Origin of the sequence: Paenibacillus sp. FSL R10-2796 (assembly GCF_037965315.1) — a bacterium.
Classification (GTDB): Bacteria; Bacillota; Bacilli; order Paenibacillales; family Paenibacillaceae; genus Paenibacillus_AQ; species Paenibacillus_AQ odorifer.
This window is the reverse complement of record NZ_CP150178.1, coordinates 5647437-5705107: the sequence shown is the minus strand read 5'-3', so window position 1 is coordinate 5705107 and position 57671 is coordinate 5647437. Positions and strand designations below refer to the sequence as shown.

Below are 57671 nucleotides of genomic sequence, written 5' to 3'. Positions count from 1 at the left end.
AGGAGAAGGCCCAGTTCAAAACGTGGGTTCAGCGAATCGTCACTAACATTTGCATTGATAAATTCAGAAGAACTAAACCTACAGTTTCTATTGATGAACATGAAATGGTGTTTCAGGATAAACACAATGTGGAACGTGAGGTTCTATCCTCTTATTTAGCTGAGGATATACGCGAAGCGATTGATCAATTGCCCGAGCATCATCGGACAGTCATCGTCCTGCGCTATTTACAGGATTTTTCTTACAACGAGATTGCAGATTGTCTGGATTTGCCCTTGAATACAGTGAAATCATACTTATTTCGGGCTAGACAGCAACTGCAGAATAGACTTCAGGAGTACCAGAAAGGTGGTGTATCGGGATGAAATGCGCGGAGGTGATGGAATGGATGCACCGCTATTTAGACAAAGATTTGAGTCAAGATGAGATTGTTGAGATGTTCCGTCATATCGATAATTGTCCTTCCTGCGCGGAAGTCTTTGAGCGCCTGACACTTCTCTCCAATGAATTGGAGCAGTTGCCAGACGTGAAACCCCCGTTTAGTCTGGTTGACTCTATTTTACCTCAGCTTGCAGAATTGGATCGAAGCAGTCGTGAACAGAGTGCTGTGAGATCTGAGGAGCCGGTTGTTGTCCCATTTTCACGTGAAAGCTCCCGCGGTAAACCTTCCAAGGGAACCTCTATAGCAACACGGACAGGCATTGGAGCTATTGCAGCTGCCGTTCTATTAGGGATCGCAATATTTAATATGCCCGATAAAATGCCTGGGGCAGAAGTAGAACAAAGGATGCAGGATAGTGCTAAAACAGCCAGCGATGATACTAAGGATACAGCAATGGAATCACAAGCTTCTATTACTGCTAACTCTGATGGAGCTTCACCTGCCGCTGGTGGAGAGAACGAGGGCGCTGCGCAGTATAAGACGGATGCACCGGAGATGAACGAAGATAACGCCGCTTTAGATAGAGCGACGGGACCAGTGGACCTTACCTCGATGCCAAGTGCACCGGCGGATGCAGCTGATGCGGGAGCTGGAGCTGGAGCTGGAGGGCGGTCGATCACCGAACCGCCTCAAAGCGCAGATCCTAAGCCTACAGAGAAAATTGTTTCGCCAAAGCAGGATATCGCCACGAAATCTCATAATTCAGATTCTAGCAACGCCAGTAGCAATCAGCTAAAGGTGGATAATAAGGAGCAAACTGCTGATATGAATTCAGACAGCGCAGCTGATTCTGCTCCGCTGATGGAGGATTCTTTAAAGATTCCTTATGACTATGGACGGGAAGTTATGAGCTTAAGCAGTTCTGATGAATCTAATGTGCAGACCTGGACTTCCCCTGATGGTCAGTATGCTATAGAATTTGTTGGGCTGCAGCTTGTGATTTATAAGAAGTCGCCAGCGGGCTCAACGGAAGAACGGTTAGCCGTAAACTCTTATCCGCTGGAAGGAAATTGGATTTCTGGTGAATGGTCTGCGGACAGCTCGAAGTTTACGTACGTGACTGAAAAAGATGGTGTGAATGTAACCAAGGTGTACACTGTACAGGAAGCAGTTTCTTCAAGTCCGGCTGCATCCCCTGGGGCGACACCAACGAACACTCCAACCTCATCTTCAACAAATTAAAGTGGGGTTGGAACTTTTTTCGAAGTTTCTGAATATACTATATCAACAGGACAGGAACTAGAAAGTATAGGTTTTGCAGAACATCGGTATGACCGCCGGATGCGGAGTTTCTAGAGCTTCGCACTCCGTCGTTTATATAGATGCGCCGCTTAAACGGAGAGGCTTTGGCCATGGCTGCCAGAGTTTCTCCGTTTTTGCATGCATTTTTGTAGTTTTTTTTGCTACAATAGAACTCTGGACAAAATGGGCTAGATGAATGGAAAAGGAAGTGGCGGGATGGATGCCAAAACGGCGATAAAAGAAATCAAACAAGGGAAGATCTCACCGTTATATGTTTTATATGGCAGTGAGAAATTTCGAATGAATGAATTCATGGCACTGCTGGAAGAACAGCTGATTGCTAAAGAGGATCGTGATTTCGCAGTTATTCCCTTTGATCTCTCTGAGACGCCGGTGCAGGCTGTGGTAGAAGAAGCGGAGACTGTGCCATTTATGGTAGAACGTAAATTATTGCTGGTGCGGGATGCCTCGTTATTTACAGCGGGCAAAGAAAATGCCAAACTGGAGCATCGTATAGATCTTTTAAGTGACTATTTGCAGCATCCTGTAGACTTCAGTGTAATCGTCTTTATGGTGAATAATGATAAGCTGGATGAGCGTAAAAAAATTGTGAAGACTGTCAAATCAGTGGGCACAGTATTAGCCTTTAATCCGCTGGGAGCAGAAGAGCTGCTGCGCTGGGTGGAAAAAGGAATTCGTGAGCGGGGTTGTGTAATGGCACCTGGCACGGCAGAAATTCTTATAACGAATGCAGGCACAGGCTTGCAAGGTTTATCTGCAGAGATGGACAAGCTTTGTTTATTTGCTGGTAAGGGCGGCACTGTGGATGCGGGGGCCGTAGAGAGTCTGGTACACCGTGGTACAGAACAAAATGTGTTTACGCTTGTTGAGGATATCGCTAATCTGCGTCTTGATAAGGCGCTTGATACCTTATATGAGCTGCTGAAGCAGCGTGAGGAACCGATCAAGATCGCAGCGCTGGTTGCGCGGCAGTTCCGCATTATTTTGCAGGTTAAGGATTTATCAGCACATAGTTATTCGCAGGGACAGATTGCGTCACAGATCGGATTGCATCCATATGCGGTTAAGCTTGCTGGGGAGCAGGCCCATAAGTTCTCCAGTGAACGATTGCGGCAAATCTTAAGTGCATTGGCGGATCTGGATTATAAAATGAAAACAGGGGCTATAGACAAAGTGCTAGGGCTGGAGCTGTTCATGCTGCGTTTAGGTGTCTGAGCTAAGAAGGGGAAAAAGTATTGGAGATGATCTGACTATGAAAAGAATATTTCAATATTCGGCACTGCTGTTACTCGTTCTATTAATTAGTTCCTGTGGCAAAACGGATACTAATTCACCGTCAGGTTCAGCTTCTGAGTCGCCTGCGAATTCGAATACCTCTGCAGATGCACCTTCTTATTTTGGGGAATGGAGTGTACAAGGTCTAGTAGGTTCTACACCTGTCTCGGCAGCGGAGGATGAAAAGCTTATTGGCATGCGGGTAACTTATTCGCAAGAAAAGGCATCTTTTGATAAAGATGAAATTATGAACCCTGAATATAAAGAAGAGAGCATTACAAAGGATGACTTTTTTAACGAATACAGAAATGAATTAAGCGACCTTGGCATCGAGACGGAATCGGTTAAGACGGTATCTATAAATAATTGGACGAATCCCGGCAGCAGTTTTATTGTTAAAGACGATCAAACGATGATTTTTTTATGGGATGGTAACTATTATGAAATGAAAAAAGAGAATAAATAAATGAAAGAAGACCGCCTCTCTGAGGCGGTCTTCTTTCATTTAATAAACATCTCTTAAAAGTAACTAATACTACTTATTATTAATTAATAGACACAAAAAAACCTAACCGTATGAAGCATAGCGGTCAGGTTCTTCAATTGCTCATTATGAATGTCGTCTTAGGCTTGAGCCGTAAGAGCGTTCAATTTCTTCGCCAAGCGGGATTTTTTGCGGGCAGCCGCATTTTTATGAACCAGACCTTTACTTACGGCCTTGTCCAGCTTTTTGGAAGCAGCTAGGAAAGCAGCTTGAGCAGTTTCTACTTCCGTACCAGTCAGAGCTACATCAGCAGTTTTCACAGCTGTACGAAGCGCGGATTTTTGGGAAGCATTCAGTGCACGGCGTTTTTCGTTCGTGTTTACGCGTTTAACCGCGGATTTAATATTTGGCATTGCATTCACCTCCTGTAAGACATTCGAAATCATTATCAAATGATTCACAACTTAAAATAGTTTAGCATGACCGGTAGCAAAAAGCAATACTTAAAGCTTTCAAATTAAACCTCCGTATCCTGCATAAACATTGGCTTTCTCTCGCACACTATCGACAAAAGAGCATAGGCAGAAGCTTGCCAAATGAGGATGAACTCATGGAAGTGTATGCTTACAAAACTAAGCAGCTGCTTTCGAAGTGAGTTTTGTTCGAAGTAATTCATGGAAGTGTATGCTTACAAAACTTTTAGGAGGCTGGTACACAATGGAACCGGATCTGCAGCTATATTCTGTGCGCACCGATTTGGCATTAGAGGCAAAGGAAATGGCTCAAGGCCCACAACGAACGCCGATCCCTGGTGTGAACGAAGAAGTGGAAGAGTCTGATGGGATTAAAGTGACCCGTCTTGGTGTAGCTAATGCTGCCGGATCACAGGCAATAGGACGCGCAATTGGCAACTATGTAACCCTTGAGGTACCCGCTCTGCGTGGCGGAGATACAGGCTTGCAGCAAAAGGTGGCAGAAGTTTTTGCCCGCGAATTTGAGGACTTTTTGATCAGAATTGGGATTGGCAAGGATGCATCTGTGTTGATTGTTGGTCTTGGTAACTGGAATGTTACACCGGATTCACTGGGTCCGTTGGTGGTGGAGAACTCACTCATTACGCGGCAGTTCTATGAACTGGTTCCGGATCAGATCTCCCCTGGTTATCGTAAGGTGAGCGCTATTGCTCCTGGAGTGCTTGGACTGACTGGAATTGAGTCGAGTGAGGTCGTGCAGGGAATCGTGGATCGGACGAAACCTGAGCTTATTATCGCCATAGATGCGTTGGCATCCCGGTCACTGGAGCGTATCAATACGACGATTCAAATTGCCGACATTGGGATCCATCCCGGTTCGGGGATTGGCAACAAGCGACGTGGATTAACCCAAGAAATTCTGGGTGTTCCTTGTATCGCAATCGGAGTGCCCACTGTCTGCTATGCCTCAACTATTGTGAATAATGTGCTGGAGATGATGAAAAATCACTTCGGGCAAGGAGCAAACCATACGAAGGAAATCATGGGGATGCTGGACGATATCTCTGAGCAGGAACGCTTGTCATTAGTGAAGGAAGTGCTTGAACCCCTGGGGCACGATTTGATCGTCACTCCCAAGGAAATCGATGAATTTATTGAAGGGATCGCGAATATTGTGGCCAGTGGTCTGAATGCGGCTTTACATGATGCGGTTGATCCTGAGAATGTTGGCGCGTATACCCACTAACTGAATTATGGTTTGTTTAGCCCGGCGGGATGCTGAATTAAGGTATCCTGTACGGGCTTTATGTCTATTCTCTCATTTTCGGTTCTAGTATTGCTCTTGCACTCATAGATTTGGAGTATAAGAGATTACAGAGGGCTGGAGGAGGACATAACTACAATGAATAAAAAATGGTTTCAGCTTTGGAACATCGGCCGTTTAAGGGGAAAAATGCTGGATGTTTTATCGCTGGGGAGAACGATGCTGCTGTTGGCCGGAGGTTCGCTAGTATTTTTTATGCTGCTTGGAGCCGGTGGATTGGCCGGACAGAAGCTTAGCTCTTCACCCATTCCTTCAATGAAGGGGCTTGCTGCCTCTCTGTCTAGTGGTTTTTTCATGGAGCTGCTGGGGATGGAGGTGCCGCATTTACCGCAGGGTAAAGAGCCTTCCGCTTTTTCAGGTGAAAAGGTAACTTCTTTCGTATTTCAGTTGCTGACCAGCGTGAATCCAGGTGACCCTAAGAGTCTAGTCTCTCGTGAAGTGCCGGGGATGGCGGCGGATGATCCATTTCTTTTGCGGAAAGGTTCAGGTGGATCTACAGGAGCACCAGTGGATTATCATCCTGGGACTGATGAACTGGCTGAGGGTGGTGAAGATGCAGAAACTTCTGTTCCGGACGAAGGGGACAAGCATGGAGATACTACAACACAGCAGCCTGAAGCGACGGTTGCACCATCCCCTGAACCATCAGCGGAGGAAGGGACGGATAAGAGTGATCCGCAAAGCGGCACAGACAGCACTAAGGATACCTCGATCAAACGGATTCTAATCTATCATTCACATCCTAGAGAGGCCTACAACCCTCTGTTAGGGGCAGCAAATGAAAATCCCAGCTCCGGAGTTTCAACTAAAAATGTAATGCTGGTAGGATCATATATTACGAAAAGACTGGAACAGCTCGGGATTGGTACGGTTCATGCCAAAGAAGATTTTCCAACCAAAATCACCGACTATAACTGGAACTTTTCCTATAAATATTCCCGGATCTTGGTTAAATCAGCACTCAGCGCAAATGAGGAAATGGATAGTTTTATCGACATTCACCGCGATTCGCAGCGTCATAGCAAAACAACAGCTGTTATTGACGGGAAAAGCTACGCACAGGTCTATTTTATTATTGGACATGCAAATAAAGACTGGAAGAAGAACGAAGAGTTTGCCAATAAGATTCATCAACAGCTTGAAAAAAATTACCCGGGAATATCTCGTGGGATATGGGGAAAAGCTGCGGGTAAAGGCAACAACGGAGAGTACAATCAGACCCTGTCTCCCAATAGTGTTTTGATTGAAGTGGGCGGAATTGATAACTCGGCTGAGGAATTAAAGCGTACGGCTGATATTTTGGCGGATGCTATCGCTGATGTTTACTGGAGCAGTCATGACGCTGAGAAGGTGAACGCACCTGAAAAAGTGGCGAATCCCACTACAACACCAAAGAAATCAAACGGGGCTTCTTAAAATAAATTACCAAGGATTAAAAAGGAGTGGTGTACATGTCGCGTTTCGGAAAAAAACTGGTTATGGTCGGGATTTGGGCAGGGATTGGCATCCTCTTAGGGATGCAGTTCGGCGGAAGCGGTGGTTCAACAGTCTCTAAGATTCTGCCCGGCTGGAATGCCAGCCCGACTACACCCACCAGTCAAGTAACAGGCATGCAGCCACAGTCACAGCTGCAAAAGAATGGTGTGACACAGGGTGGGCAGACTTATGTATATGTGCCAATGGTGATCGATCCTGTCACAGGTGCATATACGGTCGTCTCTCCTTTGCCTCAAAATAGCAATATAACGCCAGCCGCAGATCCTCCTCAACAAGTTGTGGATGATTATAGTACGAAATCTCCGGAGCAAATTCTAATTCCTGAGGAGCAAAAGCCTACAGTCGATGTTCTGGCAGATAAGACGGCAGGTCTCTTGCAGCAGGCTTCTCAGAAGGGAATCCGCTGGGTAGTTTCATTGTTCGCTTCGGCAGAAAATTAACAGCAAATTTAGAAGAAACGGTTATTTCACGGGATCGTGTATAGCTGTTTCTTTTGTTTTGGGCCAGCGCGGGATTGATGGAGTAAGCTTGTACTGTTATAATAAGTGGATTAATATCAGGCTGTCTGTGGGGGTAAGGAATGACTGACGTTCAGAAAAGACAACAACAAATTCGCAATTTCTCGATTATTGCACATATAGACCATGGTAAATCGACACTAGCTGACCGCATTTTGGAATACACGGGGGCACTAACCACGCGTGAAATGCAGGAACAGGTACTCGATCAGATGGATCTGGAGCGCGAACGTGGTATCACAATAAAGCTGCAAGCCGTGCGTTTAACCTATCGTGCAGACGATGGTGTAGAGTATTATCTCAACTTGATTGATACACCGGGGCACGTCGATTTCACCTATGAAGTTTCCCGCAGTCTTGCAGCATGTGAAGGTGCACTGCTGGTTGTGGATGCGGCTCAAGGAATTGAAGCACAGACACTGGCCAATGTGTATTTAGCACTGGATAACAACTTGGAAATCCTACCTGTGCTCAACAAAATTGATTTGCCAAACGCTGACCCTGACCGGGTAAAGCAGGAGATCGAGGATGTTATCGGGCTGGATACCAGCGAAGCGGTTATGGCATCTGCCAAAGCCGGTATCGGAATCAAGGAAATTCTGGAGCAGGTGGTGAAGCAGGTTCCTGCGCCATCCGGTAATTCAGAAGAGCCGCTTAAAGCATTGATCTTTGACTCTCACTACGATCCTTACAAAGGCGTTATCGTCTATGTGCGCGTAATGGACGGGAAGATCCGTGCGGGTTCGAAGATTAAGATGATGGCAACTGAGAAGACCTTCGAGGTCATTGAAGTTGGCGCATTTATGCCGCGTATGACCATTGTCGATGAATTGAACATCGGTGATGTTGGCTTTATCGTAGCTGGGATCAAGCATGTTGGAGATACCCGTGTCGGTGATACTGTCACTGACGCAAAGAATCCTACTGCTGAGCCGCTTCCAGGTTACCGTAAGATCAACCCGATGGTATATTGCGGGTTGTATCCGATTGAGACCTCCGATTATAACGATCTTCGTGAGGCGCTGGAGAAGCTCCAGTTGAATGATGCTTCGCTAAGCTTTGAGCCGGAAAGTTCAAGCGCACTTGGATTTGGTTTCCGTTGTGGTTTCCTTGGACTCTTGCATATGGAGATCATTCAAGAGCGGATTGAGCGCGAGTTCAATTTGCCGCTAATCACAACAGCGCCGAGTGTTATTTACCGAATTATGCTGACCAATGGCGAAATGATCCAAATCGACAACCCGTCACATTATCCGGAGATCGGTACGATTGACTATATTGAAGAGCCGTATGTTAAAGCAGCGATCATTGTGCCTAACGACTTCGTGGGTACTGTAATGGAGCTGTGCCAGAACAAACGCGGCGAGTTCGTAAATATGGAATATCTAGATACTAATCGTGTAACGATTACGTACGAGATTCCGCTGTCAGAGATCGTTTATGATTTCTTTGATCAGTTGAAATCCGGTACGAAAGGTTATGCTTCTTACGACTATGAAATTTGCGGATACCGTCGTTCGAATCTGGTCAAGATGGATATCTTGCTTAACAATGAGCAGGTCGATGCCTTGTCCTTTATCGTTCACCGCGATCGTGCCTACAACCGCGGACGTATCATTTGTGAGAAGCTGCGGGGGATTATCCCGCGTCAAATGTTCGAAGTGCCGATTCAAGCCTCTGTGGGTACGAAGGTGGTTGCGCGTGAAACCGTTAAGGCGATGCGCAAAAACGTACTTGCTAAATGTTACGGCGGCGATATTTCCCGTAAACGGAAGCTGCTGGAGAAGCAAAAAGAAGGTAAGAAACGCATGAAGCAAGTGGGTAGTGTAGAAGTACCACAAGAAGCGTTTATGGCAGTACTGAAGATCGATGAGTAGAAAATAGGTAGAGCCGGGAGAATATCCCGGCTCTATTTTTTTAAGCAGGAGCAGATTACAATAGGGGGAAGGATTGTAAGCACATACAAAGTGAGGGGAGTCCTCGTGAAGCGATTATATTTGAAACTTACGCCAAGTACCTTTAAGAATCGGATTTTGTTAGCTTTCTTGCTGTTGGTACTAACACCCATTGCCATACTCGTTCTGTATAACTTTAAAGAGACAGAACAAATGCTGCAGGATAATGCGGAAACGAAGAACATAGAGCAGCTTATTGGTATTAAGAATGGTTTTGTTGATCTCATGAGTCTCGTGATGAAAACAGGGTCATTACTCGAACAAGATACGACGATTTTATCGATAATGAAGAATCCCGAGCAATCTGATGAAATCACGAGAAAAAAACTCGTTGAAAACAAGTTTGGAGCGATTGAAAATACATTCTTTATGAGTGGAGCGACGGTGTATTATACATTAATCGACCTTCATGGAAACGCATACACTTCCTTTATGCCAAAGGAAACTTTGAGCTACGACGAAATCCAATCAGAGGATTGGGTTCAAGCATTGAAGCGAGAAGGAACGAATCGATATATATGGAATCCGAATGACAAGAATAATGTGGTCCGGGAAAGTACAACAAGTAAGAAAATGCTTAGTCTCTATGAGGTTATGCGTGATAATGGTTTGAATATTTATGCCTATGCAAGATTAAGTATCGATTATGAGGAGTGGTTTACCAGATCAACGTTAGGGAGTAAACAGGAAGGGGCTTTATTTCTACTCGATGCCTTGGGGGGTGTGATGCTTAATCCGCTTAAGGATGAGACTTTTTCCCCTGATATTGCGCAGAGTATTGTGAAGAGTGCCAACCAGCGGCAGACGGGGCGTGCTGCATCCATTGTCGACCCGAAGGAGGAAAGTTTATACACATACAGCTACATCGAGGAGTTAAATGGCTACGTTGTTAAAAAGGTGCAGCTAGCACAGCTATTTCTTGAGGTAGACAAGCAGAAACGACGGTTTTTTGGTGGATTTGGAATCATTCTACTGCTATTTGTTCTATTAACTTATTTCATATCATCGACGATTACAGTACCGCTTAAGAAGCTACAGAAGAAGATGGAAATGACCGCTAAGACGAATCTCAAAATGAAATTACCCGAGCAAGGGCGGGGAGAGATTCTTGCCCTGACTCAGAGTTTCAATATCATGATCCATGATTTAAATGAGCTGTTGCAGCGACTTCAGCTTGAAGAAAAACAGAAGCAATTCGTTCGATTTCAGGTATTACTTTCGCAGATGAACCCGCATTTTCTACTAAATACATTGAATACGATAAAGAGCATTGCCTTAGATAAAGATGATGATGAAATTTATGGAATTTGTGTTTCACTAGGAAAAATATTGGAGACAACCTTAAATACTGAAGTCGATTTGATCCTGTTAAAGGATGAAATCGTACTAATAGAATCTTACATGGAGATACAGCGGCAACGTTTTGGACATGGGATTGAAATTCAATATGATATCAACGAGGAACTGCAATACGCATTAATCCCTAAATTTTGTCTGCAGCCCTTAATTGAAAATAGCTTGATTCACGGCTTCGGTCAGTCTGTAAAACAAGGGAGAATTGATATCTCCGCTAAAGTGACTGAGCAACAGCTGTATCTGCAGGTTAGAGATAACGGCATGGGGATAGAAAGAGCACAGCTGAATAAGGCTACACGGAAACGTAAAGGAATCGGTGTTCAGAATATTAGGGAGAGCTTGGAGCTGTTGTTCAAGAATCAACGGACAGGTATGGACATTGTGTCATCAGACACAGGAACTGAAGTGATCATCCATTTTCCATTCCTTATTTCAAAACCTTACGATGGAGGTAAGCTCACATGTGGAGAACGTTAATTGTGGATGATGAACAACCTGCGGTTAAAAGTATACGGAAGCTATTCTTAAAGGCTGGAATCCCGTTTGAAATTATAGGTGAGGCGGAGAATGGAGAAGTAGGCTTGCAAATGATTCGTGAGCTGCAGCCTGATGTGGTAGTGACGGATATTAATATGCCGGTGATGGATGGGGTGAAGCTTCTTCAAATTGCGCGAGAGGAAGGCTTCGACTGCCGATTTGTAATGTTGACCGCATTGAGTGAATTTGAATACGCCCGGCAGGCGCTCGTATTTGGGGCTTCGGACTACATTTTGAAGTTATCTTTAGATCTCCAAGGCTTGAAGCAGACTATGGGTAAGGTCCAGGCCGAGCTGGAGCGAATGGTGAAGATGAAGAAGGCCGATAAATGGTTTCCTGAGAAGCAACAAACGGGACCGACAGATCATGTGGAGATGAACAAAATTATAGCTTATATTGAAGAACATTATGCTGAGGACATCTCGCTCAAATCCATGTCAGAGTTGATCCGGATGGATGCCAGCTATATAAGTGACTTATTCAAGAAAAAGACAGGGAAAACGTTGACCAATTATATTCAAGAGCGTCGGATTCAGGCTGGGAAAATGCTGCTTGCAGAAACGAAGCTAACAATTAGCGAGATTGGGCAGCAAGTAGGCTTTGAGAACGATAATTATTTTATAAAAATCTTCAAAAAGTGGTGTGGTGTCACGCCAAATGAATTCCGTAAAGAACCAAAAAACGTTCTATAAGTTCCCAAATGTAGTTCATCCCCCAGAATCCGCTCTGATGATAAAGTTATAGATGTAGAGCACAACACATAATCCTTCCAAGGGGGAAGCTATCTATGAAGAAAAAGTGGTATCCTGCAGTGCTTTCTGTCTTATTAGCAGGTACGATGCTGGCTGGTTGTGGGAGTGGTGGAAGTAATGAATCGCAGGGCAGTGCAAATGGAGAACCAGCAAAGGAGAAAATAAAGCTTACGATGTGGGGGGCAGTTCCTGCAGAAGCCGGGCCTCAAGCTGTAGTTGATAACTGGAATAAAGATCATCCAGATATTCAAGTCGAGTATATCCGTAATGTAAATGACGATGCAGGCAACTTAAAGCTGGACACTGCTTTGATGACCAATCAAAACATAGACCTTTTCATGAACTACGATCTTGCTCATTTACAGAAACGTATGGATGCAGGCGTTGCCTTGGATCTAAGCACGAAAACAGATTATGATATCGACAGCCAGATCGGCGAGGACGCAGCGATGTGGAAAATCAATGATAAATACTATGGGATTCCTACAAAGAAAAACATGGCGTTTGTATGGTTGAACAAAGATATGCTGGATGCAGCAGGATTACCGATTCCTGCGGTGGACTGGACTTGGTCAGATCTTGAGGAGTATGCGAAGAAGCTAACGAAACCTGGTGTGTACGGATTATTGCAGGCAGATTCCTCCTTCGCAACAACGATGGACGGTACGCTTGCTGGAATGGGTGTGAAACAGGCGGATGGTACTTCAAACTTTGGAAATGATCTCTGGAAACAGCAACTGGAAATATTGCATAACATGATGTTCGTGGACAAATCCACACCGGAATATGGGGAGCAGCTGACCAGTAAAATGCCGGTTGACACCATGTTCCTGCAAGGCAAAGCGGCAATGCTGGCAGCAGGTGAGTTTATTTTCCGCAATGCGAACAACTTGAAGGACTATCCGCATGATTTCAAAACCGCGTTCGCCGCTATTCCAAAAGTGAATAAAGATCAAAAGGATTATAAATATTCGGGCGGTGTGGGCGACATGCTTGCTCTTAATGCAAAGTCCAAGAACCTGGATGCGGCTTGGGAGTTCGCAAAATGGTATGCGGATGGCGGTATGCTGCCAATGGCAAGCGGGGGTCGTATTCCAGCCTCTAAGAGTGTGGACAGTAAGGAAGCGATGAGCCTTCTCTTGAATGGTGTAGAAGACAAATATGATACAGATTCAATGAATAATATTGTATTCGGCAAATTCCCATCCTTCCAGCTAAATGTACCTCAACAAGCCATTGATGCACGTAAAGAAGAGTATGAAAAATACTTCTTAAATAAGCAAGATATTGATACCACGATGAAAAATATGCAAACCCGTTCGCAAGAGTTAATGAAATAAAGAAATAGCTGGCACAAAAGAGAAGGAGGAAGAATTCTTCGTTCTTCTCTTTCGTGTACCCATTTTTCAGCATACGAAAGGCGGCGATACCGTGAAGCGGAGAAGCTGGATGGACAGACAAGGCTGGATCGGCATGACTTTTATTCTCCCGAATATGATTGGTATTCTCTTATTCTTTGTGATTCCTGCAATCTTTTCCTTTGTCCTGATGTTTACGAATTATCAATTTTCAAATCCGAATTGGCAATTTACCGGGCTGGATAATCTCAAACGGTTGTTCCATGACGATAATTTCTATGCCTCGATCAAATATACGGTGATATTCCTGATATCGGTTCCAGTATCGATGGTGCTCGCTTTTATTGTGGCGCTATTTCTAAACCGCAGTGTGTATCTTAAAGGATTATTGCGTGGAATGTTTTTCCTGCCGTATATCTCTAGTGGAGTAGCCGTTGCATTTGTCTGGATGCTGCTATTTCAGCCTTCACAGGGACCCATCAATGAACTGCTTCGCTGGATTGGCATAACATCGCCGCCAGGGTGGTTTGCGGATACGGAAACCGCAATGTATGCCATTGATATCGTACAGATCTGGCTGATGCTTGGCTACAATATGATCATATATTTAGCAGCACTACAGGAAATTTCGACAGAACAGCTGGAAGCTGCCCGGATCGATGGTGCAAGCACATTCAAAACAACATGGAAAATTGTATGGCCTCTTGTTAGTCCAACAACTTTTTTATTAATGATTACCGGATTAATTATGACGATGAAATCGTTCTCGATTATTCAAGCCATTACGGCTGGAGGACCTAGCGGAAGTACGACGGTCTTATCACTATTCGTTTATAAAACAGCATTCAGTTATTACGATATGGGATACGCTTCAGTCATTTCATGGTTCTTGTTCGCCGTCATTCTCGTCATTACAGTCATTCAGTGGATCGGCCAAAAGCGCTGGGTTCATTACTAAATAACCCTACAAAGTGGTGCTTTGCGGGAGGCCCCGAAACCATAAATTAAAGGAGCAGGCGGTATGAATGAAAAAGCAGGAAACATGAAGGTGAAGCTGCCAGTGACGATCATCATGTTTGTTCTAGGACTATTTATGATTGTGCCTTTTCTATGGATGCTCAGCACATCTTTTCAGACACCTGCCGAGGTGTTTAACGAATGGCTGCCTTCATCTCTCAACTGGAGCAATCATATTCGGGTGTGGACAGGAAGTTATGATTTTGTTCCGTATTATTTAAATTCACTTAAGATATCGATTATTGGGACTGCGGGAGCTGTGTTTCTATCTGCCCTTGCCGCTTACGGATTTTCACGTACTTCGTTTAAAGGGCGGGATGGCCTATTTGTCATATATCTATCCATGATGATGGTTCCACCGCAGGTGCTTTTTGTTCCTAAGTTTATCATGTTTAACTGGGTTGGGATTTACAATACGCATTTGGCCCTAATCCTTCCAGCCATGTTCTCGATCTTCGGTGTATTTATGCTTCGGCAGTTCTTTATGGGCATTCCTAAGGAAATTACGGAATCTGCTTTTCTGGATGGAGCCGGTCATTACAAAATATTTTTCCGCTTAATTCTGCCATTAGCGAAGCCGGCAATCGCTACGTTTGCTATTCTTGATTTCTCCTGGCAATGGAATGATTATGAGAATGCGCTTGTATTTTTGCAGAGCCCTAAGCTATATACCATTCCGCTTGGATTGCAGAATTTTATTCTTGAGAACAATGTGGATTACAACGGGATGATGGCCGCTTCGTCGGCTGCGATCATTCCAATGATTGTTATCTTCTTCATAGGTCAGAAATATATTATTCAAGGAATTTCTAGCTCGGCTGTGAAAGGCTAACTATAGGAGGGATACTGACATGAGAACAGAAACGGTTAAATCCGATGTGACAGTGGTCGGGGGTGGACTTGCAGGGATGAACGCGGCGATTGCTGCAGCACGTCTTGGGTTAAAGGTAGCACTGGTACAGAATCGTCCTGTACTTGGTGGTAACTCGAGTTCAGAGGTTCGGGTATGGGTATGTGGTGCAACAGGACATGGTGTAAATCGCTATGCACGTGAGACAGGCATTATGGGTGAGCTGTTCATCGAGAATCAATACCGGAACCCGGAAGGGAATCCATATCTATGGGATCTAACCTTGCTCGAAGCGGTGAAGGCAGAATCGAATATCAGCTTGTTCCTAAATACCGATGTACGTGAAGTGGAAGCGGAAGGTGAGGGAGAGGAGCGTACGATTCAGAGTGTGACCGGCTGGATGATGGGATCTGAGCGTTTAATCACGTTCGAGAGCGATGCTTTCATCGATTGTACGGGTGATGGTTTAGTGGGCTTCCTAGCAGGAGCGGATTTCCGATTAGGACGTGAAGCCCGTCATGAATTTAATGAGGAATGGGCACCAGAAGTGCCTGATAATATTACATTAGGCAGTACATTATTATTCTATACACAGGATACTGGAAAACCGGTACGTTATGTTGCACCCTCATTCGCGAAGGATATTACAACAACGTCTATCCCGATCCGCCGGGTCATTCGGAGTGGGGATTCAGGCTGTCACTACTGGTGGATTGAGTGGGGCGGCGAGCTTGATACGGTGGATGAGAATGAACGTATACGTGATGAACTATCCTCTGTTATTTATGGGATTTGGGATTATATCAAAAACTCAGGCCATTTTGATGCCGAGAATATGACGCTTGAGTGGGTTGGCTCGATTCCGGGTAAACGTGAATACAGACGATTTATTGGTGATACGATTCTAACGCAAAATGATATTCTCGCGCAGCGTGAATTTGCAGACCGTATTGGATTTGGTGGCTGGTCGATTGATCTACATCCCCCACAGGGGATGTACGCACAAGAGAGTGGCTCCAAGCATCTGCATGCGGACGGGATCTACCATATTCCATTTGGTTCGCTATATTCGAAGAATGTGCGGAATCTATTCTTCGCGGGTCGTAATATCAGTGCATCTCATGTGGCTTTTGGAACAACACGCGTTATGGCAACCTGTGCGATCATGGGTGAAGCAGCTGGAGCAGGTGCAGCTTTATCCGTCATCAAAGGTGTGACCCCACGTGAAATTCGCGAGCAGCATATGCATGAATTGCAACAGGTGATGTTAAAGCAAGATGCTTCGATTATTGGATTACGTAACGAAGATCCACTGGACCTCGCCAGAAAAAGCGAGATTCATGCATCCAGCACGTTGAATGGTATCCTGTTGGATCGTCCAGCCGAAGCTTATGAGCTTTCTCATGATGTAGGGATTTTGTTTCCGGTTGAAGGAAGTATCCGTGGGTTAAGGCTGCTTGTGTCAGCAAGTATTCAGACGCAGCTGACCGTGGAGATCTGGACGACTGGACGCGCGGAAAATTACGTGCCGGCGGAGTGCAAACAGGTTGATGTTATAACAGTACAGGCTGGAGAGCAGCAATGGATTGAAGTACCGATACAAGAGGAGAAATGTAGTCTTATCGGTGAATGTAATATCTTCGCTATTATTCGAGCTAATGAACACCTTCAATTGCATATTTCAGAAACCCCAATCACTGGTGTCATTACATTTGAGCGAGGTGCTAAATCCGTTGTTGATTCAGCGCTGGAGGATCATCAGCCAGATCAGCCGGTGATAGAGTGGAGCATGAAACAACTTGTACGCAGGCATTTCTGCTTTGCAGTAGAAACATCGGCATATGCTGCATCTAAAGTCATTGATGGGTATGTTCGACCTTTCGCGGGACCACATAGCTGGGTTTCTGAGCCGATGACCGCGGGTAGATCGGAGTGGGTAGAGGCGCGTCTCCCGGATGCTGCTCCAGTCTCCGAAATCCATTTCACCTTTAATGATGATGTCAATGAAGATCTCATCAACTTACATCACCATGAAACGCCATTTCTAGTGATTCCTGAACTGGTAAAGAACTATGATGTAGAGCTGCTCATTGATGGCGCGTGGCAAGTCATGCTCTGTGTCAAAGACAACCATCGCCGGAAGAATGTTCATCGATTAGAGAAGCCTGTCCTTACAGATGCTGTCCGGATCGTTATTCATGAAACTAACGGTGGAGTACATGCCGAACTTGTGGAAATGCGGATTTATCAAGAAGCAACGGCTTTGCCGTCCTTATAGGGACGGTATCCGTTTCTGCGGGAAATACAAAATATATAGGATAACGTAAAACTTATACTTTCTTATATTATAAAATAGAGTTCATTTATAAATGAACGCCCTCGGAGGGAAGCCGTCAGGCTTCCCTTTTCTTGTTTTTTAGATTACACTATTCAAACGATATTTTTATATAAAGGAGACAGCTAATGACAACGAAGACTAATGGCCGTCCCCCTGAGGCTGTATACATTCATATCCCTTTTTGTACTAATAAGTGCTTTTATTGTGATTTCAATTCCTATGTACTCAAGGATCAGCCAGTTATGGATTATCTCGAAGCTTTGGATCGAGAGATGGAGCAGACCGTCAAGAACACCCCTCCGGGTGTTATCAAAACGATCTTCGTCGGCGGAGGTACACCCACTGTTTTAAAACCTGATGAAATGGCTTATTTCTTAAAGTCTGTTCGCACGCATTTCCCCAACTGGGATAAAGATATTGAGTTTTCTATGGAAGCTAACCCTGGAACAACGGATCTGGACAAGCTGACGGTTATGAAAGAAGGCGGCGTGAACCGGGTGAGCTTTGGTGTTCAAGCATTTCAGAACGAGCTGCTCACAGGCATCGGCCGGATTCATAATGTAGATGATGTATACCGGAGCCTAGAGAATGCACGTGCAGTTGGACTAAATAATCTTTCGGTTGACCTGATGTTTGGGCTGCCTAATCAAACTGTTGAGATGTTGGGCGAAAGTATCCGCAAGGCGTTGGAGCTGGATCTACCCCACTATTCTATTTACAGCTTGAAGGTGGAGGAGAATACTCTTTTTCACACGCTGTTTAATAAGAACAAGCTTCCTCTTCCTAATGAAGAAGATGAATTGCAAATGTACCTCCTGTTGATGTCCTCTATGAAGGAAGCGGGTTACAATCAATACGAGATCAGTAACTTCGCGAAACCAGGAATGGAGAGCCGCCATAATATCACCTACTGGCGTAATGAAGATTATTATGGTCTAGGAGCAGGAGCGCATGGATATGTGGGACGTCAGCGGCATATTAATGTTAAGGGCGTAAATCCATATGTAGAAGCCACACGTAAAGGGCTGCCACGACTGGATGCATACCCAATCTCAGAAGCAGAAGCGATGGAAGACTTTATGATGGTCGGCTTGCGTATGCATGAGGGCGTCTCTAATGAAGCTTTTCAGGCGCAATTCGGGCGTTCAATAGAGGAAGTATTCGAGAAATCCTTGCATAAAATGCTGCATGCAGGGCTGTTGGAACAAGAAGCAGGGGTTTACCGACTCAGCAAGCAAGGAATCTTGTTTGGGAACGATGTTTTTGCTGAATTTGTAGGCGCCCTGACAGAAGTTTAATTTTAAAATACCCCTTGAATTGTAATTCACTCTGTTGTATATTTATTCATATTATCAACAGAGGGGTGAACCAAAGTGCTTGCCAAGACGGAAATGATTCGCCATTCGTCTCCAGCGGGAGACGCACAGGTAATTTGTAGAAATGCTGTGGTAGAAGACGTTGAGCCATTGTATCTAATGATAGAAGAGTATGCCCAGCGCGGCATCATGTTGCCCCGTTCCCGGCAGGCGCTGACACGCCAGATCGATCAATTCGTAGTTGCTGAAATCGAAGGCAGATTCGTAGGCTGTGGTTCACTTTTCAAGCTCGGGAATGATCTCGTAGAGATTCGTTCAATTGGATTGAATGATGAAGGCAAGGGTAAAGGCGTAGGCTCCATGATATTGGCGAAGCTGGTCGAGGAAGCTAGGAACCAGAAAATCCCAAAGGTTATGGCACTAACCTATGCTGTTGATTTTTTTCTTAGAAATGGATTTGAAGTCGTCCAGAAAGAGATTTTCCCTGAAAAAGTATGGACAGATTGCGTGAATTGTAAAAAGCAGCATGCCTGCGATGAAATAGCAGTGCTTAAGATACTGAACTGACTTGACAACGTCAATGTCAGTTTGGTATTTTTGTATTAGTGGTTAGCACTCATCTGAGTCGAGTGCTAACGAATCGGAGCCACAGCCGATAGGAGGGAATAACATGTTAACTGATCGCCAGAGAATGATACTAAATGCAATTGTGGATGATTATATTTCATCGGCAGAGCCAGTAGGATCTCGCAGCATTTCTAAACGGGGAGATGTAGGATACAGTCCGGCTACGATTCGAAATGAAATGGCTGACCTGGAGGATTTAGGTTATCTCGAGCAGCCTCATACATCGGCGGGAAGAATTCCTTCCCATAAAGGATACCGATATTATGTGGATCATTTGGTACCGTGGAATTCCGCCGAAACGGCAGAAATGGGCACGATCCGCGCTTTTTTTGCCGAGAAGCTAAATGCAATGGAGCAGGTAATCCAACATGCGGCGATGATTCTTTCCAATATGACGAATTATACTTCCATCCTGCTGGGACCGGAGGTTTTTCATACTTCATTGCGTCATTTTCAGTTGTTACCACTAGATGATACAACCGCTGTGGCCATTATCGTCACAAGTACGGGGCAAGTTGAGAATCGTACGGTGAACATTCCGCCGGAGATTTCTGTTTCCGAGATGGAGAAAGTGGTTAACCTACTGAATAGTAAACTGGTCAATGTACCACTCTATAAGCTGAAGACTCGGCTCTATTCCGAGCTTGGCGAAGAAATGCAGCGTCACATCTCACATTATGAAGAATTAATGCAGGTGCTGGACACCGCGCTGGAAAGCGATCAAGAGCAGCGCATCTATCTCAGCGGAGCAACGAATATGCTGACACAGCCTGAGTTCAAAGACGTAGACAAGGTGAAGAGTATTCTTGATCTGCTGGAAGAGACACCGACACTGCTCAAAATGCTGGCCCCTACAGTGGGTGGCACAGGTATTCAAGTACGAATAGGAACAGAAAACAATCACGAAGCGTTCGCTAACTGTAGTCTGATCACCGCCACTTATTCACTTGATGGGCAGGCACTAGGAAGCATTGGGATCCTTGGGCCGACCCGTATGGAATATGCAAGAGTGATGGGGATCTTGGGCATTTTATCCCGAGATTTGACAGCGATGCTGGCGCACTGGTATAAGTGAACAGAGTCAACATGATTTCGTGAATGATTTTAAGGAGGTGAAGACAACTTGAAAAAGGAACAAGTTCAAGATTCTAATGAATTCAAAGAGGAATTGATCAATGAGGAGCCTGTGGCTGAAGTAGTCTCAGATGCCGACTCATTTACAGCTGAAAACGTTAGTGAAGGTGCTTCAGATACAGGTGCTGAGGTGAAACGCCTACAGGATCTTGCTGATGAATATCAAGGTCGTGCACTGCGTGCACAAGCTGATTTTGATAACTTCCGTCGTCGTACCCAGAAGGAAAAAGAAGAGTTGGCTCAATATGCTACCTCCAAGCTCCTGACGGAATTGCTTTCCGTGCTGGACAATTTCGAGCGTGCGTTAGTCACTACTCCAGCTAATCCTGAATCCGAAGCTTTCGCGAAGGGCGTTAATATGATTTTCCGTCAGCTGGATGGGGTATTGAAGGCTGAGGGGCTTACAGCTATGGAAACAGTAGGACAGCCTTTTAATCCTGAATACCATCAGGCTATTATGCAGGTTGAGAGCGAGGAGTACGAAGAGGGGATCGTTACAGAAGAGGTTCAAAAGGGATATCTTCTGAAAGATAGAGTTCTTCGTCCGGCCATGGTCAAAGTCAGCATGTAGTCTGTCTATATAGGACGGGCAGTTTCTGCTCGCCATAAAGCAGCAGTGCTTTTGCCTACTATTTATCCGATTGCAGGCTGTTGCCCGGATAGTTTATTATCAATCGAATTTTTTTGATATTTTTATAAATTTATTGAGCTTAGGCTCCATATAACTTTAGAGGAGGCAAATTATTGTGAGTAAAGTTATCGGTATTGACTTAGGAACCACGAACTCTTGCGTTGCCGTTATGGAAGGCGGCGAAGCCGTAGTAATTCCAAACCCAGAAGGCGCGCGTACAACCCCTTCGGTTGTAGGCTTTAAGAAAGACGGCGAGCGTATCGTCGGTGAAACGGCTAAACGCCAAGCGATTACTAACCCTGATCGTACGATCAGCTCTGTTAAACGTCACATGGGTACTAACCATAAAGAAAGCATTGATGGTAAAGACTACTCCCCACAAGAAATTTCGGCAATGATTCTGCAAAAGCTGAAATCCGATGCAGAGGCTTATCTTGGCCAAACTGTTACTCAAGCAGTTATCACTGTTCCTGCTTATTTTAATGACAGCCAACGTCAAGCTACCAAAGATGCAGGTAAAATTGCAGGTTTGGAAGTTCTGCGTATTGTGAACGAGCCAACAGCAGCAGCTTTGGCATATGGTCTGGAGAAATCCGAAGATCAAACCATTCTAGTCTATGACCTTGGTGGCGGTACTTTTGACGTATCCATCCTTGAACTTGGTGATGGCTTCTTCGAAGTAAAAGCTACAAGCGGCGACAACAAGCTGGGTGGCGACGACTTTGACCAAGTGGTTATGGATTACCTGGTATCCGAATTCAAAAAAGAGCAAGGCATTGATCTGAGCAAAGATAAATCTGCTGTACAACGTTTGAAAGATGCAGCTGAAAAAGCGAAAAAAGAATTGTCAGGCGTACTGACAACAACTGTATCGCTTCCGTTCATCACTGTGGTTGACGGCGTACCTCAGCACTTAGAGATCAACTTGACTCGTGCGAAATTTGATGAACTGACTGCTGGTCTGGTAGAACGTACTTTGGGACCAACTCGTCAAGCATTGTCTGATGCTGGCATGACCCCTGCAGACCTTACTAGAATCGTTCTGGTTGGTGGTTCTACACGTATCCCAGCTGTACAAGATGCTATCAAAAAGCTTACTGGCAAAGAACCACACAAAGGTGTGAATCCGGATGAAGTAGTAGCTCTTGGTGCTGCTGTTCAAGCGGGTGTATTGACTGGTGATGTTAAAGACGTTGTATTGCTTGATGTAACTCCGCTTTCCCTGGGTATTGAAACTGCAGGTGGCGTGTTCACGAAGATGATCGAGCGTAATACTACGATTCCTACAAGCAAATCCCAAGTATTCTCAACCTTTGCTGACAACCAACCTAGCGTAGAGATTCACGTGCTGCAAGGTGAGCGTCAAATGGCAAATGGCAACAAGACACTGGGACGCTTCATGCTGAACGAGATTCCACCAGCACCACGTGGCGTGCCACAAATCGAAGTTTCTTTCGATATTGATGCCAACGGTATCGTAAATGTATCTGCAACAGATAAAGGCACGAACAAGAGCCAAAAAATCACTATCACTTCTTCCAGCGGCCTGAGCGACGCAGAAGTAGAACAAATGATGAAGGATGCCGAGCTTCACGCTGAGGAAGACCGTAAGCGTAAAGAACTGGTGGAAGCGAAGAACGGTGCTGACCAACTCGTGTATTCTACTGAAAAAGTAATTAAAGACCTTGGCGATAAAGCTGATGCTTCTGATGTTGAAAAAGCAAATGAAGCTAAAGATAAAGTTAAAACAGCACTTGAAACTGACAATCTTGAAGAAATCAATGCAGCTACAGAAGCATTGACTGAGATTGTACAACAGTTGTCCATGAAGCTGTACGAACAAGCTGCTCAAGCTGAGCAAGGTGCTGAAGGTGGCGCTGGAGCCGCTGAAGGCGCTCCTAAAAAAGATAATGTAGTTGACGCTGACTATGAGGTTGTTGACGAAGATAAGAATCAAGGGTAACCTTATACGATAAGTGTAATAGGAAACTGATAAATTCTTATATAGTTAAGAAGGGAAGGTCAAAACCGGGTCATCCCGTGTTTTGACTTTCCTTTTGTAATATCAGATTGCACACTCTTTGCGAATGCGCCTTCTGATATTGTAAGAATAAACATCGCTGAATCTGGATGGTCAGATCCTGAGGTTTTATCGTATAATGGTTTGTTTGACAGGTAATAAGGAATTTGAGTATGTATGCACGGAGGTGAAAGCAGTGGCAGATAAACGCGATTATTATGAAGTGCTTGGCCTTAGTAGAGATGCTTCAGACGATGAGGTGAAAAAAGCGTACCGGAAATTGGCGCGCCAATATCACCCAGACGTGAATAAAGCAGATGACGCTGAAGCTAAGTTTAAGGAAGTAAAAGAAGCTTATGATGTTCTTAGTGATGGACAACAGCGAGCTAGATATGACCAATATGGCCATATTGACCCTAACCAAGGTATGGGCGGCTTCGGAGGCGGCGGTGGTGGCGACTTCGGAGGGCTTGGCGATATCTTTGATATGTTCTTTGGAGGCGGCGGACGCCGTGATCCTAACGCACCGCAGCGCGGTGGGGATTTGCAGTATACCATGACCATTGAATTCAAGGAAGCGGTATTCGGCAAAGAAACCGATATTACTATTCCACGTACAGAAACTTGCGATACCTGCTACGGCTCCGGGGCTAAACCGGGCACTAAACCAGAGACTTGTTCCGTATGTCATGGTAGTGGACAACAGGAATTCGTACAGAATACACCGCTTGGACAGATGCGTAATCGTCGTCCTTGTTCACATTGCAGTGGTACAGGTAAGATTATTAAGGAAAAATGTACGACTTGCGCCGGACAGGGTAAGGTTAAAAAGCAACGCAAGATCCATGTGCGTATCCCGGCCGGTGTTGATGACGGTGCACAGCTGCGCATGACTGGCGAAGGCGAAGGCGGCTTACGCGGCGGTCCTGCTGGAGACTTGTATATTGTTATCCGTGTCAAATCGCATGATTTCTTCGTGCGTGAGAACGATGATATTATGTGCGAGGTTCCGCTTACGTTTGCACAGGCAGCACTTGGTGATGAGATTGAAATTCCAACCTTAACCGAAAAAGTGAAGCTGAAGATTCCTGCCGGAACGCAAACAGGCACTTTCTTCCGCCTCAAAGGTAAAGGTGTTCCACGTCTGCGTGGATCTGGCCAAGGTGATCAGCATGTACGGGTAATTGTTGTGACACCTAGCAAGCTCAATGAAGAGCAAAAAGAATTGCTACGCCAGTTCGCTTCTCTGAACGGAGAAAACACACATGAGCACGAGCAGTCCTTCTTTGATCGTGTGAAACGTGCGTTTCGCGGGGACTGATATCCTAACTCATTCATTCAGTAAATGAATAGAAAAAGACAGCAGAGCAGCGATCCTCCCGTTCTTGGGGGATCGCTGCTCTGCGTTTTTGTCCAGGCATGAGATTAGGGCAGGGCCAGTTAACTAACCTCATGCAAATCTTTGGAGGAGCTGTGATGCTTGAACCTGCGAAATTCTGCGTGTTTGGCTAACTCGGCCAATCCCGTAACCTCGGTAAACCTGGTAACCCCGGTAAATTCGGTAACCCCGGCAACCGCGAACCGCGAACCGCGAACCGCGAACCGCGAACCGCGAACCGCGAACCGCGAACCCCGAACCGCGAACCGCGAACCGCGAACCGCGAACCCCGAACCGCGAACCGCGAACCGCGAACCGCGAACCCTGTAACCTTGAAACCCCCGACTGGTCTGCCAGCTTTTTTAACACACTATCTGTTTTGAATTATCTACGTGTGCTAACGGACCCAGTTGACGCTATTTGCAAATTAATCGCCTTTTGAGCGAAGTTTCGGACTTCAGTGCAGCTATTGCCCAGAAAAGCGCTCATATTTGGTGCTTTTCGTGCTAATAGCGACTATGGGGTCCGTTGGCATGGCAAATGTCGCATAATCCAGCGTTTAAGTGCAACAGTGTCCGATAGCGCCGAGAATAATCATCTGAGTGGATGGGACCCGGAGAAGCTGGAGGCATACGGACCCAGTTGACGCTATTTGCAAATTTATCGCCTTTTGAGCGAAGTTTCGGACTCCAGTGCAGCTATTGCCCAGAAAAGCGCTCATATTTGGTGCTTTTCGTGCTAATAGCGACTATGGGGTCCGTTGGCATGGCAAATGTCGCATAATCCAGCGTTTAAGTGCAACAGTGTCCGATAGCGCCGAGAATAATCATCTGAGTGGATGGGACCCGGAGAAGCTGGAGGCATACGGACCCAGTTGACGCTATTTGCAAATTTATCGCCTTTTGAGCGAAGTTTCGGACTCCAGTGCAGCTATTGCCCAGAAAAGCGCTCATATTTGGTGCTTTTCGTGCTAATAGCGACTATGGGGTCCGTTGGCATGGCAAATAGCGCATAATCCAGCGTTTAAGTGCAACAGTGTCCGATAGCGCCGAGAATAATCATCCGAGTGGATAGGACCCGGAAGACGCTGGAGGCAAACGGACCCAGCTGACGCTATTTGCAAATTTATCGCCTTTTGAGCGAAGTTTCGGACTTCAGTGCAGCTATTGCCTAGAAAAGTGCTCATGATTGGTGTTTTTCGTGCTAATAGCGACTATGGGGTCCGTTGGCATGGCAAAAGTCGCATAATTCAGCGTGTAAGTGCAACTGTGTCCGATAGCGCTGAGAATAATCATCTGAGTGGATAGGACCCAGAAGACGCTGGAGGCATACGGACCCAGCTGACGCTATTTGCAAATTTATCGCCTTTTGAGCGAAGTCGGACTCAGCTGATGCAATTAGCACATTTTTCTCCTTTTGGGCGAAGTTTCGGACTCCAGTGCAGCTATTGCCCAGAAACACGCTCATATTTGGTGTCTTTCGTGCCAATAGCGACTATGGGGTCCGTTGGCATGGCAAATGTCGCATAATTCAGTGTTTAAGTGCAACTGTGTCCGATAGTTGTCTCGTATGCGCCCAGATGTGACCTTAAGACGAGAAAGCCCCAGCAGCCAAATGGCTGCTGGGGCTTTCTTTGAGAGTTCAACTAGATACTGTTTAAGAACGTAGGTCCTCAAACACACGGCTCAGAATCGTTGCTGCTTGTGCACGAGTCAGAGTGCCTTGTGGATTGAAGTTGTCCGCACCAACGCCCTTGAGATAACCTTTGCTTACAGCATAGGCTACGGCGTTACGTGCTTCTGCAGCGATGTTGTCGGCATCCTTAAAGCTCAAAGGAGTCTTAGCTACTGTAAGATCAGCGCCTAGGGCCTCAGCTATGATAAGGGCTGCTTCTTCGCGAGTCAGCACATCGCGTGAACCACTTTGTTTGATACGAGTATTCCATGTGTCACCTTTTCCGAGTAGACGGTCGAAGAGCGTTAACAGTTCCGCTTGATTTAAGGTGTCAGCAGGTTTGAAGCTGCCATCGGTTCCTTTGCCGGCAATGATGCCATGAGCAGCAAGAACTTCGATATCGCCTTTAGCCCAGTGTGTGCCGATATCCTTGAAGCTTACATTACGGGATGCAACGCTATATGAGCCGTCGCCAGTAACTGTAAACTGTAGAATACCTTCTTTAGAGAAAGATCCAGGTTGCAGATAGGACCATTTATGATCCTTTGTTTCTGCATAGGCGGCAGTTTTTCGAGCATCACGTAGACTGCTGTCTTTTAGATTAAGCTGAAGGGTAACCGGCTTTCCGGTTGTCCAACCATTTTTGATGGTAAGAATGGAAGAACCAATATTGATCTCAGCTGAGCTTCCTGATAACACTGCTGCATCACTAGCATCAGCCAGACTTATCGTAAGCAACAAACCACTGCTGCTAATGAAATCCGGAAGGGTTGCCGCTGGAATAAGAACATTGAATCCATTACCGTTAAGGCTGAGTGCATTCTCCGATTTCTTCAACTGTTCAGCTTGCGCCGGGGTAAGCGTAATAACGACTTGGCTATACTTATTGAAATTCACATCGCTAAGATCAAGTACAGAAGTCTTATCTTTTGCATTCTGAATCGAATTTGTTAATGCAGTATCTAAGATATTAAACACCGCTGAAGCTTTACCACCAGCTGGATCGGCTGTCTCTACTAGCTTCCCGGATTTCGAAGAAGGTCCAGGAGTGGGAGTGCTGGTTGCTGTAGGTACATACGACTCAGAAGATGGAGGCGATGTAGGCGATGGTGTCGGTGTTGGTGTTTCTGTTGGATCTGGCGTTGCTGATGGTGTTGGCGTTGGCGTTGGTGTCGGTGTCGGCGTTGGTGTAGGTTTTTCAGGTGTGTTTACAGTTACACTTACTGTTCTCAAACCAGATGGGATAGTTGATGTTGTGGCATCATTCCAAATCTGGACATCATATAGCTCAAAGGAATAATCTCCTGCTGTTGCTGGTTCGAAGGTTATTTGGGCTAGTGAGCCAGAGCCGTGATAAGCACCTCCTGACAGATTGACACTATATTGTGTCAGTTTGTGGCCGTCTCCAAGATCATACGTTTGTGAATATTCTGTAAGTGGAACACTAGAGAAATGCTCCTCTTGATACGTAACCAGCTGTACGCTTGGCTGGATTACCGGTGTTTCAAGGGAATCATCGTATATGACACCGAATGAAGCCCCATAGACGCCATAAACCTCATCTGTCACGGAATAATCTAAATTAACGGTCACAGATTGTCCTACTTCAATGGTGGATGCAGAAAGAGCCGGAGTTACTGTGAAAGTACCGTCCCCTGTGCTATAAAGCAGCCGCTGAACGTAATCATCGTCGTCTGCACCATTGCCAACTTTATCGACCACATGGACTTTGTACTCATTTAGCCCCTCGTTAACAGGAACATCAATGGTAAAGGCACCGTTATTTGCAATCACACCGCCAAATTTATAAGCATTCCCATCATAATGTTTGCCTTCGGCATATACGGTAAACCAGTTTCCAATAGGGTTTGTATTAGAAATATAATAGGCCATTAGGTCATCATCAATGAAACCACTAATTTGTGCCACGCCAGGATCGGTTGGCGCTTCGCGTTCATACTCCTCAATGGTGATGCCGGAAACTAGCGGCTTCTCGGTATCAATTGTGAACTCGGCCTTTTGTTTCTCGAGCAGTTGCCCATTGGGAAGCACAGGAATGATGTAGTAGTGACCATCTGCTAAAGTAGACTTGGCGGAGGTCTCCAGGTCTGTTAATGTTCCATCCCAATTTGGAACTTCGTATACACCACGATAGATCTTCTCATCGATCGCATAAACTTCACCTAAAACTGTTGCGGGAGCATCTTTTGAAGAGGCAACGAAACTTATGCCTTCCAGCTCTTCATTGACAGAAAAGGTAAAGGTGGTGTCGTCTGAGCGACCATCACCATTAGGTGAAATTTGTGGACTTTCAAAAGAGAGCTGATTAATAGGTGCTACATTAAATTGGTCACCTACAACAACGTTAAATGGCAGACGAAGGGTTTCTGTATCAGAGGTAAGTAACAGGATGCCTTCATATGCGCCCTCTTTTGCTGTTTTAGATACATTGAGTGTAAATTGTGCATATTGATCTGCCCCTGAGGTAACGCTGTTTGGTGCAAAATCAATACTAATATCAGTAGGAGCTTCTGTCAGCCATTTGGTGGACAGGGTGTATGTTTCTCCGTTTCCTTTAAAGTCCTCTACATAGACAGCTTTCGTTACAGTAACACCCTTTGGCTGTAAGCCGAAGGATAAGGAACCTGTGTAATAAGGGATTTCAACAGTACCCGGAAGACCGCTGTTAAGGATCTCACCGACTTTAGCAATGGATTTAGCGTTTATCGACTTCTCCAGATTAATTAAACCTGCACCTTGTTGGTACAAGGAGTAAGAATTCCCATCACGGTTAAAAATAGGATCAGCATTGTTCATCAGCAGAGCTTTAATTTCATTTGGCTTCAGATCAGAGTTTTTACTCAGTAACAAAGCCACAGCTCCTACAACATGTGGGGTTGCCATGCTAGTGCCATTTTTTAAGCCGAAAGCATGGTCATAGTTCCCATCCCAGCTAGGGATCGTCGAGTTGATATTGACTCCGGGCGCTACAACATCAGGTTTTATTAGATAATCGGGCATCCCTGGACCCATAGAACTGAAGTTTGCTAACTGATTTACTTCAAGCGCTATATAGTAACTGATTATATCTTTAGCAGCAGCCATCTGAGTTTTTATTTTTTTGCCATCGGCTTGACTGATTCCGTAGGTAGGAATGTAATCCCCAGGCGCACCAAGGGTGGGGCTGATTTCACCAGGCTCATTATTGGCAATCAGCAAAAGCTTCGCACCAGCAGCTTTGGCATTAAGAGATTTGTCTGAGAAGCTCAGCGAGCCCCGATCAACAAGCACTACCTTATCTTTGACATCCAGATTTTTGTAATCGGAAGGACTCCCAAGACCAGCGAAAACGATCATACTGCCAGCAATATTATCGATTAAATCTGGGGAGTAACTGGCTAATGTCCCGGGAATCTTTTTAACATCACCAATATCAAAGAAAGGGGTATTTATCGGAGTAGTAGAAGCTCCAACACTAAGCGCGAGTTGGGCACCAGCGGGCTCGCCCAGTGTTCCTGCATCCGGTCCAGCGTTACCGGCGGCAATAATAACGTTCACGCCCGATTTTACGGTATTGTCTATCGCGATTGAACTCGCGGAATAGCTTTGGTTGACACTAGAGCCTAGAGAAAGGTTAATAACATCTGCTCCGTCATCGACTGCTTTCTCAATACCCGCAATTACATCTGCTGTGGAACCAGATCCATAGGGACCAAGTACACGATACGCATACAATTCTACCTCAGGTGCCACATCTAAAATTGTCCCGGCAACGTGTGTACCATGCGAGGTTTCGTAAGGAGTACCTGCTCTTGGAGGGAAGTTAGCATCAGGGGCTGTTTCAGCCGGATCGTCATCCTGATCATATACATCATAGCCGCCTTTATAATTATCTTTTAACAAAGGGTGATTCTTATCAATACCAGTATCGACAACAGCTACCTGTATATCTTTGCCTGTGTAACCTAAATCATGTAGTTTGTCCGCGCCTATTAGCTTGCCGCTGTCTGAATAGGAACGTGTAACACGTAATGTCGCTACTTCAACACTGTCTGCTAGTGCATGTACTTCTTCATTTGGATAGATAGCCGCAACGCCTGGAAGCTCTAACAGCTTGTTTACTTGATTGGCTGGCAGCGTAATGGAATACCCGTTAAAAATCTCACTGTATTCAAAACCGATATCGGCATCGATTTTCTGTGTTGAGGAAATAAAGCTTTTATGCTCTGTGATAATTTTACTGCGTTGTGAGGAGACTGAGGATCGTAAAGAATAAGTTTTTGCCTCATTTACATACACACTGACTGGTTTATTAGTCAATTCCACAATTACTGAAACTGGTGCTGAACCTTTGAGTACTCCAGCATAGTTATGAGGGGTCACACTTTGAGACTGTATATCCGTAACCAGGGTTGAAGATTCAAGGGATGAGTTCGCAAATGCAGCTGATGGAAAAAGAACAGACACAGCCAGACCGAAGCTTGCCGCTCCAATACCAAATCTTTGAATAGAGTGTTTAAAGGTACGTTTCAAATAAGTTCATCCTCCCAAATGAATTTTTTGTATTACAATGTGTCTGTGGTTCTCCTCCTCAATATAAAATGTAAAAAATTATGAAAATTAAATTTATTCTACAGCTATAACTTCAAATCGAATATACAACTTTAGTACCATATTGTAGCGAAGCGTTGAGGAAAATGTCGAATTCCCAGTAGATAAGTGGAATATAAGAAAATCAGAGCATAAAACAAATGAAATTAAGACAATATAAATGAATGCAACAGATATCTGAATTTCAAGCGAGAGCGGGGATAAGATGTCGGAAAGATATATTTTGGCATATTTTAAAAGTCCAGAGGAAGCCGAAGGGGTCGCGCGCAAGCTTCGTGCACTTCGGGCCATTGAAGTTTCCATTGATCGCTTCAGTAGATATGGAGGTACCAGCTTTAGCTCAGGGGTAAATCCGGTGACAGGCAATGTGGCCAGAATGGACTCCATGACTGCTGAGCATGCACACACAGGCATACTTGCAGCTGCGGACACCAGCTCTAGCGGGATGAGTCATGGTGGTAACGGTGGTCCAACGGGGAGAGATATTTTGCTTACGGTTATTGTGCATACGGAGTCCTACGATCAGGCTCTGCGCTTAATTGAAGAAGCAGGCGGGATGGTCTGATCAGGCACTTCATTGAGTAAAAAGAAAGGAGACGAACAATGGATAGAGAGAACTCACAAATCTTCTCCAAGACGGAGAAATTGAAAATGTTATACGAAGCTAAAGCAGAGGATGTAGAATTCTCGGCGGCGGAAGCCGATCTTGATGATATTGAAGCTCAGGATCGCGCACAAGAAGCGGACAAACGTCAGCTGAATGAGATTATGAAGAAAGAATAGCAGCTAAAAAAGCTAAGGCGGATACCTCACTTTGTGGGGTATTTTTGCGTTTGGGCATGTATAATTAGGGCGAAGAGCTTAAGTGTGGGGGGAGAAGATGGATAACGTTATTTTGTGGACAGGGTTAGCCTTATTGATCGCATTATTAACCTATTTGAACCAGAAGCAGTTGTACTCTCCAAAAGTAAAACGCGCCTATCTTGAGTTGCGGGAGCTGACAGAGAAGGTTCGTATGGAGCGCTCTGAGGCGAGCGATTTGTATCGATGGGAAGCAGAATTAACCGAACTAGAGAATCATCCGAATGAACTGAATAAATTGGATGCCGAAATTAGGTTTCATCACGCATTTTTGTTATATCTTGAACGTCACTACCCTTCAGACCCAAGGATTATTGGTTTGAAGCAAGCTGACGCATATCAGAAGGATATGGTTTTGGGGATTAAAATAAAAGATTATAAGTCCAATAAGTAAGATAATTTTGAATGTGTGTACAATGGGAGAAGGAAAATATTCGCCCAGGTTGCAGATAACTGCTGCACGAAGGCGAAGGTAGGCGTGGCTTGCTGCGCCGCAGTCCGGCTGGAGTGCATTTGAATCGGAGGAACTTCCATACTTTGCTACATGGGATTGAGAATGATAGGAATTTGAAAATGAAATTGAGAGTTTGAACCCTAGCTGATATTTGCAGCTGGGGTTTTTGTTATTAGATCAGTAAAAATGAACTGAGTTAGGCAATTTTTTAGCTTATAAGTAAGGTTACCGCTAAGAAGAATTTGGGGGTCTCATAGTCGACGTAGCTGTAGATATTTTTCTGTTGGAAAATGAAATTAGGGCAAACCTCCCTGAAAATCCCCTGAAAAGATAGAAAAAGACCTGATTTCATGAGTTTTTGGGGAGTATTTCCCAAAAAGATAGATGAACATTCGAATCTTGCACATCATTAGGGATGTTTTCCCTAATTATCATCATTTCGAGTATATTAACGTCTGCAGATGTTATAAATATTTTAAGTAAAATAGCTAATATCACACTACAGATTAAGGATGTATAATTGTTCGAATATACTAACTACGACCAATCAACTATTGAATTTTTTCAGGGGGAATTAGAATGGGGCTGGTACACTCTCAAGGAGTTACTGATGAGCTTGTTGTTAGATCTTTAGAAAGAAATTTAGCTATTATCCGGTTTGACCTTGATCGCCGAGTAGCTTATGTGAATGAAGTTTTTGCAAATTCCATGGGATATAAAAAAGATGAAATGTACGGAATGCATCATAAAGAGTTCTGTTTTCCACATTTCGCAGATAGCCCAGGTTACGAACGGTTTTGGCAGGATCTTTTTACAGGGAAGAGTTTTCAGGATAAGATCGAACGAATGGATTCGAAAGGAAATGCGGTTTGGCTTGAAGCCACCTACATGCCAGTATTTGATGAAAGCAATGAACAAGTCATCGGAGTATCTAAAATAGCAACTAATATCACCCAAAGACAAAACAACATGAGTAATGTTGTCCAACGGATGCAAGAGATGGCAGACAGCTTGAATCAAAGAGCAGATTTAGGTATTGAGCGCAGTCAAGAATTATTACGAAGCATCAACAAAATCGCCGAAGTATCGATAGAAAATACACATACTTTAGCTAATCTTGAAAAGCAAGCTGTAGCGATTCATAGCATCGTGCAAACGATTCGCGATATTGCTTCGCAAACGCAATTATTAGCCCTAAATGCAGCTATTGAAGCAGCTCATGCGGGGGAGTATGGGCGAGGTTTTGACGTAGTGGCAAAAGAAGTAAGAAAATTATCTTCCATGGTACAAGATTCGATCATAAAGGTACGGGATAGTGTGGATGCGATCACGCTGGAAATTGGAAAGATCTCTATAGGAACAAATCAAGTGCAAGAAAATATAGAAGATAGTCAGCAGCAGGTTCTGGTAGCGTTGGAGGATTTTTCGAAGATTGCTTCTTCTGCACAAAATCTCGACACACAAGCGCGCGAGGTTATGGATATCCTTTAATTGTTAATATGTATGTTGATAGATTGAATATCAGCAAAAAAGGGTCGGTCTCCTACTTAAAAGAGATGGACCCTTTTATTGTTGGTATTATCCGATTTTGTTAACAATCAAGGTAGGAATCATATATCTATGATTTGTGATGACTCCGTCTACAGTAACACTAACCTTAGTAACTCCGGTGTCCCCAATCGCCCCATCAGAGCCAGTCCCACCTTTAGCCCCCCGTCACCCCAGTCGCCCCAGTTGCCCCATCATATCCAAGTAATTCTGCTGTAGCTAATCGATGCTGGGCTACTAATTTCTCTGCACTGTCTTTACCCCAAAATGAGAGTTGGATTGGATGGTCTGGCAAACTAGCTGTTGTGAAAAAAAATTCGAAGGTATTAAAATCCGCAAAATATTTTTTAGTTATTACCTGATTTGGCATCACATCTAGCAGATCGCCTACATATTGAATTCTTTCTTCATTCATGTAGTAGCCTTCGATCAGAACTGTGGAAGCAATCTGACCGCTACCATTAGCAATTTTGACAGTGACCTGTTGTGTAAGTCTTGTGTTGTTTTCTGAGTTAACATTGTTTTCTATCGGACCAGTAGTTAAAAGAGTCATTGTCCTTCCTCCATTTGCTTCATTCAGATTATTAAGCCTGTTTGATTTTCTCTATGTCTTTAAGAGTAGCGATAGTTTATGCTCAGAAAAACGAACCTTTTCCAAGGATTGGTTGTCATATAGATATCTCAGTCAAGAAAGGAGGGCGCAAAATTTGGAGAGTAACCGGGAGTTATTTGAAACCTACAATAAAGATGTATACCGGACTTGCTACTATATGGTGCATGACGCGGCGGATGCAGAGGATTTGACTCAGGATGTCTTTATTACCGTATTTCGCAGTAATCGTGAGCATGTGGAGCATATCAAGGCTTGGATTATGAAAATAACGGTCAACCATTGCCTCAATCATTTGAAACGAAAACGGACTTTACAACAGAAGATTACGGACAACCTTCATTTCTTTAATAAAACGGCAGAAACAGCTGTGGAGCAGCAGATTGAGCAGCGTGAGACGGAGGTCGAGTGGGCGCAATATATGAGCAAGGTCCCTATCAAACTTAGGATGGTGCTCACACTTAGGTATATGCATGATTTCAGTCTGGCTGAAATTTCGGATCTGCTGTCCATTCCACTTGGAACGACCAAATCTAGGCTGCATAAAGGGCTAACGGTAATGAGGAGAATCCTGCAGGAGGCTGGGGTTCAACTTGAACTAAAGGAGGGCGAAGCTTTTGAAAAAGTTAGAAAATATGCTGGAGCATCGTTTAAATGAAGATAAAGGCGTGCCTTATCCAGATTTTGAACGCATGTGGGGACGTTTAGAGCAAGAAAACAGTACAATGACTCCCCTACAACTTCGTATGGCGAATGGTAGCGGGAACAGAGGGAGAAACTGGAGTAAAATAGCTGTGGTGGCTTCATTTTCAGTACTTATTGCAGCGGCACCCGTATATGCAGCAGTGCATTATGATTGGGATAATTTGCTCCATGGGAGAGGAGGCGTTCAAGCAGCGCTGGCCCAAAATCTCGGACAACAACTGAACCAGTCAGTGACGCAGGATGGAGTAACTCTGAAGCTACATACAGCGATTGTGGATGAGAATCGGACGGTTATCTTATTCACTTTGGATGTAGGAAAACGCTTGGAAAATGAAAATTGGAATGTTAATGGAATGACTTTGAAGGGCGTAGATGGGGCGAATGGTCCTAGTGAGTTCAGTTATGTGTTATGGGATGAGAAAAATCAACATTACAACGGATATTTCGAGAGTGATTGGACACCGAAAAAGGATACTGTGAATGTGCAACTAGTTGCAGATAATCTGCAAGCCTTTAGCACACAGGAGTTAGATTTACCGCTGGATATCCAATCGCAGGAGACACAAAATTTTCCTATTGGACAGGAAGGAATGCGCAGCATAGAGGTGAAACCATTTACCCAAGGACAAGAAAAAATATTATTCTCTTCAGCGATCATTTTTGATCAGCCAGAAACAAAAAAATGGGCCTTTCCAAATATAGTCGCTTACAAAAACGGAACGCTCATAAATTCGCTGGCTGGAGGTGCTTTCGGTACACCGGGAGAAAACGGGGAATATACGTCCCAGCAATATTTTAAGGCGGCTGATATTTCCAGCGGAGAAGTGAATTACAAGCTGCAGTACATGAAACAAGAGAAAAAGGTTGAGGGGCCCCTAGCTTTTGATCTTCAATTAAGCAAAAAGCAGATGGAGAGCGGAACCATAAATACTTCATTGAATCTGCCGCTAGAAGAGGGCGAACCTAATTACACGCTGGAGAAAATGGTAGTGACGCCTACTCAAATTCGAATCGCTATTAGAAGTAAAGAGAAAGGCAACAATTTCCCGTATCAAAAGTCTACTCTTGAAGTAGCAGGCAAGACGCTGGAGGGCAATTTCTGGAGATCTCCAGAAGGTGAGCCGGAATTAACAGTGCTTCGTTTTGAGCGGCCAGTTGACCTTGAAATCACAGAAGAGACGCCAATTACCTTTGTTGCTAAATACAAGGTGACTCAGCACGGCAGCTATAAAATTAACAAGGACGAAAAAACACCACTTCTGTTGACGAATATATCTGATAAGAAACAGACGCTTATCCAGCAGCTTAGCGGATATCCGGTAAAATGGACGTACTATATGCAGGGTGCCGATCTTTATGTAGAGACTGAAAGTGAAGATGCTCGCTTCGGTGGAATTAACCAGACCCATATCGGACTGGGGAAAGAGCGTATTTTAGGTAAACCTCTGACCGTTAATTTCACTGGGGATGGAAACAATAAGGCCATTGATGTTTACAAGGGTTTCAAAGGTACAGAAGCTTCTATTTATATATTCTTCTATACGACTGACGATCCGGATAAAGAAACAAGAGTGCAGCTGCGGCCATAGAAAATCTTTTTTAGGGAGGAACCTTGTGTTCTTCCCTTTTTTTCGTTTACAGTGAGTAGATGCTGAGTGGACTCAGCGAGGATTAGCGTAAAGGAGAGAAAAGGATGGAAATCACTCGCTGTGCTTGGGTTAATGAGGATCCTTTATATATCGCATACCATGATGAAGAGTGGGGAAAACCTCTGTATGATGACCGGAAGCTGTTTGAATTACTTATGCTCGAAGGCATGCAGGCAGGGTTAAGCTGGTACACCGTCTTAAAAAAACGGGCACATTACAGAGAGGTATTTGATGGATTTGATCCGCAAAAGATTGTGCATTATGATGAGCCGAAAATCGCTGAGTTGATGAACGATCCCGGGATTATTAGAAATCGCTTAAAGATTGATTCTATCATTCGTAATGCAAAAGTATATTTGCAAATTAGTGCGGAAACAGGCAGCTTTTCAGATTATCTCTGGAGCTTTGTGGGGGGCGCGCCTACGCTTAACCATTGGATGACACGTGCGGATGTCCCTGCTTTAACGGCTCAGTCTGACGCAATGAGTAAAGCATTAAAAAAGCGAGGCATGAAGTTTGTCGGCTCTACCATATGTTATGCTTTTATGCAGGCATCGGGGATGGTAGATGATCATTTGCTCGATTGCTTTTGCAGGAGCAGCACGGGCATGGCAGAGCGTTGATCTGTAGTTTGGCGTTACCCCAAGAAGAAATGTTATACTATGAAGCGAATGCTCACAAAACTAAGTCTATGCTTACGAAGCCAGTTTTGCACGAAGTCAATCAATGAAGCTAACGCTCACAAAACTAAGCCTATGCTTACGAAGCCAGTTTTGCACGAAGTCAATCAATGAAGCTAACGCTCACAAAACTTTAGGAGGATCACATAAAGATGTTATGGCATGAAGTGACGATACATACAACAGAAGATGCACAAGAAATGATTTCGAATTTTTTATATGAAGCAGGAGCGGGTGGGGTTTCTATTGAAGAATCCGGAACACTCAGTAAAGAGCGGAATACGCGTTACGGTGAATTATATGACCAACCCTTGAATGATATCCCAGAAGGGGAAGCGGTAATCAAAGGTTATTATGCCGATTCCACGGATATGGATGCTGTTATAGAAGAACTGACTCCACGGGTAGCAGAATTGCGTGAGTACGGTATTGATCCGGGCAAATCGCTGATTTCTTGGAAAACCGTAGATGAAGACGAATGGGCGCATGCTTGGAAGCAATATTTTAAACCACTCAGGGTATCGGAGCGTCTCACGATTAAACCAACTTGGGAGGAATATACGCCTGAGAGCCCCGATGAGGCAATCATTGAGCTGGACCCTGGTATGGCATTTGGTACAGGGACTCACCCTACAACAGCTTTGTGCCTGCGTGCGCTCGAGAAGAATATTAGCGGCGGCGAAGAAGTAATCGATGTTGGTACGGGTTCAGGAATATTGGCTGTAGGTGCAATGCTGCTCGGTGCGAAATCCGTGCTGGCGTTAGATTTGGACCCTGTAGCTGTTGAAAGTGCGCGGGAGAATGTAGCACTGAATAAACTTGAAAAGTTCATTACGGTAAAAGAAAGCGACCTGCTCTCCTTGCTAGGTGGTGAAGGTGTAGCTGACACGGCTGCTGGAGAAATGTGGCCATCCGCTAGACCGGGTCACACTCTTGAGGGAACACCTGCGGAGCAAGTAACAGAGGATAGCCTCGGCGTTACACTCCCGGTGAAGATTGTAGTTGCGAATATTTTGGCAGAAATCATCGTATTGTTTACGGATGATGTGTATCGTGCACTTCAGCCAGGAGGCTTGTATATTACCTCTGGTATTTATAAGGATAAAGAAGGACTTGTGGCTAACGCACTACAAGAGTCCGGCTTTGAGATTATGGAAGTATCCCGTGAAGAAGATTGGGTGGCATTTACAGCCGGAAAGAGGTAAAAATGGATATATTGCAAAGTATAATACGTGTAGATCTGGATCAGCTTCCTTTTCTGCTCATTACGATTTTAATTGCTTTTACAGTACATGAATTCAGTCATGCTTATTTCGCAAATAAGTTCGGTGACCCTACCGCTAGATTATTAGGACGCATGACGCTTAACCCTGCTGTACACTTCGATTTTTTTGGTATTTTACTGCTGCTGGTTGCTGGTTTCGGGTGGGCACGTCCAGTTCCTGTAAACCGTGATAACTTTAGCCGCCCCCGTCTGATGGGAGTCATTGTGTCTGCTGCGGGCCCAATCAGTAACCTGTTACTAGGGATTATTGGTGCTTTAATATATGGGGTGCTTGCGGCAACCGGTGTATTAGAGTCGATCTCCAATGATCGCGTTTTAGAAGCAGTGTATCTGTTCTTTGGCACCTTTATTCAATGGAACTTCTTTTTATTCTTGTTCAATCTGATTCCATTGCCTCCGCTGGATGGCTACCGGATTGTGGAGGATATTGCTCCTCGCTCCATTCGGGGCAGATTACAGCAATTTGAGCAATGGGCTGTATTTATCTTTTTATTAATTCTGTTTATTCCAGGGTTACGAACCTATACCATTGATCCTCTTGGCCACTGGGCTAGTGAAATGTCGAGAACATTTGTGCAGCTATTCCTAAGAATGTTTGGCAGCTAAGGTAGGGACTGAAGTCTGGTCAACCCTGCTTAAACATTGTATTATGTAATTTGTTGAAAAATAGGATAGTTAAATTTCGCCTGATCCATAGTTATATTTCTCTAAGAAACGGGTGACGTCTTTATTAAGGCGTCTTTACCGTTTCTTCTTACTGAATTCATGAACAGGATGATGAAGAGATGCAGCGATATTTTGTTACACCGGAGCAGTTTGGTGCAGATAACGTTAGAATTGACGGGGAAGATGCAAGGCATATTGCCAAAGTCATGCGCGGTAAGGTTGGGGACAAGCTTATTGTCAGCGATGGCGTCTCCCGTGAAGCGTTAGTTGAGATTGCTCAGATCGAAATAGGGGAAGTGACAGTGAATATCCTGGAAACCCTGGAGATGACGCATGAACCGCGGATAAAAATCACAGTGGCTCAGAGCTTACCCAAGGCCGATAAGATGGAAACTGTCATTCAAAAGTGTACAGAAATTGGAGCCGTTGGTTTTATTCCTTTTCTGTCGGAGCGCACGATTGTACAATACGATGAACGCAAGGAAAGTAAGCGGCTGGACCGCTGGCGTAAAATTTGTAAAGAAGCTGCCGAGCAGGCACACCGGAACATCGTTCCGGCTGTAGGCTCACCGTTATCCTGGAAGCAGCTGCTACAGACTTTTAGTGAGTATGATGCTGTTTATTTCTGTTATGAAAAAGAAGAAGGCTTGCAGCTTCGCAGCAGTGTTGCCCCTTGGTTATCCTCGCTTTCACCGCAGGCTGGTGGGAAGGTACTGATTGTGGTAGGTCCTGAAGGGGGTTTTACACCAGAGGAATGCCAAAAGGCAGAAGAAGCTGGTGCGGTTTCCGTAGGACTAGGACGGCGTATTCTGCGCTGTGAGACAGCGGGTATGGTTGCCGCTGCTTGTATTTTATATGAATCGGGAGAAATGGGAGGAGCTTAAGAGATGCCATCCGTAGCATTTTATACTTTAGGTTGTAAAGTGAATTTTTATGACACCGAAGCCATCTGGCAGCTATTCAAAAATGAAGGTTACGAGCAGGTCGATTTCGAGGGACCCGCCGATGTATATCTGATTAATACTTGTACTGTAACTAATACAGGTGACAAAAAAAGCCGTCAAATGATTCGTCGTGCCGTTCGCCGCAATCCGGAAGCTATCGTGGCGGTTACTGGCTGCTATGCGCAGACCTCTCCTGGTGAGATTCTTGATATTCCTGGTGTCGATCTTGTTATTGGTAACCAGGACCGCGATCAGATCATGACGCATGTGAAAAACATTGAAGCCTCACGTCAGCCGGTCAACGCTGTTCGTAATATTATGAAGACACGTGAATTCGAAGAGATGGATGTACCTGGCTTTGCGGATCGGACGCGTGCTTTTATGAAGATTCAGGATGGCTGCAACAACTTCTGCACATTCTGCATCATTCCATGGTCGCGTGGACTTTCCCGCAGCCGTGATCCCAAAAGTATCGTAACCCAGGCACATCAATTAGTAGAAGCAGGGTATAAGGAATTTGTGCTCACGGGTATTCATACCGGCGGTTACGGTGATGATCTTGATAATTACCGTCTAGCCGATTTGCTGTGGGATCTAGATAAGGTGGATGGACTGGAGCGGGTACGTATCAGTTCTATCGAAGCTAGCCAGATCGATGAGAAGCTGCTGGAGGTGCTGAACCGTTCCTCTAAAATGTGCCGTCATCTGCATATCCCGCTGCAAGCCGGACATAATGATGTGCTGAAAGCGATGCGCCGTAAATATACGACAGAAGAATATTACGCCAAAATGCAGCTGATCCGTCAGGCGATGCCGGATGTCGGGATTACTACGGATGTTATCGTTGGATTCCCGGGGGAGACCGATGAAATGTTCCGTGCCGGCTACGACTTCATGAAAGCTATTAATTACTCCGAGATGCACGTATTCCCTTACTCCAAGCGGACGGGCACTCCAGCAGCGCGGATGGAGAATCAGATCGACGAAGAAATCAAAAATGTACGCGTGCAGGAATTGATTGATCTTTCGGAAGAAATGCAAATAGCTTATGCTCGCAAATTTGTAGGTCAGACATTAAGTGTTATTCCGGAAAGAGCCGCAAAAGGGGCTCCGGGGCGCAATATCCAGCATGGATTTAGCGACAACTATTTGCAGGTGTTCTTTGATGGAGAAGATTCACTCCAAGGAGAACTTTGTCAGGTGAAGATAACGGAAGCTGGCGTGAACGAATGCCGCGGTGAGTTGGTCGGGGTTAGTCAGACTGGGCTTCAGCAGGCTGTCCGTTAAGCAATAGATATTAGTAAAAGACAACAGAGCAGCCATTTTCCCGTTAGCGGGGAAGGGCTGCTCTGTTTTTAGTTATTGCTGCCTAGACCACCAATTCATAACAATCTCCTGATGCTTTCGGACCCAGATGGCGTTATTTGCATTTTTTTTGCCTTTTATGCTTAGTTTCGGACTCCAGTGCAGCTATTCCTTAGAAAGTGGTTCATAATAGGTGTTTTTCATGACAATAGCGACTATGGTGTCCGTTAGTGTTCCAAAAGTGGGATAATGCTGCGAATGAGGTCAGCTGTGTCCGATAGTGACTTCATACGCGTAGAAGTGGATCAAAAAAACATCCGTAGGATCATGATTGAAACAATCCCCGCCAGTACAGTGCCTAGCAAGCTCCGGGTTTTTATCGCAACCAAAAAAGTAGGCAATGCCGCAAAAAGCTCAATGTTATTAGCTAAAGACGAAAATTTCCCATCATTCAAAAATATCTCCTGACCTATTAATGCTGCCATAACAGAGATAGGAACATAATTTAACCAGCGCATTCCCCATTCTGGCAATTCAAACCGGCTAAGGATCATGAGTGGAACCACCCTGGGAATGAAGGTCACAAAAGCTGCTCCTAGAATGATCAGAAATACATCCCATCTTACTTCCATTTTTCAAACACCATCCCTATCGTTGAAGCAATGACTGTAGCGATAATCACTCCAACACTGCTGGAGAATAGGAAGGAGCTTCCTACTGCTATGATCACGGCAAGGATTGCGACAACCAAATCTAGTTTGATTTTATTACGGTCAATCATGGAAATTACAAGAATGCCAATAAACATCGCAGGTAAGGCAAACTGTAAACCGAATTGATCAGGGTCTGAGATCCACTGGGCTAAAAAAGCTCCCGCTACATTCGCAAGAAACCAATTTAAATAAGCGGTGAGATTTAGACCGTGCATCCATTTTTCACTGATTTGCTGCTTATTCAAAGCTTGATTGATGGCAACTCCGAAGGTCTCATCAGTCAATAAAGAACCAACCAGCATATTTCTCAGTGGGGAAAGATGGCGGAAATAAGGTGAAAGAGCTGCACTAAGCAAAATATGGCGAAGATTCACGATAAATATCGTAATAATAATGGCCGCAGGCGAGCTGCTAACAGCTATCATTCCAGCAGCTATAAACTGAGCTGAGCCCGCGTAAAGAATCAAGCTGATTAAGGCAATCTCAGCAATGCTGAGCCCGGCTGTCTTTTGAACAACACCTGCTGCAAGTCCGATGCTTAAGTAGCCTAGTAGTGTGGGAATACAATCTTTTACCCCTTTAAGGAAGCTATCTTCCTGTTTAGGAGACGGGATTGCTTCTAGTTGGACGTTCTCTGCACTCATCGTAGCCCCCTTGTTTCAAGAAAGAATGTAGTAGTTAGCATATTACTTCCTAATATTTTGATCAACCTTTACCGTATTATCTAGTCTGAAAGTCCCGAATTTCGCTTTATAGAGCCAGGGGGTAAACACTTAGGGTACAATTGTCGATATAAGTAAAAGAGTGTGGGGATAAACCACCGAACGACATTATAGCCTAAGGGAGAGAACAAATGACTGTGTACAGGAAAATGACGAAAATGCTCCTCATCATGATATTGTTAGCTACTGCGGTTTTTCCGGTAAGTGTCTTTGCAGCGACCGGCGATATCAACTCGATTGAATTCGAAAGCTCCGCTAAAGTAGAGCTTACGGTTGGACAAACGCCAAAGCAACTTAAGGTATATGCGAATGTGGAAGGGTCCTCATCTAAAAGAGATGTGACAGGTGCAGTTGTATGGAATTCTTCTAACACAAACGCTGTAAAGGTAGTAAATGGCCTTTTGACTCCGATTGACAGCGGAAAAGCTATTATTACAGCGACTTATAATCATGCACTTGCTACCATTGAAGTTGAGGTAGCCCATCCTGTTAAAGAACTGAAGCTCGAATATAGTTCTGAAGGGAACTACAAATTGGGTGATGATGAGGATAAACTGCTGGTCAAAGCCAATGCGATTGGTGGAGAAACAGCGACTTCTGCTAAGGATGTAACGGCTGATACTACTTGGAGCAGCTCCAACACAAGCGTGTTGACCATTGCAGAAGGTAAGATCACTTTGGCTGGTGAAGGTACAGCAACGATCACTGCCAAATACAAGACCTTAACAGCAACCTTTAAGGCTGTAGTGAAATTGCCTTATTCTGAAATTGAGCTTAAACATGACGACAAAATCGTTAAAGAACTAGAGATGCTAGTCGGAGATGCACCTTTGAAGTTGGTTGCAGAGACTAAAGAAACTACAAAATCCAGCGCAAATGATATTTCAGAGAAAGCGGAATGGTCCTCTTCTAGTGCTAGTGTAGCTACAGTAGACAAAGGCGAGATCAAAGTGTTGTCTGCTGGTAAAGCTGTAATTACAGTGTCCTATCTGGGGATTACACAAACAGTAGACGTATATGTACGTGCTCCTTATGAAGCGCTACTACTTACTCCTACAGGAGATCAATTCCTGTTTATGGGCGAAACCCTGAACGTAAAGGCTGAGGTTCGCGATGCTGCGAATTCTACTCCGAACATTTCAGGCAGCGCAGTATGGACTTCGGATAATCAATTGGCGGCGACCGTTACGCCTGGTAGCGATACTGCGGCAGTGACTGCTAAAGCAGTGGGAACTTCGGTTATTAAAGCAGAGTACAGAGGAATTAATAAAAGCTTTAAGCTGACAGTTTATCCTACGATCACAGAATTGGCAGCCGACAAGACGGAATTGGAGCTTTACACAGATGACACCGTAAGCCTTCCAAAAGTAAATGGTACAAAGCTTGACGGTACAAAGCTAGATCTTAGCAGTGATATTGAGTGGACCTCTGCGGATGATGAGATTGCCACCATTAAAGACGGCAAGATTGTAGCTGAATCGGCAGGTATTGTGAAGGTTATCGGTAAAATAAAATCAGAAAACCCAACGACTTCAAAAACTGCTGTAAGAGAAAAAAGTGTTGAAGTAAAGGTTACAGTGAAAGATAAAGTCCTTGTCTTGCTTGGACCAGAAGAAAATCTGGTGATTGTTACTGGTGAAGAGAAGGCTGTTCCTGAAGTAAAAGCTGTGATGGAAAACGGCAGTGAACTTGATGCTACTGGAACTATGGAATGGGAGCTTACTGGTACGAATGCGATTATCAAGACAACAACTTCCGGTAAGGTAATCAAAGGACTGGTGAAGGGTTCTGCTACTTTAAAGGGAACTTACGCTAATAAAACCATCAGTATCCCAGTTACCATTGAACAAAAGGTTACTAAGCTAGTTGTAGAACCTACTGCTATCGAAATGAACATTAAAGGCTCTAAAGCGATAAAGGTAACGGCTTATTATTCTAATGGTAAGACAGGGAATGTCTCCAGCAGTATGAATTGGGAGTCCTCAAACGAGGCGGTTGCTACAGTTAAAGCTACAACCGTTAAAGCAGTAACAGAAGGTACTGCTACGTTGACAGGATCTTACCAAGGGATTGCTGCTAGTGTCAAAATTACTGTAGTTCCTAAATTAACAAAGCTGACCGTTAATGAAAGCAGACTGAAAATGGCTCCGGGAGCCGTTCAGAATGTAGTCGTGACTGCACAGTATGATACTGGTAAGACTGCTGTTGTTACTGGAAGTGCGGTATGGACCAGCTCCAAGCCTTCTGTAGCGAGAGTATCTGCAAGTGGTCAGATTGTAGCTGTGAGTAAAGGAACGACATCCATTAAAGGAAAGCTAGGCGGCAAAACAGTTACAGTATCAGTGACAGTGAAGTAATAGAGAATAAGATCTGAATTATCAACTATGAATCTGCAAAGCCAACATTATGTTGCTTTGCAGATTTTTTTATTTGGATTCTATAGTAATTCCGACTATTCCGATGTATAATCACATAAAACATAATAGATGCGTTGGGGGAGATGAAAACATGGCAAAACAAAAGGTGTTGTCGATCAAGACGATTGTAGCGATTGGTATTGGTTCTGCTTTATTCGTTATATTGGGGAGATTCGGCTCGATTCCTTCGGGTATTCCAAACACTAACATCGAGACTACATACGCATTACTGGCATTGTTCTCCCTATTGTACGGCCCGTTTGCCGGATTATTTATAGGCCTGATCGGGCATACCCTGAAGGATACGATATCTTATGGATCGCCATGGTTCAGTTGGGTCATATCATCAGGAATTGTAGGGCTGGTTATTGGCTTGTTAGTAGCTAGAATCGCTATTCATGACGGGGAATTCGGACGGAAGGAAATAATACGCTTTAATTTGGCTCAGATTGCAGCGAATGCTGTAGCTTGGTTCCTTGTAGCCCCAGTGTTGGATATTCTGATCTATGCAGAACCCGCTAATAAAGTATTTACGCAAGGACTGACCGCAGGTGCATTAAATATAGCTTCGGTGGCAGTGATCGGATCTTTACTAGCCATTGCGTATGCTAAGACAAGAACGAAACAGGGCAGCTTGACTAGAGAAGCTTGAGTGGAATACATATCCAAGCTAAAAAGCCGGTGGAAATCACCGGCTTTTTTCTCTTCACATTAACCCAGAGGAAGGTCTCAGATGAAAAAAGTAATGATTGAATTTAAGGATTTCAGCTTTCAATATCGGGCGCAGCAGGAACCCACACTACAGGGGATTAACTTAACGATTGTTGAAGGGGAGAAGGTGCTTATCGTGGGACCCTCAGGTTCTGGGAAAAGTACACTGGCTCATTGCATTAATGGTCTCATCCCTTTTGCTTACAGAGGGGAAATATCAGGTTCATTACGGGTTATAGGCCAGGAGCAGAAGGATCTGAGTATCGCAGAGCTGTCCAATCAGGTAGGTACCGTATTGCAGGACCCGGATGGACAATTTGTAGGATTAACGGTTGGTGAGGATATCGCCTTCAGTCTAGAGAACCATGTGGTTCAGCAGACAGAAATGAAGAGCAAAGTGGCGGCTGCCGCAAGAGCGGTGGATATCCACGACTTTCTGGCCTCTTCTCCTCAGGAGTTATCGGGTGGACAAAAGCAAAAAACGTCCTTGGCAGGTGTACTGGTAGGTGATGTGGACATCCTGCTCTTTGATGAACCGCTGGCAAGCTTAGATCCTTATACCGGTACAAAAGCGATTGAGCTTATTGATCGAGTGCATAAAGAGACAGGTAAAACCGTTATTATGATCGAGCATCGTCTTGAAGAGGTGCTGCATCGGGCGGTGGATCGTATTATTGTGATCCATGAAGGACGTATTGCGGCGGATATGCCGGCTGCAGAGCTGTTGAGCACAACGTTGCTTTCAGAAGTTGGCATTCGGGAACCTCTCTATTTAACGGCTTTGAAGTATGCCGGATGTTCGATTACAGCAAATATGAATCCGCAGCATGTGAACGATATTCAGTTGGAGGCGTGTTCTAATAAACTTAAGATCTGGTATGAGTGCAATCAGTCGCGCCAGGATAAGCTGGAGAGCCCACCCATCCTTGAACTGCAAGATATTTCTTTTGGATACGAAAAAAATCAGCAGGTGCTGGATAAGCTCAATCTCTGTATTCATAAAGGAGAGATGGTCTGTATAGCGGGGCGAAATGGGGCTGGGAAATCTACAGTTTCTAAGCTGATTTGTGGCTTCTATAAACCTACTTCCGGATCAATACGGATGCATGGGCGTGATATTGCTCAGGACACGATTAAGGAGCGGGCAGAGCGGATTGGTTTTGTTATGCAAAATCCCAATCATATGATTTCTAAGACACTTTTATATGATGAGGTTGCCCTAGGACTAAGACTCCGAGGTTGCCCTGAGGAGCTCGTTCGTGAACGCGTCCATCAAGTCTTGAAGGTGTGCGGACTTTATGTTTTTCGCAGCTGGCCGATCTCGGCGCTCAGTTACGGCCAAAAGAAACGGGTCACGATTGCCGCCATTCTGGTACTGGAGCCGGAAGTGATCATTTTGGATGAACCGACTGCTGCTCAGGATTACAGGCATTATAACGAAATGATGGAGTTTCTCTTGACGCTGCGGGGGCAGGGGATGACGGTCATTATGATTACGCATGATATGCACTTGATGCTGGAATATGCCGATAGAGCTATAGTGTTAGCTGATGGCGTGAAGCTTGCGGATGATAGCCCTGAGCGAATATTAACGAATACTGATGTGGTGAAAAAAGCGAACTTGAAAGATACCTCGCTTTTTGCCCTAGCTATAAAAGCTGGATTGAAACAACCGGAGGAGTTCGTTAGAAGGTTTATTGCGTATGATAGGAGGAGCCGAGGCGGATGAAGGCCAAAATGTTAACTTTTACGAAGCAGGATTCACCTATTCACCGTCTTACCGGCGCTACGAAGTTGATTTTATTTGTAGTGTGGTCTGTGACGGGGATGATTACATATGATACAAGATGTCTAATTGTGATGCTGTTATTTAGTTTGCTTGCCTTTAGAATTTCCAAAGTTCAATTTCAGGATTATGCTTTCGTATTATATTTTATTTTGATTTTCTTTTTGCTTAATCATATAGCTATCTTTATTTTTTCTCCTTTGGAGGGCGTACGTGTTTACGGGACACGTCATGATATTATGCATATTGCAGGCCGGTATACGGTAACTTGGGAGCAGCTATTTTATCAATTCAATATTGCCCTGAAATATGCGGTGGTCATTCCTATGGCATTATTATTTCTTCTAACGACCAATCCCAGTGAATTTGCAGCATCCTTAAATAGAGTTGGAGTGAACTATAAAATTGCATATTCTGTATCGCTGGCACTGCGGTACATTCCGGATATTCAACGAGATTATGAGAATATATCGTTTTCTGCTCAAGCAAGGGGAATAGATATTTCTAGAAAAGAAAAGCTGCCTAAGCGGCTAAAAAATATCATTTCGATTCTGATGCCCCTAATTCTGACTAGTATCGAGCGGATTGAAAATATCAGTACCGCTATGGAGCTGCGCGGCTTTGGCACTGAGACCAAACGAACTTGGTATAGCCGTCGCCCGTTCACGAGAGACGATTATTTTGCATTGGCTTTGTTTGCGCTGATTGGAATTTTCTCGACGGTGATCACTTTTTACGACGGTTCGCGGTTTTATAATATTTTCGATTGAAGTATAATAGTACAGTTGTGGAAAACTGGGATTATAATAAACGGCACCTTTTTGTTAAGACTGAAGATGTTTCTCCAGTTTTGACCATATAGGCAGGTAGCATAATGGCAGTGCTAGAAGTGAGCAGACTACGTTGAAAATGGTCTGGGCGTGGGCGATTTGTGAAGCAGGGCCTCCACCAATCCATGCAGCACTTGCTTGTAGCAGCCCGATCATGGGCAAGAATAATAGTGCACCACCTACATTAAGCGCAACATGGGACCAAGCGACGAAGACGCCGGATGGCGTGCCGCCGATGGAAGCGATGACCGCTGTAACACAGGTGCCCACGTTGGCGCCCAGCACAATGGCTATACCTAGCTCAGGCGGCATGGCACCCGAGGCGGCAATGCTCATAGCCATAGCTATGACAGCAGCGCTGCTATGGAGCATGGCTGTTAGGCACGCTCCAGCGGCGAGCCCCCATAAGGCACTAGTAGCGGCATGGTTTATGAACCAGAGGAATAAGCCACTTTCCTGAAGTATTCCGCCGATAGACTGCATGACAGCGATGCCCCATAGGACGAGGGAGAAGCCTGATACAGCCAGACTGATAAATTGCAGCGGCGGGGATATTTTGTGGCAGAGCTCTGCCACTCGCGATGTAGGCGGCAGTTCGCCTGCAATAACTGCCGCTGCCCACAGACTGAGCGAGGCTGCCAGCAAGGGCGTGGCCATGGTATTGATCTGAAGTCCGATCAATTCTGTAGTTAATGTGGTGCCGATGTTGCTGCCCAGGATAATGCCAAGTGTGCGGGCATAGGTAAGCAGGCCGGCATTGACCATGCCGATAGTCAACACCGTTACAGCAGTACTGCTCTGGAGTAAGGCGGACAACAGGCTGCTGGCAATCATTCCTTTAATAGGTGTTGAGGTAGCTCTATTTAGGCTTGTAGTTAATAGAGGGCCTGCTAGCTTGGACAACGCCGTTTCCATCAGCTTCATGCCGGCTAGAAAGATAACAAGACCATATATGATAGGGAACAGCAAATCACTGAACATAGGGCATACTCCTTTGGACGAGGGTTGTACACCAATATATGAATGTATTGCATGGGACATGTATAAAAACATTTTTAGAAAAACAGGGAGTTGAAGTCATTGCCATCGGTTATTTTAGAACGCAATCGCAAAAAAAGACTGGAACAGGGCCATCCATGGGTCTATGCAGGTGAAGTCGCATCGGTAGAAGGGAATCCGGAAGCGGGGGGATTAGTAGATGTCCTTAATCATCAGGGCCGATTTTTGGCCGTGGGATATTACAATCCAGCGTCACAGATTCGGGTAAGAATTGTATCGCAGGGACCCCTTGCGATCATGGATACAGCCTTTTTTGCAGAACGGTTTGCGAATTGTCTGCAACACAGAAACCGGTTCCTTCCGGGTGCGGATGCTTATCGCTTGGTTTATGGTGAAGCGGACTTTTTGCCGGGGCTTATTGTAGATCGATTCGGAGATATTTTGGTTGTGCAGCTGCTTACCCTCGGAATGGACAAGCGGCGTGCAGAAATCGTCGAAGCATTGGTGCAGGTTATGGCACCGCGCGGAATCTATGAGCGCAGTGATGTTAGTGTGCGCGAGCTTGAAGGTATGGAGCAGACAACGGGTGTGCTGTACGGGGAATGTCCAAGGCATGTAACCGTGAGCGAGAATGGCCTGAAGCTGGTCGTTGATATTGAAGAGGGCCAGAAGACAGGTTACTTCTTTGACCAACGTGAGAATAGAGCTTCCATTGCTCCGCTCATGAAAGGGTGGGGAGGACGAAGCGGCATTACGCTACAGGAAATTGAAACTGAGGATGGTTCACTACAGACCTTACCAGTTAATAAGAGCGGCAAACATGTAACGTTCCCTTATTGGGACGGTGCGACAGTGCTGGAATGCTTCTCGCATACGGGCAGCTTCACGCTGCATGCCTGCAAGTATGGCGCGAAAAAAGTAACCTGCCTTGATGTTTCAGCACACGCCATTGAGAGTGCCAAAGTGAATGTGGAGCTGAACGGCTTTAGCGATCGTGTTGAATTCGTAGTGGATGATGCTTTTGCATATCTACGGAATCAGGTTAAAGGACTAGAGGAACGTTCTGAACGGGCGACAGTTGCAAGTGGAACAGAGACGGCAGCAGCTGCTGCAAATCCTAAAACCGGAGGCAAAACAGCCAAAACCGACACATCCAAGCCGATGACAGCAGGTGGAGGAAGAACTTGGGATGTAGTCATCCTGGACCCTCCGGCGTTTGCCAAAACCAAAAGTGCAGTAGCTGGCGCTTGTCGTGGTTACAAGGATATCAATCTGCACGGGATGAAGCTGGTGAACGAAGGCGGCTATTTGGTTACCGCAAGCTGTTCTTACCATATGCAGCCAGATCTGTTCCTCGAAACGATTGCCGATGCGGCTAAAGATGCTGGCAAGGTGCTGAGACTTGTGGAATGGCGGGCCGCAGGCAAAGACCACCCACAAATACTTGGCGTTAACGAAGGACACTATCTGAAGTTTGCGATTTTTGAAGTGCGGAGTAAAAAATAAGCCTGAAGGTCAAAAAGGTTTACAGTGCCAAGTAACAAGTAGGATAAACGGGCTGGACGTAGGGTGGCCGTGAGTCGACTGTAATGCAAGGAGTTGCTAACGGACTCAGATGACTCTATTTAGCGTAAACAGCCCATTATTGAATTCTTACGGACCCTAAAGGCGCTATTGCCCCAATAACACCCGTAATGCAGCACATTTTCGAAGAATAGCGTCAGTGGGGTCCGAAAAGTTGCCATAACAGCACTGAATCCACGAATAACGGCTCCTGGGTCCCTAAGTAATTAATGAAACAAGCCTAGCCGAAATGTTGAGTGTTAAATTCGGAATACTAAATAGTAAACAACGAATGATGCTTATTGAATTATGATATGCGGAATGCGGATTACAAAACGATCGGCGTAGAGTGCTAATGTTGAGTATTGAACACTGAACGCCAACAGTCTAACATTGACCCTATGCTCCGACATTGGCAGCTCCTATCTAACGTTGCACAACTGGCATTAAAAACAAACTAAACACTCTAAAAAGCAAGCCGCCAAAATCCGGAGGTTTGCTTTTTTTATTTGTACTCATAGCTGTTTATCCTTTGTAAAACATTAGAAAATACTAGCAAACACATGTTCCGATTAGTGTGGTTATGATATACTGAGGGGACGAGGAATCACTGAACTTTTTTAATTGGAGTGTAATCAATGGGTGGATATTTCACCCTGTATTCTATATATTTTCTCCGCTACGGAAGGAGTCTATCATTTATGCCGGTAACCTTTTTACTAGGCCGCTCGGGCAGTGGCAAGACAACAAAAATATGGGAATCTATCTCTTCTTCCTTAGAAAAGGAACCGCTTGGTGCGCCGATTATTATTCTTGTGCCAGAGCAAGGTTCTTTTGGAGCAGAACGGGGGCTTCTGACCGTAGGGAATGTGAAGGGAAGCCTTCGGGCGCAGACACTGAGTTTTTCGCGGCTTGCCTATCGTGTGAAGCAGGAAACTGGTGGCAGTGCAAGTCTGCCAATCAGTGAAGAAGGTAAGAAAATGTTAATTTACAAAATCATCAGTCGCCGCAAAGAGGAACTGAAATTATTCGGTGCCTCAGCAGACAGACCGGGTTTTGTGGAACGTCTGAACCAACTGCACACGGAGATGAAACGTTGCTGTTTGGGTTCCACTGATTTAGAGGAACAGCTGTCCGCTATGCGAGGAGCTATTGCAAGAAGTCCTATTCTTGAGGGTAAGCTGGATGATTTGCAGCTGGTATTTAGCGATTTAGAGAAGGAAATGTCCCGTCTTTATATCGATGAAGAGGATCGTTTAGCAGAACTGGCTGAGCATATTCCAGATTCCTCCTACATTCGCGGGGCAGAGATTTGGGTAGATGGGTTCCATGGATTTACTCCGCAGGAATTCGTAGTGCTTCGAGAATTGATGCAGCAAGCTTCGAGGCTGACGGTTTCGCTTACAATTGATCGTCCTTACCCCTATGGAGATCAGTTGAATGAGCTTGAATTGTTTCACCCAACTGCGGTTACTTACATTAAACTGCGAGGAATTGCTGAAGAGCTGGGCATTGATGTATGGGACGAGCTGTTGGAGCCAACGGTTCTTCCGCGTTTTGAGGAAAGTCCAGTACTTGCTCACCTTGAACGGGGATATGATCGCCGGAAGGCTTGGATAGGTGCGGATGAACTGGCAAGAGAGGCTATATCCATAGGCGCCGCAGTTTCGCACAGAGCAGAGGTTGAGGGAGCCCTGCGCGAAATGACTAGACTGGCGCGGGATGAAGGTGCAAAATATGGCGAAATGGCCGTATTGATGCGCAATATTGGCGATTACGAGCAGCTGGTTCAGCCGTTGTTCCAAGATTATGGAGTGCCATTTTTTCTGGACCAGAAGGTGAATGAGCTGCATCATCCGCTAGTGGAGTTTATACGTTCCGCATTGGATGTAGTGCGTCGTCGCTGGCGTTATGAGGATGTATTCCGTTGCGTAAAGACGGAGCTTCTGCTTCCGCTAGACGGTAGTATTACGCGTGAAGATATGGATGCTTTAGAAAACTATGTGCTGGCTTGTGGGATTCAGGGGTTCCGCTGGACAGATGGCCGCTCCTGGAAAGGTATTCCTAGCTTGTCGCTGGAAGGCGGCAGACAGATGGATGATGAACTGCTTGCTACTATGGAACGATGCCGTGCTAGTATAACAGGTCCATTATTTGCTTTTGAGAAACGAATCCAGAAAAGCCGAAGCGGCCTTGAACTATGTACGGCAATGTACAAGCTGCTTGAAGAGACGGATGTTGCACGAAAGCTGGAGAAACTCAGTGTTAAGTCTATGGAGAAGGGCCAACCCGAGAAGGCTAGGGAACATAGCCAGTTGTGGGGTGCGGTACTTGATCTGTTAGATCAGATAGTAGAAATGATGGGCAATGAAAGACTTGAGTTTGAAGTGTTCACTGGAGTTCTAGAGACAGGTCTTGCTGAACTTAAAATGGGACTAGTTCCGCCCGCACTGGATCAAGTATTGGTCGGCAATATGGATCGGACTCGCCCAACGGGGGTTAAATACGCTTTTTTGCTTGGATTTAATGAAGGTGTTGTGCCTGCGCAGTTTAAGGAAGATGGAATTCTCTCGGAAGGTGAACGCTCCGTACTAGAGAATGCTGGAATGGAGCTTGCTCCCGGCGCTTCTCGTAAACTGCTGGACGAGCGGTTTCTGATCTATAATGCACTAACGACAGGAAGCCGAAAGCTCTGGATTAGCTACGCTACAGCGGATGATGAGGGCAAAGCTCTCCTTCCCTCTGAGGTTATCCGGCATTTGCATAGAATGTTCCCAAGGGTTCAAGAGCACAGCTTGTCAGCACTTCCCCCTTCGGGACTACCTATAGAAGTCGGAAATCCTATCCATCTCGGTTTCATTGGTCAACCAGAACAGAGTCTTCGCGCATTGATTATGCAGCTGCGGCAGTGGCGCCAAGGAACAGAAATTCCGGAGCTATGGTGGGATGTGTATAACTGGTTTACTAAGAACGAAGATCGTAAATTTCAACTGGAACGTTTGCTAAGTTCACTGTTCTATCGTAATGAGGGAACGAAGCTAAAGCGTGGCACAAGCCTCAGATTGTATGGTGGCTCAACACTGCGGGGCAGTGTGTCCCGGATGGAGAAATTTGTTGCGTGCTCATTTTCCCATTTTGCGTCCTACGGACTAAGACTGAAAGAGCGCCAGTTATATAAGCTGCAAGCACCTGATATTGGACAGCTGTTCCATGCTGCGTTAAGTGATATGGCGATAAGACTGAAACAAGAGGGACGGGGCTGGGGCAGCTTGTCTCCGGATGAATGTCGGCGTGAGGCCAGTGAGACAGTAGAACGGCTATCTCCGATGTTGCAGGGTGAAATTCTAATGAGCTCCAAACGTTACGGGTACATCTCCCGTAAGCTTAAGAATATTGTTGGACGTGCTTCTGTGATTCTGGGCGAGCACGCCCGCCGGGGCAGCTTTGAGCCAGTAGGGCTGGAGCTGGATTTTGGACCGGATAAGGAGTTGCCGCCTTTAAGAATTACGCTGCCGAATGGCTGTGTGATGGAGGTCGTTGGCCGGATTGACCGTGTAGACATGGCTCGTGGAGAGAACGGAATTCTTCTGCGGGTAATTGATTATAAATCGAGCCAAAAGGATCTCAAGCTGCATGAGGTGTATTATGGATTGTCGCTGCAAATGCTGACTTATTTGGATGTGCTGCTGACATATTCGGAGCAATGGCTGGGGCAGCCGGCACTTCCAGCAGGCACACTTTATTTCCATGTGCATGATCCGTTGTTAACTTCATCCAACGGGATGAACAAGGAACAGGCTGAGCAAGAGCTGTTGAAACGCTTCAAGATGAAAGGACTGCTTACAGCAGATCGTGAGGTTGTCTCCCTGATGGATACGACTTTAGACAAAGGGTATTCTTCTATCGTGCCTGTAGCAGTAAAAGCTGACGGCAGCTTTTATAGCAGTGCCTCAGTAGCTACACCAGAGCAGTGGGGCCATCTATTATCCTCCGTTAGAGGGACGATCTCGGATATCGGGACACGGATAACAGAGGGTGATGTGGCGATTGAGCCGTACCGAATTGGGCAGGAGACCGCCTGCACATTCTGTTCCTTTAGACCTGTCTGCCAGTTCGATGAAGCTGTGGAAGGTAACAGCTATAACAATCTGGGTAAGCCAGGGAAGGATGTTATATGGGATCTGCTGTCCCGCAAAGGAGGAACTACACCTTGAGTATGAAGGCTGAAATAGAAGCGAAACCGGAAGGAAGTATATGGAGTGATGACCAGTGGCGCGCCATTGCGGAGAGCGGTGATGACATCCTCGTTGCTGCGGCAGCAGGTTCCGGCAAGACGGCGGTGCTGGTAGAACGGATTATTCGAAAGATCAGTAAGGAAGAGAACGGCTTCAGTGTAGACAGGCTACTAGTAGCCACGTTTACCAAAGCTGCGGCTGCCGAAATGCGGCAGCGGATCAGGGAAGCCCTTGATCGGGAGCTGGAGGAGAACGGGGAGAACGACCATTTGCGCCGTCAGCTATCCCTGCTGGGCAAAGCTTCGATTACAACGTTGCACTCCTTCTGTCTGGAAGTGATCCGGCGTTATTATCAAATGATTCCGATTGATCCGGGTTTCCGCATATTAAATGAGCATGAAGCGGAGATGATGCGGCAGGAGCTGCTCGAAGAGTTGCTGGAGGAAAAGTACGGTGAGGTAGGTGCGGATGGCGAGGACAGCATATTTGTGCAGCTCGCTGATTGGTTCAGTGGTGAACGCAGTGATGATGCAGTGCATGCGCTCATACAGCGATTGCATGATTACGCCCGCAGCCATCCTTGGCCAGCGCAATGGCTCCGTGATACTGCAGCTGATTTCTCATTGCCAGACACCGAAAGTCTGGGTGGAACGCCATGGGTGCTGAGCATTCTTGAAGAAGCGAAGCTGACACTTGCGGGTGCAGCCAGTCAGCTGATGCAAGGCCGGGAGATTGCACTACAACCGGGTGGTCCGGCACCCTATGCTGAGAATTTAACCACTGATCTTGAGATGGTAAATGCACTGCAGGATGCCGTAAACGAACGACCTTGGGCAGAATTATATGATATTTTTATGGAAGTATATTTTGGAAAATTAAAGGCTTGTAAGAAGGATTCGACAGATCCTGGACTGCAGGAGATGGTGAAGGAACTGCGCGACAGTGTGAAGAAGAGTATTTTAGATCTTCAGAAAGCATTGTTTGGCCGTCCGCCTGAGGTTTTTTTGAAAGAGCTGAACGAAGCGGCTCCACTGATGGCAGAGCTTGCAGAGACAGTGATAGCATTCGGTGAACGTTATAGAATTGAAAAAGCAGGAAGAGGTCTAGTCGACTTCAGTGATTTGGAGCATTATTGTCTGCAAATTCTACGCCATCCGGACTCTACGCCCGGTCATTCCCTGCCTTCTGATGCAGCTATGGAATACCGTGCTCAATTCGATGAGGTTCTGCTGGATGAGTATCAGGATACGAATAGTGTGCAAGAGGAGATTGTGCGGCTAATATCCCGTGAAACACCCGGTAACCGGTTTATGGTCGGAGATATGAAGCAAAGTATCTATCGATTCCGTCTGGCGGAGCCGGGGCTATTCCTGGATAAATACCGCAGCTTTGGCTCACACCCAATCGATGATCCATCTGAAATTACTAATGAATCGTCTAGCGGTTCGGTTATCGATCTGGCCCGTAATTTTCGCAGTCGCATGGAGGTTGTGAATGCCGTTAATATGATCTTCCGGCAGATTATGAATGAGACGGTAGTGGAGATTAATTATGACGAACGCGCTGAGCTTGTTTACGGAGCGAATTTCCCAGGTGCAGCAGAGAAGGGTCCCGATACCTTTTTTGCACCGGAGTTATTATTGATAGATCGTGGTTCAACAGCAGGGAAGTCAGAAGAGACTTCTGAAGACGGTGAGGCGCTACTTCAGGAGAGTGAAGCCATTGAGAGCGAGACGGCGCAGCTGGAAGCACGGGCAATTGCCCGGCGTATTTCACAAATGACGGGGATGACCGGTGGATCGCCGCTGCTTATCTACGATAAAGGACTCAAGATTATGCGCCCGGTTATTTACGGTGATATCGTAATCCTGCTTCGCTCGGCAAGAATCTGGACCCCTCTAATCATCGAAGAGCTTCGGATGGAAGGAATCCCTGCTTATGGTGATCTGAATAAAGGTTATTTTGAAGCTACAGAAGTGGAAATTGCACTTTCCCTCTTAAAAATAGTTGATAATCCTCAGCAGGACATTCCGCTGGCTGGCGTACTTCGTTCACCTGTGGTCGGATTAACGGAAGAAGAATTGGCTACGGTGCGTATGTGTAGTCAGGGTCCTTATTTTCAAGCAGTACAGATGGCGGTGGAGATGCAAGATGCAAA

General features: G+C 45.3%; 44 protein-coding genes (2 of these 44 cut by a window edge). 38 read left to right on the top strand and 6 right to left on the bottom strand.

The annotated features are described in order from the left end of the window. The 4 genes from NST58_RS25555 to NST58_RS25540 all read left to right on the top strand — a co-directional run. Positions 1-365, top strand: the 3' portion of a protein-coding gene (locus NST58_RS25555) for a sigma-70 family RNA polymerase sigma factor (protein ID WP_036677530.1). Its footprint begins 184 nt before the window's first position; 365 of the gene's 549 nt are visible here — the last part of the coding sequence; the start codon falls outside the window, past its left edge; the stop codon is at positions 363-365. Then, positions 362-1624 (top strand): zf-HC2 domain-containing protein, encoded by a 1263-nt coding sequence (locus tag NST58_RS25550; protein ID WP_339244547.1) that lies wholly within the window; start codon positions 362-364, stop codon positions 1622-1624. Before NST58_RS25555 ends, NST58_RS25550 begins: the two co-directional genes overlap by 4 nt. Before the next feature lie 276 nt (positions 1625-1900). Further along, the gene (holA, locus tag NST58_RS25545; RefSeq protein WP_339244545.1) at positions 1901-2920 is read left to right on the top strand and encodes a DNA polymerase III subunit delta; all 1020 of its coding nucleotides are present in this window, start codon (positions 1901-1903) and stop codon (positions 2918-2920) included. Positions 2921-2957: 37 nt separating this feature from the next. Next, positions 2958-3446, top strand: a complete 489-nt coding sequence (locus NST58_RS25540) for a hypothetical protein (protein ID WP_076281207.1) — start codon at positions 2958-2960, stop codon at positions 3444-3446. A gap of 158 nt (positions 3447-3604) precedes the next feature. Here NST58_RS25540 and rpsT read toward each other — a convergent pair whose 3' ends face one another. Further along, a complete protein-coding gene (gene rpsT / locus NST58_RS25535) occupies positions 3605-3877 on the bottom strand; it encodes a 30S ribosomal protein S20 (protein ID WP_036677521.1) in 273 nt (90 codons plus the stop codon). Positions 3878-4181: 304 nt separating this feature from the next. Here rpsT and gpr point away from each other — a divergent pair, with 304 nt between their 5' ends. The 16 genes from gpr (at position 4182) to dnaJ (ending at position 24488) form a co-directional block, all read left to right on the top strand. Further along, positions 4182-5183 carry a GPR endopeptidase gene (gene gpr, locus NST58_RS25530; protein ID WP_036677518.1) on the top strand — a complete coding sequence of 334 codons (1002 nt, stop codon included), beginning with the start codon at positions 4182-4184 and terminating at the stop codon, positions 5181-5183. Positions 5184-5339: 156 nt separating this feature from the next. Further along, positions 5340-6677 carry a stage II sporulation protein P gene (locus tag NST58_RS25525; protein WP_076129693.1) on the top strand — a complete coding sequence of 446 codons (1338 nt, stop codon included), beginning with the start codon at positions 5340-5342 and terminating at the stop codon, positions 6675-6677. A 35-nt stretch (positions 6678-6712) separates the two neighbouring features. Beyond that, complete coding sequence (locus tag NST58_RS25520; RefSeq protein WP_339244543.1) at positions 6713-7198, top strand: hypothetical protein; 486 nt, start codon at positions 6713-6715, stop codon at positions 7196-7198. Positions 7199-7338: 140 nt separating this feature from the next. Beyond that, positions 7339-9153 (top strand): translation elongation factor 4, encoded by a 1815-nt coding sequence (gene lepA / locus NST58_RS25515; protein ID WP_036677511.1) that lies wholly within the window; start codon positions 7339-7341, stop codon positions 9151-9153. 105 nt (positions 9154-9258) lie between these two features. Beyond that, a complete protein-coding gene (locus NST58_RS25510) occupies positions 9259-11064 on the top strand; it encodes a histidine kinase (protein WP_254848730.1) in 1806 nt (601 codons plus the stop codon). Further along, positions 11049-11816, top strand: coding sequence for a response regulator (locus NST58_RS25505; RefSeq protein ID WP_076141556.1), 768 nt, complete (start codon positions 11049-11051; stop codon positions 11814-11816). The genes NST58_RS25510 and NST58_RS25505 overlap by 16 nt, the downstream gene beginning before the upstream one ends. A 95-nt stretch (positions 11817-11911) precedes the next feature. Further along, positions 11912-13216: an extracellular solute-binding protein gene (locus NST58_RS25500; protein WP_076141557.1), complete on the top strand. Its 1305-nt coding sequence runs from the start codon at positions 11912-11914 to the stop codon at positions 13214-13216. A 91-nt stretch (positions 13217-13307) separates the two neighbouring features. Continuing rightward, positions 13308-14192: a sugar ABC transporter permease gene (locus NST58_RS25495; RefSeq protein ID WP_249267723.1), complete on the top strand. Its 885-nt coding sequence runs from the start codon at positions 13308-13310 to the stop codon at positions 14190-14192. A gap of 63 nt (positions 14193-14255) precedes the next feature. Then, positions 14256-15083: a carbohydrate ABC transporter permease gene (locus NST58_RS25490; protein WP_076129699.1), complete on the top strand. Its 828-nt coding sequence runs from the start codon at positions 14256-14258 to the stop codon at positions 15081-15083. Positions 15084-15102: 19 nt separating this feature from the next. Then, the gene (locus NST58_RS25485; protein WP_339244539.1) at positions 15103-17379 is read left to right on the top strand and encodes an FAD-dependent oxidoreductase; all 2277 of its coding nucleotides are present in this window, start codon (positions 15103-15105) and stop codon (positions 17377-17379) included. A gap of 185 nt (positions 17380-17564) precedes the next feature. Further along, a complete protein-coding gene (hemW, locus tag NST58_RS25480; protein WP_076105910.1) occupies positions 17565-18737 on the top strand; it encodes a radical SAM family heme chaperone HemW in 1173 nt (390 codons plus the stop codon). Positions 18738-18830: 93 nt separating this feature from the next. Further along, entirely contained in the window at positions 18831-19322 is a 492-nt protein-coding gene (locus tag NST58_RS25475) for an N-acetyltransferase (protein ID WP_051490987.1), read from the top strand. A gap of 103 nt (positions 19323-19425) precedes the next feature. Beyond that, positions 19426-20457 (top strand): heat-inducible transcriptional repressor HrcA, encoded by a 1032-nt coding sequence (hrcA, locus tag NST58_RS25470; RefSeq protein ID WP_036677493.1) that lies wholly within the window; start codon positions 19426-19428, stop codon positions 20455-20457. 48 nt (positions 20458-20505) lie between these two features. Continuing rightward, positions 20506-21087 carry a nucleotide exchange factor GrpE gene (gene grpE, locus NST58_RS25465; protein ID WP_036677491.1) on the top strand — a complete coding sequence of 194 codons (582 nt, stop codon included), beginning with the start codon at positions 20506-20508 and terminating at the stop codon, positions 21085-21087. A gap of 175 nt (positions 21088-21262) precedes the next feature. Further along, a complete protein-coding gene (gene dnaK / locus NST58_RS25460) occupies positions 21263-23110 on the top strand; it encodes a molecular chaperone DnaK (protein WP_339244538.1) in 1848 nt (615 codons plus the stop codon). Positions 23111-23363: 253 nt separating this feature from the next. Further along, a complete protein-coding gene (gene dnaJ, locus NST58_RS25455) occupies positions 23364-24488 on the top strand; it encodes a molecular chaperone DnaJ (protein ID WP_036677487.1) in 1125 nt (374 codons plus the stop codon). 1713 nt (positions 24489-26201) lie between these two features. On the opposite strand, the gene NST58_RS25450 is transcribed toward dnaJ, so the two are convergent. Continuing rightward, positions 26202-30752 carry a S8 family serine peptidase gene (locus NST58_RS25450; RefSeq protein WP_339244536.1) on the bottom strand — a complete coding sequence of 1517 codons (4551 nt, stop codon included), beginning with the start codon at positions 30750-30752 and terminating at the stop codon, positions 26202-26204. Between the two features lie 283 nt (positions 30753-31035). Between NST58_RS25450 and NST58_RS25445 the strand changes: the two genes are divergently transcribed. From NST58_RS25445 to NST58_RS25430, 4 genes are all read left to right on the top strand, one after another. Then, the gene (locus tag NST58_RS25445; RefSeq protein WP_036683926.1) at positions 31036-31395 is read left to right on the top strand and encodes a hypothetical protein; all 360 of its coding nucleotides are present in this window, start codon (positions 31036-31038) and stop codon (positions 31393-31395) included. Between the two features lie 38 nt (positions 31396-31433). Continuing rightward, entirely contained in the window at positions 31434-31613 is a 180-nt protein-coding gene (locus NST58_RS25440) for a YfhD family protein (RefSeq protein WP_036683923.1), read from the top strand. 97 nt (positions 31614-31710) lie between these two features. After that, on the top strand, positions 31711-32085 hold the full coding sequence (locus tag NST58_RS25435; RefSeq protein ID WP_339244535.1) for a hypothetical protein: 375 nt from the start codon (positions 31711-31713) through the stop codon (positions 32083-32085). Between the two features lie 639 nt (positions 32086-32724). Continuing rightward, the gene (locus NST58_RS25430) at positions 32725-33636 is read left to right on the top strand and encodes a methyl-accepting chemotaxis protein (protein ID WP_076310171.1); all 912 of its coding nucleotides are present in this window, start codon (positions 32725-32727) and stop codon (positions 33634-33636) included. Positions 33637-33850: 214 nt separating this feature from the next. Here NST58_RS25430 and NST58_RS25425 read toward each other — a convergent pair whose 3' ends face one another. Then, on the bottom strand, positions 33851-34246 hold the full coding sequence (locus tag NST58_RS25425) for a hypothetical protein (RefSeq protein WP_339244534.1): 396 nt from the start codon (positions 34244-34246) through the stop codon (positions 33851-33853). 154 nt (positions 34247-34400) lie between these two features. Between NST58_RS25425 and NST58_RS25420 the strand changes: the two genes are divergently transcribed. The 7 genes from NST58_RS25420 (at position 34401) to mtaB (ending at position 41519) form a co-directional block, all read left to right on the top strand. Continuing rightward, positions 34401-34961, top strand: coding sequence for an RNA polymerase sigma factor (locus NST58_RS25420; protein WP_076192119.1), 561 nt, complete (start codon positions 34401-34403; stop codon positions 34959-34961). Beyond that, positions 34921-36597: a DUF4179 domain-containing protein gene (locus NST58_RS25415; protein ID WP_339244533.1), complete on the top strand. Its 1677-nt coding sequence runs from the start codon at positions 34921-34923 to the stop codon at positions 36595-36597. Before NST58_RS25420 ends, NST58_RS25415 begins: the two co-directional genes overlap by 41 nt. Before the next feature lie 104 nt (positions 36598-36701). After that, entirely contained in the window at positions 36702-37280 is a 579-nt protein-coding gene (locus NST58_RS25410) for a DNA-3-methyladenine glycosylase I (protein WP_339244532.1), read from the top strand. 209 nt (positions 37281-37489) lie between these two features. Then, positions 37490-38542 (top strand): 50S ribosomal protein L11 methyltransferase, encoded by a 1053-nt coding sequence (gene prmA, locus NST58_RS25405; protein WP_036683907.1) that lies wholly within the window; start codon positions 37490-37492, stop codon positions 38540-38542. 2 nt (positions 38543-38544) lie between these two features. Then, on the top strand, positions 38545-39228 hold the full coding sequence (locus NST58_RS25400; protein ID WP_076128966.1) for a site-2 protease family protein: 684 nt from the start codon (positions 38545-38547) through the stop codon (positions 39226-39228). A 179-nt stretch (positions 39229-39407) separates the two neighbouring features. Beyond that, a complete protein-coding gene (locus NST58_RS25395) occupies positions 39408-40172 on the top strand; it encodes an RsmE family RNA methyltransferase (protein ID WP_076185272.1) in 765 nt (254 codons plus the stop codon). A 3-nt stretch (positions 40173-40175) separates the two neighbouring features. Further along, positions 40176-41519 (top strand): tRNA (N(6)-L-threonylcarbamoyladenosine(37)-C(2))-methylthiotransferase MtaB, encoded by a 1344-nt coding sequence (gene mtaB / locus NST58_RS25390; protein ID WP_076128970.1) that lies wholly within the window; start codon positions 40176-40178, stop codon positions 41517-41519. Between the two features lie 323 nt (positions 41520-41842). On the opposite strand, the gene NST58_RS25385 is transcribed toward mtaB, so the two are convergent. Both NST58_RS25385 and NST58_RS25380 read right to left on the bottom strand, forming a co-directional pair. Continuing rightward, positions 41843-42169, bottom strand: coding sequence for an AzlD domain-containing protein (locus NST58_RS25385; RefSeq protein WP_036683900.1), 327 nt, complete (start codon positions 42167-42169; stop codon positions 41843-41845). Further along, positions 42160-42894, bottom strand: a complete 735-nt coding sequence (locus tag NST58_RS25380; RefSeq protein WP_036683898.1) for an AzlC family ABC transporter permease — start codon at positions 42892-42894, stop codon at positions 42160-42162. Before NST58_RS25380 ends, NST58_RS25385 begins: the two co-directional genes overlap by 10 nt. Before the next feature lie 209 nt (positions 42895-43103). On the opposite strand from NST58_RS25380, the gene NST58_RS25375 reads away from it, so the two are divergent. From NST58_RS25375 to NST58_RS25360, 4 genes are all read left to right on the top strand, one after another. After that, a complete protein-coding gene (locus NST58_RS25375) occupies positions 43104-45329 on the top strand; it encodes a hypothetical protein (protein WP_339169341.1) in 2226 nt (741 codons plus the stop codon). 151 nt (positions 45330-45480) lie between these two features. Beyond that, positions 45481-46041 (top strand): ECF-type riboflavin transporter substrate-binding protein, encoded by a 561-nt coding sequence (locus tag NST58_RS25370; RefSeq protein WP_076128974.1) that lies wholly within the window; start codon positions 45481-45483, stop codon positions 46039-46041. Between the two features lie 81 nt (positions 46042-46122). Then, a complete protein-coding gene (locus tag NST58_RS25365) occupies positions 46123-47829 on the top strand; it encodes an ABC transporter ATP-binding protein (RefSeq protein ID WP_339244530.1) in 1707 nt (568 codons plus the stop codon). Continuing rightward, entirely contained in the window at positions 47826-48656 is an 831-nt protein-coding gene (locus NST58_RS25360; protein WP_076128979.1) for an energy-coupling factor transporter transmembrane component T, read from the top strand. The genes NST58_RS25365 and NST58_RS25360 overlap by 4 nt, the downstream gene beginning before the upstream one ends. Positions 48657-48710: 54 nt before the next feature. On the opposite strand, the gene NST58_RS25355 is transcribed toward NST58_RS25360, so the two are convergent. Then, positions 48711-49697 (bottom strand): Na/Pi symporter, encoded by a 987-nt coding sequence (locus NST58_RS25355; RefSeq protein WP_339244528.1) that lies wholly within the window; start codon positions 49695-49697, stop codon positions 48711-48713. A gap of 99 nt (positions 49698-49796) precedes the next feature. Here NST58_RS25355 and NST58_RS25350 point away from each other — a divergent pair, with 99 nt between their 5' ends. From NST58_RS25350 to addA, 3 genes are all read left to right on the top strand, one after another. Continuing rightward, positions 49797-51221, top strand: a complete 1425-nt coding sequence (locus NST58_RS25350) for a class I SAM-dependent rRNA methyltransferase (RefSeq protein WP_248549502.1) — start codon at positions 49797-49799, stop codon at positions 51219-51221. A gap of 758 nt (positions 51222-51979) precedes the next feature. Next, positions 51980-55492, top strand: coding sequence for a helicase-exonuclease AddAB subunit AddB (addB, locus tag NST58_RS25345; protein ID WP_339244526.1), 3513 nt, complete (start codon positions 51980-51982; stop codon positions 55490-55492). Positions 55493-55494: 2 nt separating this feature from the next. After that, positions 55495-57671, top strand: the 5' portion of a protein-coding gene (gene addA / locus NST58_RS25340) for a helicase-exonuclease AddAB subunit AddA (protein WP_339248800.1). 1867 nt of this gene lie beyond the right edge of the window; the window shows 2177 of its 4044 coding nt (coding positions 1-2177); its start codon is at positions 55495-55497; its stop codon lies off the right edge, out of view.

Excerpts from the sequence above, each read along its gene's own strand:
- NST58_RS25380 (WP_036683898.1), bottom strand. The coding sequence starts at position 42,894 with ATGAGTGCAGAGAACGTCCAACTAGAAGCAATCCCGTCTCCTAAACAG.
- NST58_RS25485 (WP_339244539.1), top strand. The coding sequence starts at position 15,103 with ATGAGAACAGAAACGGTTAAATCCGATGTGACAGTGGTCGGGGGTGGA.
- rpsT (WP_036677521.1), bottom strand. The coding sequence starts at position 3,877 with ATGCCAAATATTAAATCCGCGGTTAAACGCGTAAACACGAACGAAAAA.
- NST58_RS25505 (WP_076141556.1), top strand. The coding sequence starts at position 11,049 with ATGTGGAGAACGTTAATTGTGGATGATGAACAACCTGCGGTTAAAAGT.
- NST58_RS25440 (WP_036683923.1), top strand. The coding sequence starts at position 31,434 with ATGGATAGAGAGAACTCACAAATCTTCTCCAAGACGGAGAAATTGAAA.
- NST58_RS25500 (WP_076141557.1), top strand. The coding sequence starts at position 11,912 with ATGAAGAAAAAGTGGTATCCTGCAGTGCTTTCTGTCTTATTAGCAGGT.
- NST58_RS25385 (WP_036683900.1), bottom strand. The coding sequence starts at position 42,169 with ATGGAAGTAAGATGGGATGTATTTCTGATCATTCTAGGAGCAGCTTTT.
- addB (WP_339244526.1), top strand. The coding sequence starts at position 51,980 with ATGCCGGTAACCTTTTTACTAGGCCGCTCGGGCAGTGGCAAGACAACA.
- NST58_RS25360 (WP_076128979.1), top strand. The coding sequence starts at position 47,826 with ATGAAGGCCAAAATGTTAACTTTTACGAAGCAGGATTCACCTATTCAC.
- NST58_RS25375 (WP_339169341.1), top strand. The coding sequence starts at position 43,104 with ATGACTGTGTACAGGAAAATGACGAAAATGCTCCTCATCATGATATTG.
- lepA (WP_036677511.1), top strand. The coding sequence starts at position 7,339 with ATGACTGACGTTCAGAAAAGACAACAACAAATTCGCAATTTCTCGATT.
- holA (WP_339244545.1), top strand. The coding sequence starts at position 1,901 with ATGGATGCCAAAACGGCGATAAAAGAAATCAAACAAGGGAAGATCTCA.
- NST58_RS25435 (WP_339244535.1), top strand. The coding sequence starts at position 31,711 with ATGGATAACGTTATTTTGTGGACAGGGTTAGCCTTATTGATCGCATTA.
- NST58_RS25355 (WP_339244528.1), bottom strand. The coding sequence starts at position 49,697 with ATGTTCAGTGATTTGCTGTTCCCTATCATATATGGTCTTGTTATCTTT.
- mtaB (WP_076128970.1), top strand. The coding sequence starts at position 40,176 with ATGCCATCCGTAGCATTTTATACTTTAGGTTGTAAAGTGAATTTTTAT.
- hemW (WP_076105910.1), top strand. The coding sequence starts at position 17,565 with ATGACAACGAAGACTAATGGCCGTCCCCCTGAGGCTGTATACATTCAT.
- prmA (WP_036683907.1), top strand. The coding sequence starts at position 37,490 with ATGTTATGGCATGAAGTGACGATACATACAACAGAAGATGCACAAGAA.
- NST58_RS25425 (WP_339244534.1), bottom strand. The coding sequence starts at position 34,246 with ATGACTCTTTTAACTACTGGTCCGATAGAAAACAATGTTAACTCAGAA.
- NST58_RS25430 (WP_076310171.1), top strand. The coding sequence starts at position 32,725 with ATGGGGCTGGTACACTCTCAAGGAGTTACTGATGAGCTTGTTGTTAGA.
- NST58_RS25395 (WP_076185272.1), top strand. The coding sequence starts at position 39,408 with ATGCAGCGATATTTTGTTACACCGGAGCAGTTTGGTGCAGATAACGTT.
- NST58_RS25475 (WP_051490987.1), top strand. The coding sequence starts at position 18,831 with ATGATTCGCCATTCGTCTCCAGCGGGAGACGCACAGGTAATTTGTAGA.
- NST58_RS25520 (WP_339244543.1), top strand. The coding sequence starts at position 6,713 with ATGTCGCGTTTCGGAAAAAAACTGGTTATGGTCGGGATTTGGGCAGGG.
- NST58_RS25540 (WP_076281207.1), top strand. The coding sequence starts at position 2,958 with ATGAAAAGAATATTTCAATATTCGGCACTGCTGTTACTCGTTCTATTA.
- NST58_RS25400 (WP_076128966.1), top strand. The coding sequence starts at position 38,545 with ATGGATATATTGCAAAGTATAATACGTGTAGATCTGGATCAGCTTCCT.
- NST58_RS25410 (WP_339244532.1), top strand. The coding sequence starts at position 36,702 with ATGGAAATCACTCGCTGTGCTTGGGTTAATGAGGATCCTTTATATATC.
- NST58_RS25525 (WP_076129693.1), top strand. The coding sequence starts at position 5,340 with ATGAATAAAAAATGGTTTCAGCTTTGGAACATCGGCCGTTTAAGGGGA.
- NST58_RS25370 (WP_076128974.1), top strand. The coding sequence starts at position 45,481 with ATGGCAAAACAAAAGGTGTTGTCGATCAAGACGATTGTAGCGATTGGT.
- NST58_RS25365 (WP_339244530.1), top strand. The coding sequence starts at position 46,123 with ATGAAAAAAGTAATGATTGAATTTAAGGATTTCAGCTTTCAATATCGG.
- gpr (WP_036677518.1), top strand. The coding sequence starts at position 4,182 with ATGGAACCGGATCTGCAGCTATATTCTGTGCGCACCGATTTGGCATTA.
- NST58_RS25550 (WP_339244547.1), top strand. The coding sequence starts at position 362 with ATGAAATGCGCGGAGGTGATGGAATGGATGCACCGCTATTTAGACAAA.
- hrcA (WP_036677493.1), top strand. The coding sequence starts at position 19,426 with ATGTTAACTGATCGCCAGAGAATGATACTAAATGCAATTGTGGATGAT.
- NST58_RS25490 (WP_076129699.1), top strand. The coding sequence starts at position 14,256 with ATGAATGAAAAAGCAGGAAACATGAAGGTGAAGCTGCCAGTGACGATC.
- NST58_RS25445 (WP_036683926.1), top strand. The coding sequence starts at position 31,036 with ATGTCGGAAAGATATATTTTGGCATATTTTAAAAGTCCAGAGGAAGCC.